This window comes from Bradyrhizobium sp. Ken64, assembly GCF_055807555.1.
In genome coordinates, this window is sequence record NZ_JBVVPA010000026.1 from 1 (window position 1) to 57,671 (window position 57,671).

The window sequence follows — 57,671 nt, forward strand, 5'->3', positions numbered from 1 at the left end:
GCCCTTCTTTTCGGCACCGGCTCAGCCGCTCACATCGAGAGGCTCCAGGCTTTGGCCGCGGAGAAAGGAATGCGGCTGGAGAGCGACGGGTTGCACAAGGGGCGTACCCTGATCGCCGGCGACGAGGCCCAGATCTATAGCGCTCTCGGCCTGCCGTTCATCGATCCTGAACTCCGTGAGGGCCGCGGCGAGGTCGAACTGGCCTTGAAGGGCATGTTGCCGAAGCTCGTCACTGACAAGGACCTGCGCGGAATCCTTCACTGCCACACCGATGCCTCGGACGGCACGGAGAGCTTGGAGACGATGGCCAAGGCGACGCGCCAGCGCGGCTTCGAGTATTTCGGGGTCGCCGACCACTCCAAGTCCGCGCACTACGCAGGCGGTCTCTCGGAGGAAGAGATCGCGCAGCAGCACCGGGACGCCGACCGGTTGAACAAGCGCTTCGGCAAGGATTTCCGGATACTCAAAGGCATCGAGTCCGACATTCTGGCCGACGGCTCGCTGGACTATGCCGACGACGTGCTGCAGCGCTTCGACTTCGTGGTCGCGAGCATCCACGGCCGCTTCAAGCTGGACCGCAAGGCCCAGACGCAGCGCCTGCTTCGTGCGATCTCCGATCCCCACACCACCATCATCGGTCACATGACCGGACGGCAGCTGCAGCGGCGGCCAGGCTACGAGATCGACATCGAGAAGGTGCTTCGGGCATGCGCCAGGCATGACGTCGTCGTCGAGGTCAACGCCCACCCCTGGCGCCTCGACCTGGATTGGCGCTGGCACCAGGCCGCCCTCGAGTTCGGCTGCATGCTGAGCATCAATCCGGACGCGCACTCCGTCCCCGAGCTCGACCACATGCACTGGGGTGTCGAGATGGCCCGGAAGGGCGGCGTCCCTGCCGACCGCGTCCTGAACGCGATGGCTCTTCCGGAGATCACGCGCTACCTCCGCCAGAAGCGGCGCTCGTTCGCCCGGGCCGCCTGATGCAGCAGGCGCACGCGGTCTCTCTGGACGGCACCGTGGTCGCGGTCGCCGCCGATCGCGGTCACCACTTCAGCAAACCGCCGCAGGACGAGATCGTGCTGGTGGAAGGCCATGGTGTCGAAGGCGACGCCCACGCCGGCCCGTTCGTCCGGCACCGCTATCTCGCCCGCCGGCAGCCGCGCCTACCCAATCTCCGGCAGGTGCACCTCATCCCGGCCGAGCTCTTTGCATCACTCTCGGATGCCGGCTTCCAGGTCGCAGCGGGGGACCTGGGCGAGAATATCACCACTGCCGGACTGGACCTGGAGCGGATGCCGCTCGGGACCCTGATCGAGCTCGGACCCGCTGCGATCATCGAACTGACCGGCCTCCGGACGCATGACCGCTTCCAGGCCGGCTTGAAACGGCAGGTGCTCTCGTCCGCGGAAACGGCCCTCCATTCAAATGCGGGGTGCTGCGCGTGGTCAGGGTCGGCGGAGCGGTCGCGCCTGGCCATAGCGCGCGGGTTCGGCTCCCATCCTCGCCATTCGGCGCCTTGCCGGCTCTGCAGTAGGACACTTCAGGAGGCCTTCGCCCTCGCTCGTTCGCGCGCCTCGCGCAGCCGTTCGCGGCGTTCGCGCCGCCGCTTGGCTCGGTCAGGGGGCTGCCGCAGCGGAGGACCCTGCACCGCAGCGACTATCCCAGCCCGAGCCTCCTCGACCAAAGGCGCCTGGATCGGCTCGGTCGCAGTGGGGCGGGCTTCCATGAACTCGAGCACCGCCCGTCCCTTGGCAGTGATCTGCCATCCGCTGCTGATGCGTTCGACCAGCCCATGGGAAAAGATGTCGAGATCGGGCACCCGTGCGGCGAGGCGCTTGGTCCGGTCCGCCCAATCGCGGCCACTGGTCGCCAGGATGGCCATGTCGCGTTTGACGTCCTCCATGACGGCGAAGCCATCCGGATAGCTCACCAGGATCTTGAGGACCGTCACCTGGAAGTTCACGCGCCCTCCGGATCGATCAGCGCCACATAATGGGTGCGCGAGATAGAGCGTCGCGGCCGACTTGCCTGAGGCCATCGACCGAAACCTCGCCACTGGTGGCGGCCTCCACGGTTACCGCGCACGAGGACGGGCCATTGCGACCTTCGCAAAGTAGCCGTCCGACCAGGGTCGCTGCGCGGATTCACAGCGTGATCTCACTGCCGTCCTTCAGGCGTGTTGGCCGGACTGGCGCATCCTCTGATACGCCATGACCGCAGACACGCGGTTTGTCGCGCCGCACTTCTGCATGATGCTGCTCATGTAGTGCTTGACGGTCTTTTCGCTGATCTTGAGCTTCTCGGCGACCATCCTGTTGGTGGCGCCGCTCTCGACCTCTGCGATGATCTGGAGTTCGCGATGGCTGAGGCCGACGTCGAGCGACGTCGCCTCCTTCTGCTGAACCGCCGAAAGCAGCCGCGCCGCGAACTCCGGCGAGACGAACGAGGACTCGTTCTTGAAGACCGCCCAGATCGCCGCCTTCAATTCGCTCGCGCTGACCCCCTTTAGGATGTAGCCGTGAGCGCCCGCGTTCAGAGCGCCGATGCCGGTCTGCGGATCGTCGCAGGCGGTGAGTATGACGCAATGTGTTCCGGGAAATTCGACGCACAGCTGCTTGAGAGTCTCCAGACTGTCGCCGGGAATCCCGAGATCGAGAATGAGGATGCTCGGGCGATGCGTTTTTACGATGTCCAGCGCGTCTTCCGTAGAGGCGCCTTCGGCTACGACCTTGAAGCGAGCCTCCGCCCGAAAAACGGCGGCCAGTCCTTGGCGATAAATCGGATGATCGTCAACGATTGCAATGGTGGCCTGCTCACTGGAGTTTTCCATATGCGTACTCTCACAAAATAAAAGAACTGCGGAAAAGTGGCATTCCAGAATACTGCGAGCATAGGCATCGTAAGGATAAACTTTCAATCACTTTCGATGCGTTGGCTATCTTTCGCGTGTTCGCCGTCAGTTCCGCGGACGGAACTTCGGACATGCAGTTCGCACGAGATCTCTGTGCCTTGGCCCAGGTTGGATATCACGCAGAACGTCCCGCCGAGTGCTCTCACTCTGGAAGCCATTCCCATCATTCCAAGGCCTGATGGCGGCTTGGCGGCCGTGCGAGAAAAACCGCAACCGTGATCGCGTACCGTGAGCCGCAGCGTCCCGTCGCAGTAGTTAACGATTACAGTCTGGCGATCGCTCCCCGAATGCTTGAAGGCGTTATTCAACGCCTCCTGCGTCACGCGAACGACGCAGCGTACCGCGTCGCGAGGCAGTCTTTCAGGCACCGCGGTCATCTCGAAGTCAACGATGGAGGCCGCGCGACCTTCATGCGCTCGTATGATTTTCCGGAGCATCTGACCGAGGTCGCCGCCATCGCCGAGATCGGGAAGAAGCAGATCGGCGGCGATCGCGCGCAGCTCCTTGAGCGCGTCCTGGAGGGCGCTCCGGAATTCCATCAGGAGCGCTCGCGCTTTGGGTGTCCCGCGGTCCAGCTCCTGCTCCAGACCTTCGATCCGCAACAGCGCGAAGGATATCAGCTGCGCGGGGCCGTCGTGGAGCTCGGCTCCGAGCCGGGTATGGACAAGATCGTCGATGCGGGCGGCCGTGCGAAGAGCATCTTCAGTTTCGGATTTCAGAATGTCGTTCTTGCGATGCAGCAATACTTTCTCACGGAATCTCTGCTTGATGGCCGAGCGCTGCCTTGTGATCGTCGTGCTTCCCCGGTGGACGACGACGAACAGAACCAAAAGAGTGAGGAGTCCAACGGACCCGACCACCAGCCAGGCGCCGCGGATGGCGCTTGCCTGGTCGCGGAGAAGCGCGCGGGCATCTTCGTAGATTTCGGCGACCGCAACGATCCTTTCCGTCTCGTTCTTGTAGAGAGGCAGGAAGATCTCGTAGAGCGGCATCGACAGAGAGCGTTCGAATTCGCTGTCATCGTCGGCGAGGTCGGCCATCCCCGCACGAATTTCTCCTTGCAGCGAATGCGTGAGGTCCGTCGCCGTAAATCTCCTTCCGATAAGCGCCTTTTGCGTGCTGTACACGATGGTACCGTCGCGCGCCCAGATCTTGACGGAGGCGACATGCCGTCTGGATTTCAGCAACTCGGCGACGCTATCGAGGCCGCGAAGGTCTTCCGCACTAATTGTGCCTCCGCCGTCCATCGACTGAACGTAGGGCTCCACGAAATTCGTCATGTACAGAGCGGCGGCGCCACTCGTTCCGCGCAGAACACCATCTGCGATACGAGCGCCGACCCATCCTCCGACTGTCGCCACAGAAAGCGACAGCACCAGCGAAGACAACAGCGCGAACTGCTCGAAGAGCGACCGCCGACTCCACCAGCGACGCGACCGAGCGCCGGCGGCTCTGACGAATGCGCCGAACTTACCGCTGGTCTCCGGCTTGCCTTCGCTGCCTCTCAAAGAACCGTCGGCGTGACGAATTTGCCGATCAGATTCATTGGCGGCGGAGACCTCCCCTACGGCTGGCTCCATGACGATCTCGAGCGATGTCATCGATGAACAGATGCTTAAATCGGTTCTATCATATGCTCCGATCGACGTGGCTTTCAACCTCGCGGCGAAACATGGTGAAGATCGGCCGCCGCGCATGGCTCGTCTGAACTGGCGCGTCAGGGTCAACGTAAGCGCCGAAACTGATTGGCTTTGCCGCGAATGCGCCCTTGCCGTCGAAAGTCCGATCGGAGCTCGGACTAAAGTCCGACGAAAGAGACTTTCGTCGCGTGCGGTGCATTCGACTATCGACGGAAGTTTTCGCTCGACCTTCTACCCTACCGCGCGCAGGGAGAACCCGACATGCTTCTGCAACGTGGGAGAGCCGACCGTTCGGTCTCCGTCAATCCTGGCAGGAGCGCATCATGTCGAACTATCTCAAGCCCTTCGTGATCGACCAGAGCGACATCGACTTCATCCTCAGCCAGGTCAACTTCCGACCGTTGTTCGATGCGGCGGGCAACGCCATCATCCTGTGGGACGGCACGGGTGCGGTCTACGACGCCCACGGCAATCTCATCGGCACGGGCGGGTCGGCAGCCGGAGATGCTGCGTCGACTGCCGCCATCGCGCAGTGGGGGCAGTCCTACTATTCCGAATTCGACTTCGCGGGCCTGCGGGATCCCAGCGGCCTCAACAACAACCTGTCGCTCATCAACGCCGCCTTCGGCGCGGTCGACCAGATCTTCACGCGTTCGGCGGCCGCCGACTACGCCGGCTACTCGTCCGTGATGCAGGCGGTCGCCGACCGGGCCTACGCCGCCGCCAAGACTTACTACTCCTCCTACAGCGCCGCGACCGGTGGCTTCAACCCGGCGCTCAACGGTGATTACGCCATCACGGCGGATCCGGCCGGCGCCCAGACTGCGGCCGACGGAACCAAGATCGATCTGCCGAACGTGGTCGATTACACCCCGCGCATGATCAGCCTGACGACCACCACCGGCGGGGTCACCTTCGATACCTGGGCGAACCATCAGAGCGATCCCGGAGCCATTTCCCACCAGATGAACGAGATCTACTACGATCCTACAACAGGGACGGCGAAGGTGCTCGACTGGGGCGTCCTGAAGACGGCAGCGGAGGCAGCGGCGGTCGGGCCGGATGCGATCGGTCTGGGTCAGGTCGACACCCAGGCCCGGCTCGCAGCCTCGGCCGGCCAGGACGACCACTTCATCGGCGGCCTCAATCCGGGCGTGTCGCCCTCAAACGGCTTCTTCGTGCTGTTCGGCCAGTTCTTCGACCACGGTCTCGACTTCATTGGCAAGGCGTCCGGCCAGACCATCAAGATCGCGCTCGCCAGCGACGACCCGCTCTATGGCATGCTTGGGCCGGACGGGCAGCCGGTGCACGAAATCACCATCAACCGCGCCACGGTCCAGACCGTGGACGCCAACGGGCCGGAATACGTCAACCACACTTCTCCGTTCATCGACCAGAGCCAGACCTACGGTTCGCACGAGCAGCTCACCACCCTGCTGCGGGAATGGGTCAAGGACCCGGTCACCGGGCAATACCAGGCCGGCATGAACCTGTTCGACGGCCAGACCCTCGACACAGCATGGACGAGGCCGGACGGCACCTCGACTCACCAGACGCTGCCGACATTGGACGAACTGCGCGCCCACGTCGAAGCCACCGGCCGCGACGCGCTGACCTGGGAAGACGTCAACGACCTGCGCAACCGCGACGCCTCGGGCCATGTGATCGCCGGCACCAGCGGTTCGGCGTTGCTGCTCGACATGAACCCGCGCTTCGACGCCGGCCACATGGGCGGCTTCTACGACATCAATAACAACGGATCTCAGGACGCTGGCGAGGCGGCCTATGGAACCGCCGCGCAGTCCGCCAAGGTCGCGGCCGCGATCTCGACGATCGACGCCTACGCCAAGTCGGCGTTCGGCCCCGGCTCGAGCTTCGGCATCGACCCGACCACGCACAAGCTGACCTTGACGATGGAAACCCTTCCCCCGGGAGCTCCTCCTACACACACGCTGGACGGTGCGAGCTCGCTGTTTCCGTTCGTCGATTTCGCCAACTTCAGCATCACGGTCCCGGCGGGGGCGCTGCATGACGCTGTCGGCGAAATCTTGATGGCTTCGGTCGGAGACCACTACGTGGCGGGCGACGGTCGCGTGAACGAGAACTTCGGCTTGACCTCGATCCACCATGTGTTCCACGAGGAGCACAACTACCAGATCGAGAACATCATCGACGCGCTGCATACTCAGGACATTGTTTCCGGCGACGCCACCCACGCCGCGCTGCACGGATACCAGGTCGACACCGGCGTCATGAACGCGACAGGAGACTACGTCTACTCCGACGGCAGCATCGCCTGGGACCAGGACAAGATGTTCAACGCCGCCAAGCTGGTGGTGGAGATGGAGTACCAGCACGCTGCGGTCGACCAGTACGCCCGCAACGTCTCCCCGAACATTCAGGAGTTCGGCGCTTATTCGACCGAGGTCGACTCGGCGATCTCGCTCGAATACTCGCAGGCGGCCTTCCGGTTCGGCCACTCCACGCTCCGGGAAACCATCGACACCATCGATCCGTCCGGCGGCCTCACCGGAAAGATCATGGGCTACGCCCTGAAGGCGGCGTTCCTGGCTCCGGACAAGTTCGCCGACGTCGGTCCCTCCGCCATCATCCTCGGCATGTCGCACCAGCAGATGAACGAGGTCGACGAGTTCGTCACCCCGGCGCTCAACCAAGGCCTGCTCGACCAGCCGCTGGATCTCGCCGCGATCAACATCGCCCGCGGCCGCGACCTCGGCATCCCGACCCTCAACGAGGTCCGCCACACGCTCGGGTATTCCGAATACACCAGCTGGAACGACTTCGGGCAGAACATGCAGCACCCGAGTTCGCTCGCCAACTTCATCGCCGCCTACGCGTTCGATGGCGACCTCCACAAGGCCCAGACGCTGGTGGGCATCGTCGACGGCAGCGTCGCGGCGGGCACCGACGGCATCTCGCTCGACCAAGCCTACGGCTTCATGAACGGCGACGAAACCGTGGGCGGCGCCGGCACGCTGGCCTTCAACCAGATCGACACCTGGCTCGGCGGCCTCGCCGAAGTGCATCAGCCCGGCGGCCTGCTTGGCGAAACGTTCGATCGCATCTTCGTCGACCAGATCGAAAAGCTGATGGATGGCGACCGCTTCTACTACCTGTACCGCCTGTTCGGCACCAATTTCGGCGACGAGATCGTCAACGGTCAGCTGAAGGACATGGTCGAGCGCAACACCGGCCTGACGCATCTCAACGGCAACATCTTCGGCTACGCCGACCAGTACGTCGACCTCGGCGCCCACAAGGAGGTGCTGGCGGCCGGCCAGACCGAATACCTGACGACCGGCAACGAGCACAAATACGGCGACTTCGCGCAGGACATCATCAAGGACGGCCAGCCGGTCCATGTTTCCGTCGACGACGGAAGCATCGGCGTCTATTCCAACGGCGGCCACGGCAACTTGAACGACGGCCATGTCGTCACCATCGGCGGCGTGCAGTACGTCCAGGACACCCGGCTGGCGGACACCGATCCGAACAGCGCCTACAACCAGAACGGCGGCGTCAACCTCGACGGCACGCCGAACTCCGGCGCCGAATCCAACGAGATCATCGCCGGCACCAAGGGCAACGACCTGATCTACGCCCAGGGCGGCGACGACACGGTCTACGGCGACGCCGGAAACGACAAGATCTACGGCGGCTACGGCATCGACCGCCTCTACGGCGGCGACGGCTCCGATACGATCTACGGCGGCGACAACCCCGACCTGATCGACGGCGGCGCCGGCGACGACTTCCTGTACGGCGAATCGAGCGGCTCGGACATCAACGGCCAGGACCAGGTCATCGGCGGTGCCGGCAACGACTACATCAACGGCGGCATCGGCATCGACAAGCTGTTCGGCGGCGGCGGCGACGACGTCATGTACGGCGAGCAGGACACCGACCCGTTCTTCGACGGCAACGACGGCAACGACTACCTCGACGGCGGCTCCGGCACGGACATGCTGTACGGCAACAACGGCGATGACATGCTGCTCGACGGCACCGACGTCGACATCTCCTTCGGCCAGGCCGGCGACGACTGGTTCAAGGTCGGCGACGTCGCGCAGGCGCTCAGCACCGGACCGGACGAGATCCTGGGCGGCGACGGCGTCACCGACGAGGGCAACAAGCCCGGCACGATCGGTTTCGACATCATGGACTTCAGTCTGCAGCACGCCCGCCCGGTCGGAGTTACCTACGACCTCGACATGCAAGCCAACCCATTGGCGGCCGTCAACAACGCGCAGTCGATCCCCGCCGCGTTCGAAATCGAGGGCCTCGTGGGCAGCAGCTCGAACGACACGCTGGGCGGCGATTCGGGCGACAACTGGGTGGTCGGAGGTTCCGGCAACGATCTGCTGACCGGCGACGCCGGCAACGACGTCATCGTCGGCGGCTCGATCCGGCTGGACACCCTGATCGGACAGTACATCCAGGGCCATGACGCTCAGGGCAACGAGATCGCCTCGACCTACGACCACAACAACAACAACGACGGATCCACCGAGGCATTGCGCCTGCAGGATGCCCGCTATCAGGGCGCTTCGCACCGCGTCGCCTACGACGACACCCTGGGCGCCGGTTTGCTCGACAACGCCGCGCTCGGCACGCAGGGCTTCGACAAGCATTTCACCGAGATGCTGCGCACCCAGTTCTTCAAGGACAACGTTCTCGGAGACGGGGGCACCGACGCCAGCACCCTGGCCAAGCCGGACATCGCAGTTTTCACCGGCAACTTGGCCGACTATCGCATCGACCCCATCACGTTCCAGAGCGCCCACGAAGGACAGATCGTCGCCTACAAGGTGACCGACCTCCGGGATCCCAACGGGGTCGACGCCAACGGAGCGCCCATCGTAACCGACGGCACCGATCTGGTCGTGGGCGTGGAACTGCTGCGCTTCGCCGACCAGGACTTCTCGCTGGTCAATACGCCTCCGAGCCTGAAGCTTCACGCCTTCGATGCGGGCGCTGCGGCCGACAACTTCGCCTCCGGCAGCTACGCCGGCGGCTCGAACTGGACCGGCAACTGGAGCGAAACCGGCGACAACTTCAACGGCGCGGTCAACGGCAGCGCCATCGCGGGTCAGATCCGCGTGGGCTCGCAGCAGATGCAGTTCACCGACAACGCCGACGGGGCCAGCGTGCAGCGGGTGGTAAACCTCGCCGGCGTGGTGGAAGCGAAGCTGGGCTTCACCTACAACCAGAACAGCTTCGACAATGGCGACTACGTGCGCGTCCTCTTCACCGCGGACGCCACCGCAACGACGCCGGTCTTCCATGAGGTCGGGACGATCAGCAATGCCGCCGGCTTCGGCAACCACACGTTCTCGGCCGATCTTCTCGCGTCCCTGAACGCGGGCGAGACGGTGACCGCCAACGCGGCCCTCAGGTTCGAGGTGGTCAGCTCGGCCACCAACACGGGCAACAGCGCCAACAACGGCACGATCTCGATCGACAACGTGTCCGTCGACTACGTCAGGCCCGCGGCGGCTGCAAGCACGGACTACGTCGTCACATTCACGGAGAACGGCAATGCCGTCGGCATCGCCAACCATCCAGGAATCGTCGACGACGGCACGCAACTGTGGTCGGCGAAGGTCGTCCTGACCGGCCGGGTCGCGGGCGACGCGCTCAGCGCGAACGACATCGCCGGCGACGGCATCGCGAGCTCCGTCGACAATTCCGTGGCCGGACAAATCACCGTCAGCCTGACGGGCAAGGCCTCGATCGCGGCCTACCAGAACGCGATCCAGGCGATCACGTTCTCCAGCAACTCCAACAACCCCACCAATGCGGACCGCATCGTCCACGTCACGGTCAATGACGGCTTGGCCGACAGCAACGTCGCGACCACGACCATCCATGTGACTCCGGTCAACGATCCGCCGAGCGTGGGCGCCGATCACGTCTACACCAACGTCGGCAACGTCGCGAGTGGCATCGTGGTGCCGGACTGGGCGCTGCTCGCCAACGACAGCGACACGGACGGTCCCAACGCGCTGGCGATCACCGGGCTGGGCTCCTTCAACAGCCTCACGGCGGTCCATGCCGCGGGCGCGGTGACCATCACCGACACCGGAACGAGCGGCACCCCGGCCAGGCCGAACGGCGGCTCGTTCTCCTACACGGTGAACGACGGCCTCGCACCGGCCTCCGCCACGGTCACCGTGACCGCGGTCAACGGCACGACGATCAACGGATCGACGGGCAACGACATCCTGGTCGGAAGCTCGGCCAACGACATCCTCACCGGCGGACGCGGCGACGACGCGGTCTTTGCGGGCGGGGGCGACGATAGCGTCGGCTGGTCGGTGACCAACCCCTTCAAGATCGGCAACATCACCATCATTCCCGAACTGCCGGACGGCCGCGACTTCGTCGACGGCGGCGCCAACGGCGCGGCGGGCGACCGCTTCACCGTGACCGGCAACAACACGGCGGAATCCTTCGCCATCTACTCCAACACCGACGACTGGGACGGTGCCGGTCCGGGCACGGGCAGCAGCGCGGCTCATGCCGGTTTCACGGGCCTGCATGCAGGCACCGAGATCGTCGTCGCCCGCAACGGCACGGTGATCGCCGAACTCGACAACGTCGAGGAGATCACGATCAACACCCTCGACGTGACCGCCAACAACAACAACGGCGGGCTCGACGGCGGCACGGTGGCCGGCGACACCGTCGCCATCGTCGGCAACTTCACCGGCACCAGCCTGAACTACAGCACGATCACGGTGAACGGGGGCGCGGGCGCCGACACCGTCGACATCTCCGGATTGACCTCCGACCACCGCATCGTATTCCACGGAGGAGGAGGGGACGATCAGGTCACCGGCACCTTGCGGCCGCAGGACGTGGTCGACACGCAGACCGGTCAGCCTCCGGGCGACCAAGGCGGCGGCCAGGGCGGCTCCGGCGGGGACGGCCAGGATGGCAACTCCAGCGGCGACGATGAGCATTGTTCGCCGGGCGACCATCAGCACGACGGACAGGGCGGCGCAGACACGCCGCAACCTCCGGCGGTCAACCCGGGCATGGCTGAAGGCCAGATTGGAACTGCAGCCGCCGACGTGATGGTGGGGGCGACCGGCGACGACGTCCTCAGTGGCCTGGAGGGCGACGACGTGATCCTCGGCAACGACGGTGCCGACACGCTGAAGGCCGGATCCGGAGACGATTTGGTGAAGGCCGGCGCAGGGGACGACGTGGTGTTCGGCAACGACGGCAACGACGATCTCTTCGGCGGCGCCGGACGCGACCTGATCACCGGCGACGGCGGCGACGACCGCCTGTTCGGCGACGCGGGCGACGACGCCCTGGAAGGCGGGGCCGGCAACGACACCGTCTACGGCGGGGCCGGCAACGACCGGATCATCGCGACCGTCGGCGACGGCAACGACACCTACTTCGGCGACGCCGAGGAAGATACGCTGGACTACTCGGCGATCTCCGCCAATCTCACGGCCGATCTCGGCAACGGCATCGGACAGCACGGCAGCGTCGCCAGCGCCCAGAGCGGGACCGACCAGATCTTCGGGTTCGAGGACTTCATCGGCGGCTCCGGCAACGACACCATCGTGGCCAGTTCGGTGGCGAACGTCATGGACGGCGGTGGAGGGAACGACACCTACGTGTTCGGCTCCGCGGCGGACGCCAACGGCGACACCATCAAGGGTTTCCAGCCGGGCGACAAGATCGACCTGTCGGCCATCGACGCCAATACGGGGGCGGCCGGGAACCAGTCCTTCGTGCTGTTCGCCGGCAACGTCTTCACCTCGGCGGGACAGGTCATCGTCACGCAGGAGATCAAGGACGGCGCGGAGCACACCTTCGTGTCCGGCAACACCAACGCCGACACCGCGGCCGACTTCAAGATCGATCTGGGAGCCGGCAACCATGCACTGACGACGGCCGACTTCAACGGCGTGCACTAGGCGCAACCGACCATCACCACCCGGGCGAACCGCCGCCCGGGTGGACGACGTCACCGAGGCCAAGGGCAGGGCAGGAAACGATGAGCAAGAACCCGAAGCGAAAGAATTCGACGGAGAATCCGATCGGCAGCTACCGCGGCATCGGTTTTGTCCTGCTCGGAGTGTCCGGAATCATCAACGTGCTGGCGTTGACGGGCTCGTTCTACATGCTGCAGATCTACGACCGGGCGCTGACGAGCCACAGCATCCCGACCTTGGCGGCGCTCTCCGCGCTCGCCATCGGGCTTTATCTGTTCCAGGGCATGTTCGACATCCTGCGTTCGCAGATACTGGTCAGGCTCGGGGCCCGTCTGGACGCCAAGCTGGCGCCCTTGGCGCACTACGTCGTGATCGAGATGGCCCGATACGGCTACTCGACGTCCGAGGCGCTGGAGCGGGGGCGCGACGTCGACGTCGTGCGCGGCTTCCTGGGCAGCCAAGCCCCCATCGCCTTCTTCGACCTGCCGTGGATGCCGCTGTTCCTCGGCTTCGTCTACCTGCTTCATCCGGTGCTCGGGCTTGTCACCCTGGCCGGCGCGGTGGTTCTGATGTCGCTTACGGTGGCAACCGAACTTCTGACGCGGCGGGCCGGCAAGGAGACCCACCAAGCCGCGGTGCAGCGGTCCACGCTGGCGGACTCGCACGCACGCAACGCCGACATCCTGCGCGCGATGGGGTTCGGCGGCCGCGCCGTGGCCCGATTCGAAACCGCCAATGCCCGCCATCTGGCGCTGCAGACCCGTACCAGCGACATCAGCGGCAGCTTCGGCGGGTTGGCGAAGGTGATGCGCATGATGCTGCAGTCGGCGCTGCTGGGGCTCGGCGCATTCCTCACTATCAAGGGCGAGCTTTCGGCAGGCGCGATCATCGCCTGCTCGGTGGCTTCGGCGCGGGCGCTGGCGCCGATCGATTCGGCCATCGGCAACTGGAAGGTGATCGCCGCGGCGCGGCGCAGCTTCAACCGCCTGAAGCAGACGCTCGCCGCGGCAGAGGACGGCAGCCACATCCTGCCGCTTCCCAAGCCCTGCGCGACCCTGAAGGTCGAAGGCATCACCGTGGTCGCGCCGGGCAGCGGCACCGTGCTCGTCGGCGACGTTGGATTCGAGCTGAAGGCGGGCGAGGCGCTCGGCCTGATCGGCCCCAGCGGTGGCGGCAAGACCTCTCTGGCCAAAGGTGTCGTCGGCGTTTGGCCGCTGCTCAGGGGCAAGGTCCGGTTTGACGACGCGGATCTCGATCAGTGGCGCGCCGATGCGCTCGGCGAGCACATCGGTTACCTGCCGCAGGACGTCTCGCTGCTCGACGGCAGCATCGCCGAGAACATTTCGCGGTTCGAGACCGAGCCCGACGCCCGCAAGATCATCGCCGCGTCGAAGGCCGCGGGAATCCATGAGATGGTCACGCGTTTGCCGGACGGGTACCAGACCGAACTGGGCCCGTCGGGCACGGCGCTGTCGGCCGGCCAGCGGCAGCGTATCGGGCTGGCGCGGGCGCTCTACGGCGATCCCTTCCTCGTCGTGCTCGACGAGCCGAACTCGAACCTCGACGCACCGGGCGAGGCGGCGCTCGGGGAGGCCATCGAAGGCGTCAAGGCGCGCGGCGGGATCGTCATCGTGATCGCGCACCGGCCGAAGGCGCTGGCGGCGGTGGACTACGTCGGCGTGGTTCAGGGCGGCAAGCTGGTCGCGTTCGGACCGAAGGACAAGGTGGTCGGCGCGCCGGCGGCGCCGATCCCGTTCCCCACCGCAGCGACGGCTTGATCAGCGGGAGGTGGCGATGGACGATCGGCTGTCGTTGGGAATTCCGGATCGCAGCGCGCTCGACGCGCCGGCGCGCCGCTTCGCGCTCATCGAAGAGCGATCGCGTGTCAGTTCCATCGTGCCGGCCATCCTGATCGCATCGTGGGGACTGCTGCTGAAACAGGTGTTCGGCGAGGGCAAGGAAGAGGGGCCCCATCAGCCGAAGCCGGACTCTCCGGAAGCGCCGACGCAGCCGGAAGCGGATACGTCGGCCGCGCCGTCCATCGCCGTTGAGCGAAGCGCGGGATCCTCCGAACTCGTCCGCGCCTTCGGGCTGCACGCGGTGTCGATGAACGAAGCGTTCGAACCGGCAGTCGATTTGGACAGGCTCAGGTTCGACAGGACCGAAGGGCCGCGGCTGTCGGTGGTCCCGGCGAACCAGAACGCGCCGGCTCCCGCGCATCCGCTGCCGCGGGCTGCAGAGGGCGCACCGGCCGCCGGCGGAGGCGGGGGTGGTGGAGGTGGCGGAGGGTCTTCCGACGACCACACCAGGCCCCATGTTGACGAGCCAAAAAAGCCGCCACCGACGAGCAAGGACCCGCCCCCCGATCCGACGAAGCGGGTCAACCACGCCCCGGTGAGCGCCGGGGCGGTCGATCTCGGCAGCGGGCTCGTCAACGAAGCCTTCATCATCTCGCTCGGCCAATTGCTGAACGGCGCCAGCGATCCGGACGGCGACCGGCTTTCGGTACAGGCCCTCCAGGTCGACCACGGATCGCTGCAGGCGTTGGGGGCGGACCGTTGGCTCTACACGCCGGAACACGACGACGTCGGCCCCGTCCAGTTCAGCTACCGCATCTCCGACGGCACCGCCTCGATCGTCCAGACGGCGCACGCGGATCTGCACGCCGCCCCCGACGAAGATATCCATGGTACCGAGGGCGACGATTTCCTGATCGGAACGCCTCTGGTCGACGTGATCGACGCCGGCGCCGGCAATGACATCGTCTACGGTCGCGAAAGCGCCGATACGATCTACGGCGGCGAGGGCAACGACCGTCTGGTCGGCGGCGACGGCGACGACACCCTGTTCGGAGGCTCGGGCAACGACGTCATCTTCGGGGGTGCGGGCAACGACACGCTGTTCGGCGAAGCCGGCGACGACGTCCTCTACGGCGAGGACGGCAACGACCTCATCCTGGGCGGCGAAGGCGACGACTTTGCCTCCGGAGGGCAGGGCAACGACACGCTCCTGGGCGGTCCCGGCAACGACACCCTCCAGGGCGACGAGGGGAACGACAGGATCGAGGGCGGCGCAGGCAATGACCACATCGAGGGCGGCGCCGGCAGCGACGTGCTGCTGGGCGGGGCCGGCAACGACTGCATCGCAGGGGGGGCCGGAGACGACACGGTCCACGGCGGCGAAGGAAACGACCGCATCGAGGGCGGCGCCGGCAATGACATCCTCCGCGGAGACGCCGGCAACGACCACATCGAGGGCGGTGCGGGCGACGATGACCTGGACGGCGGGACCGGCGACGACGTGCTCTCGGGCGGCGCGGGCGACGACACCCTGAAGGGCGGTGATGGCGACGACCACCTCGACGGCGGCGCCGGCAACGACGTGCTGGCAGGCGGCGCCGGCAACGACTGCATCGACGCCGGCTGCGGGGACGACGTGATCGTCCTCGGGATCGAGGTGGGTCACGACATCATTCACGGGGGAGACGGCGCGGACACCCTGGATCTGTCGCAGATCGTGTTCGACGAGAACGTCGATCTGCCCGACGGTATCGTCGAAATCTGCGACGGGCAGAGCGCACAGATCTTCGAGATCGAGAATGTCCAAGGCGGCCACGGACGCGACCGCCTGGTTGCCGACGCCCACGTGAACATCATGGAGGGCGGCGACGGCAACGACACCTTCGTCTTCCAGGACCTGGCTTCTCTGAAGAACGACAGCGGACCGCGCGACCACATCGTGGACTTCAGCGTCGGCGACAAGCTCGATCTGTCCAGGGTCGGACAGGAGCTCGACGACTTCTCGGGCAAAATGCTGTTCTTCGCCGGCGCCGACCAGGCCACGTTCGACGAGGTCGGCGCCGTCACCTACCGCCATGAAATCGTTTCGGACCAGGAGATCACGATCGTCTCTGGCCATCTCGACGACGACCCGGAGCACGATTTCGAGATCGTGCTGGACGGCAACCTCGACCTCAACGAGAGCAATTTTGTTTTCACTGCCCCCCAGCAGACGAACGCGCACCACTGAACATGAATCGGCGGACGTGTGCCGGTTCTAACAAACGGAGATCCAGCGATGAACCTAAAGCCCACGGAACGGCCCGCGCGCCCTGCGGAGCAGTCGTTCGGGATCCGCTCGCGCGTCGTGATGGTGGCCGTTCTCGCCATCGCTCTGATCGGCGGATGCGGCGGGTGGGCGGTGCATGCCCAGCTGACCGGCGCCGTGATCGCGCAAGGCAAGGTCGCGGTCAGGAAGCAGGTCAAGCTGATCCAGCATCGCGACGGTGGCATCGTGGGCGAGATCCTGGTCGCCAATGGCGACCCCGTGAAGGTGGGCGATGTCCTCGTCAGGCTCGACGAGACCCAGACCAAGGCGGAACTCGGCGTGCTCAAGGGGCAGCGCGCGGAGCTCGAGGGCCGAAAGGCGCGGCATCTGGCCGAGCGCGAAGGAGCCACGGCCATCAGGTTCGACTCCCGGTTCGAGCACGACCCGTTCACGGCGGAGATCGCGCGGGGCGAGATCCGGCTCTTCAACGAGAACTTGGCCGTGCGGGAGGCTAGGCGCGATCAGTTGTCGCTGCAGATCGCGCAGTTCGAGGAGCAGGTCCGCGGGCTGACCGCGCAGCAGGAGGCCAACGCCAACGAGCGCAAGATGGTCAAGGAGGATCTCGAGCGTCTGACGCCGCTCTACAACAAGGGTTTCATAGAGATCGGTAAGATCCGCACCATGGAGCGCGATCTCGTCAAGATCGACGGCCTCAAGGGCGAGATCGACGCCAACATCGCCCGCGTCAAAGGACAGATCAGCGAGTCGCGGATCAAGATCATCGAACTCGACCAGCAGGCGCGAACCGACGGTCAGCGGGACCTGCGCGACGTCGACGGAAAACTGGCGGAGCTTCAGGAACGGATCGTGGCGTCGCTGGACCGCCTGTCGCGCATGGTGATCCGTTCGCCTATCTCCGGCACCGTCAACGAACTCGCCGTCAATTCGGTCAACGGCGTGATCGCCCCCAAGGAGACGCTCATGTCCATCGTCCCCGACAGCGCCGATCTGGTCGTCGAGGCGAGGCTGTCTCCGACCGACATCGACCAGGCCACGACCGGGCAATCGGCGAGGCTGAGATTCTCCTCCTTCAACCAGCGGACCACGCCGGAAGTGGCGGGGACGGTCGAAACGATCGGAGCGGCGGCGACTCTGGACCAGGCCAGCGGTCAGACATACTATCTCAGCACCATCGCGATTGCGGATGGCCAAAGGCAAGTGGCCGGCAAGCCGATCGTGCCCGGCATGCCGGTCGAGGTTTTTCTCACCACCGGCGACAGGACGGCGCTTTCCTACCTGATGAAGCCGTTCACCGATCAGATGATGAAATCCTTCCGGGAGGAGTAGAGTTCTGTTCCCTGCAGCGAAAATGTTCAAGCTCAAGTCCCATTGCGCGGCGCACAGCCGATTCCGGCTGGCGCCGGCGTTGCTCGGGATCTTGATTGTATCGGCGGCAATCCCGCCGGCGCGCGCAGACGACCAGTTGTCCCCCAATCTCGGGCTGCCTGTCGACTGCCGCATGGGCGTGGACTGCTTCGTGCAGCAGATGCCGGACGTCGATCCAAGCGACCAGGCGTTGGATCCGCTCTGCGGCAATGCCACGTATCAGGGGCACGACGGTTGGGACATTCGCATCCGCACGCTCAAGGATATCGACCGCCAAACGCCCGTGATCGCAACTGCCGACGGAATGGTCGCGCGTGTGAGGGACGGCATTCCAGACCGCATCTACGTTCGGGCAGAGGACAAGGACACCGCGGGGAAGGAGTGCGGTAACGGCGTCCTTGTCGAGCATTCCGGGGGGCTGGCCTCCCAATACTGCCACCTTAAGGAAGGCAGCATCGTCGTCCGGCCTGGAGCGCACGTGAAGAAAGGCGACCGCCTGGGGTCGATCGGGGCATCGGGATTGGCCGAATTTCCCCATGTGCACTTGTCGGTCCGAAAGGACGGCAAGACGCTCGAGCCCCTGACGGGCCGGCCACTTGGAATCGGTCGAGAAGCCTGCGGTGCAACCGGCGGAAGCCTGTTCGAACCGGCCGTGCGGGATGCACTTTCCCGGTCGGCTTCGGCGATCCTGCTGGTCGGGCTCACCAACGCTCCGCCCGAGCTTGCGAACCTCGTTCGCGAAGGTGAACCGGCCGTCCCTAAGACGTCGCAACCCATCATCGCCTGGGTCTGGGCGATCAACGTCGAGACCGACAGTGTTTTTAGAATGCGCATCGTCGATCCGGACGGACAAACGCTGATGCACATCGAAACCAAACCTCTCGAGAGACGGAAGGCGAATTACATCGCCTATGCCGGAGGCAAGCCCGCACAGCGAGCAGGGGAGTATGGACTTCAAGTCTACATGGTCTCGGGTGGGAAGATGATCTCATCGGCCACGCGATCGATCCTGATCCGGGGCGAGGGCGAACGGTAGCTCGATACGCTACGAAAGCTAATTGCACTTGGAAGAGCCGCCGCCCAGAATTTCTTCGACCGCGGAATAATCTGGCGCTCGTGGTTTTTTGATTCTATGACGCCAGGAACGCGCAATGAGCCGCTCTTCACCCAGGACACCAGCGGGCCGATGGCTCCCCAGAAATATCCGGGTCATGGGGGTGAAGCTCGTGGGCCTCACGAATGCGTTCAGGGGCTTTGTTGAACAGTTCGGCATCAGGTACGGCCAACGCAGCGAAAAGCTGCGGGGACCCATCCTTTGGCTCGGAGACCTGCACAAACGCGACGACAGGGGCCGGGGCTCCGATGCCGATCCCGCAGTTTCCGAACGTCCGAGCGACCAACGGAGCACGCGCTGAAGTGGGCTGCTCGCCAACCTGACCCACCAGCATCCGCGACGGCCCGGATCCGAGAATCGGGCTAGGCCAAATGTCAAAGTGCCGCCTCCAGGTGGCTCGAAATCGGCTGAGATTGAGGGCCCGGAAGGTCCGGCGGGTGGTACACAGCGGTGGTCACAAAATCCGACCGGGCTCTTTAGGAATCCTTGCTTTCTGCGGGTTTTCGCGCATTTGCGGCATCGGGGGAGAGAGTCCCACTCTCTCCGCCAGAGGGCTACATCGCGAGCAGCGAGAGGATCGGTGATGCGGCGACGACGTAGCGACCCGAGCAGCGGCCAGATTGCATTCCGAACCGCACAATGAGCATGTGCTGCCGGTCGAGGGATTAGGCACGAGCGTTGCCGAGCTCAGCGTCCTTCGGTCGAAGTCGCGCAATTATCTCGGGGTGATGCCCCGCTAACATGTGGATGCTTGCGTCCGCCTTTATTCACATGGGAGCCTAGGCTGGTCTGGGAGACTACTCTGGGTATCGGAGCAAGATGCGGATATCGAACTGGATACTTGCGTTCGTCAAGTTGCCGCCAATTTTCGATGACCCTCACGTAATTGCCTTTCGGGGCTTCGTCGATGATCCGCCGGGCCAGTCATCCTGCAGGCGGCGCTATCATGGGCACCGAGCGAGCAAGAGGCTGAAGCCGAGGCGCTCCAGCAATGGGCTCCAAATGTCGCCGGCGGAGAGGTGAACTGGGACCTGCGCCGGCCCCAGGACTTCGACACAATCGGCCGTCTCGTGAAGGCGGAGAACATTCGCCGGTCAGTCCTGATCTCCGCGGACCTGGGACAGCACCGAGCGTGGCTGGCCGAGTACGCGGAAATGGGGTTCGCCGAAATCCACCTGCATCAGGCGCTGACCACGAGTTGGGGCTTGCGGTGGATCGCCTGACCCCATGGTGCCAGCCGCGCTCTGGAGCGATCTCAAGGCCGCGTTCCTGCTGGAATCGGAAGCGCCTGTTCCGGGGTAAAGCCCGCGATTCCAAGGTCTCGGTGCCGTCGCAGGCATCGGTGTGGCAGTGAAGGATACCGCGCAGGTCCTGATAGCTAACAAGCTTCGACGGTTTTCTCCGCATACCGAAACTCGAAGAGCAGCGTTGCGCGGACCTGCTCGATCGGTGGCGCCTCGACGAGGGGCAACGGCGTGTTGATGACGTACTTCAGCGTGGGCATCAACTCCCGGAGCCGGACGTTCGTCATCTCCTTCTCGGAAAGTTGGACGACCACGCATTGATGCGCAGCCGGCATCACGACGTTGGCCGTCTCGGTGTGCTTCTCGATGTCGGCCGTTGCCACTTCGTGGTCAGTATCCGGCCGCCGTTCGATGGCAGCCCAGAGCGCGGCGTCGGTTGCAGCGACCCTGCGAGTCGCCGTCATGTTGCCGAGATAAGTGGCATGGGCCGCTGCAGGTCGGCCGGGCCGCCGATACCGGGGGATACGTTGGTGCAGCGAAGGCAGGACAGCCCAGCCCACGCAAAAAGCCTCGATGTCGGCGCCGAGCTGGGGATCAATGTCTTCCGGCAGCCGCGCAGCCGCATTGAACAGCGCGTGCAACAAAAAACAGCAGGGTTACCGCAGCTGATTTTGTTGATTCAAATTGTCGCCGAGGGGGGCGATGAATTTCAGGATGGGAATTCGATGTCCGGCAGGAGACCGTTCTCCTCGAGCAGGCGGCGGTAAGTATCCAATTCCTCCTGTTGCGCGAGGAAAGCCGCCTGGGTCGTCGAGACTTGCTGCTTTAGTTCCCGAATGCGCTCGTCCAGCTTGATGATGAAGGACTTGGCCTTCTGCTTGATTCCATGGGCGTGCTGATCAGCTTGCGAAGCGATCGCATCGATCTTCAATTGAGCTGCGGCGTTTGCCTCCGCCGCTTTTTCGGAAACATATGCCTTTGCGCGAGCCTTTAGATCGGACTTTTGTTCCTCAAGGCCACGGTATGCCAACGCGATCGCCTCGGTCTGCCGCTGCCGCTGCTTCCACTCTTGCCGGGACAGGCGCTGGAGGCGCGGCCCGAGACGGGTCAGACCGCAGCGGACGCCGACATGCTCGTAGTAGTCATCCTGGAAGCACCGCATCTCTGCCTTGTAGGCCGCCTTCTGGTCGCGCGGGCTGCCGCCTTCGGCCTTGCACTTGTTCGCCGCGCGATAGCCGACATGAACGCTTTCGATGCGGAGCCGGCCATCCGGATCGAGATCGGGCACGACGGCATAGTGCAGGTGGGGACGATCCTCGTCCAAATGTTCGACGACAGTCTTGAGCTGCTGGCCCCACTGGCGCTCGAGCCACTGGATGGTCATTTTCCGCCAGTAGAGATAGTGCTCCATCGCATGCGGGTCAGCGCGCACTTCGGAGGTGAGCGCCGGCCACGTGGCGACACCGACCAAGACCACGAGCGCGGTGACGCTCAGCTTTCGTCCGATCTTGTCGACGGCTTGTCCTGCGCGCTCGGTGGCCAGCGAGAAAGCCGCGACCGGATGAAGGCCGAAGATCACGTTGGGGGCCTTGGGAACGGAAACGTGGCTGCAGGCGCCCGGCGCACGGATCATCTCGTTGAGAATGCCGTCCATGGACGCCTTGCGTACGGTGCTATTCTTCTTATGGGCACCGCGCCGGGAATAGGCACCGGCGTGAGTGAATTGATATCCAGGCATAGTGATGTCCTCATCTCTGCCCAGCTTCGGCGACAAGCTTGCAAACGCAAAGCTCATCTTGAAAAAAAACTCCTGGAGGCCAAAAGCATCCACCTAGTCGGTTCACTAGGTGGATGGCAGCCGCTGTTTCGCCGTTGCCCGACGTGGACCCGGCGTAACTCCTGTTGCGCCGGGTTGGAACAGCAATTCGGCTCTTGGCTCAGCGGCTCTGCCGGCCGTTCGCGCCTTCACCAGGGTCGCCGGCAGCCTGATTAAGCTGAGGCAAGTGGCCGATGCCAAGGCCAGCCGAGCCGCTCCGCCGAGAGGCCCGTGCGGCCCCGCCCCCGACGCCCGGCGCCACCCACTCGATGGCCGGCGCGCCCGGCTCGACTGTCGCCCATTTCGCCGCCGGCCGTCGGCGCCTAGAGAGCGGTCGATGCTAGCCGCTCCGGACCGGCCTAGCGCTTGCCGTCGCAAAGCAGCGGACGGCATGGCCGCCTCATGGCAAAGTGGCGGCCGGCGGTCGCGCCTCCAGCACGCCGCCCTGTCGCGTGCGCGTCCGGCGACGTCCCCGACATGCTTGCCGGCGTCTCGTTGGGCCGCCTGTACAGTTCTAGGTTGGGAGCCGGCGCGCTGCCGCAGGATGCGAGAGCGAAGCATGATGGACGATCGCGGCCCCAATCCGGATCGAGGGCGCGCCGCCGGCCGATGCCGGCCGGCACTCGACGTGCCAACCGGCGCCGTTCCCATTTCCGCATCAGCACGCTCGCGTCTTGGAAATTCGATCGCTAACGGAAGATGCCCAAGGTGTAACATAGCGTGCGATAGCGAAGTCGAACGTTTGAGCAGATTGCACTCGTCGTTGCTTATTTTCGGCGCTTGCAATATGCGACACTCATCTGCTACACGGAACACTTGTCGTATCGATTGACGTAGTGTTTTCAACGGCTTTGCCGGGGGCTTGGGTCTAGCTGCGCACCCTCCCGCCCCAGCCAGAAGCTCCGGTTGGCCTGACGAAACCGTTCGAACGTTCCAGGTACGCCATTCAGACCAGCGAAAACTCAATAAGTCTTTAGGACGGTGAGCTCACTGGTGTCGGCGCGATTCTTCGCCGCGAGCAGGATCTCTCGCATCCGCTTGATCACTTGCGGTTCGAGCGCCTCGATCTGCGCCGCGATTTGCGGATCGAGAACGCCTTTCCGGCCATAACGGCCGCGAACGTCGCTGGCGTGCCCGAGGATACGGTCGCGTGTGCGCTGGGCGATGCCGCTGCTGTCGAGCCAATCGGCCATGAGGTGCCGCGTGCTGTAAAGCGTCAAGTCGGCACGGCTCAACTTCAAAAGCTTCTTTGCGTATTGCCACGACTTGCTCAGCGGTTGAGACCAGCGCTGCGTGCCATCTTTCCTGACGTAGACATCCCACTCGGGAAACAGGCGTTCCTCGCCCTTGTCCATCAACTCCTGCATTCGCTCGAGCAGGCCCAATTCGATCAATAACGGGTGGATCGGGATCACGCGTCCCGCAGCATTGGTTTTAAGGTTGCGCAGGTCTTGCATTGCGACACGCCCGCTGCGCGCATCGAACGGCCTGAGGTCGAAATAGAAGAACTGATTGTCGGTCCTGATGTCGGCGCACTTGATCTGGCCGACCTCGCCCGGGCGCATGCCGGTTAGGATGCAGATCAGAAAACCCCAATAGATATGGGACTGCACCAGGTAGTCGCCCGGCCGCCAGACGTGCATGCGATTTTTGCAGCCGGTGAACAGCGGCTGCGTCAACAGCTTGAGCAGCTCGTCGTCATCGAACGCGTCGCGCGGCAGCGGTGCCAGGTTCTCCGGATCGATGCACTCAAACGAGTAGCGCACGCCGCTGTAGTGCTTCTCCTGGATGGTCCAGTCGATGAACTTGTACAGGCCTCCCCAGTATCTGCTTTTGATCGTGGTTGTGGTGACGCGGGTGAGCTCGGCCCAGCCGCGCGCTTCCGCGTACTTGAAGCGCTGGTAGAGTGTTTTTGCAGCCTCGCGCGGGATGTTGTCGCGGTTCGGAATGTCGGGCAGCGCTTCATCGAGCAGCTTCCACTTGTCGTCGGTGAGCTCGTTCATCCGGGGATCGCCAAGGAAGTCGATCGCGAACTGCACGACGGCCACTGCCTCGCCGCGGCCCTTCATCGTGTGCTGGCGCTTCCGGCTGGCCGGCCGCAGAAATTCTTGCAGCAACGAGGACATGCGATCGGAAACGCTCGCGGCCGGATCGCCGGAGTTGATTGACTCAGTCGGGGCAATGATCGCGAGCGGCGCGATGGACGGCGCCAACGGGGCGACATTGGCCGGCACCAACTGGGCCAGGCGCTGGGTCACTGCGTCCTGAACGAGCCGATCGATCATGGCGATCGGATCGAACGCGTCGGGCCGGGCGGGCAAGGCCACCTTCGGCTCCGGCGCCCAGCCTTCGTTGGTTGCTTCGGAGGCCTCGCGGCGGCCGGCTTCGTAGGAACGGCGGACGTTGAGCCGGGCGATGTTGGTCTCCGCGGCCTTGTTCTGGTTGACGAAGTCGACCCAAAGGGTCGGCATCTGCGGAAAGCGCATCGGGTAGCCGTAGCCGCGTTCCTGCGCTCGCGTGAGAAAGCGCCGTACCTCGTGCTCGAAGGCGCAGCGCTCCGCCAAAAGCCGCTCGTCAGCCGGCAGGCCGCGGCCGACGTAGGCCTGTAGCCGAACTTCGAGCACGGTTCCCATGGCTTCCAAGTCGGGAGCCTCGATCAGCTCCTGTACCCATCCGAGATTGTCCACCAGCCGGCGCCTCGCCTCATTGAAGTGGCCCGTCCTTAGGCTGACACGGAGGAGGGGAAGCCCAAAGAGCTGGGCGGCCTGTTTCCCCAACCGAATCTGGAGGAAATAGCGACCGTCGCGGCGCCGGGCGAGGTAGGAGGGACGGGACACGTTGGCAGCCTTTTCCGGAGGCGGCTGGCGTGAGACATCCGGGTGGGATGTAACACCGTCAAATCCGCTACTCCAATCCAGCCAACGTGCTGGAAAATCTCAAGATTTCGCTTCGATTTGGACCTGGTGGCGTTTCCCTCTCCCGCTACCATTTCCCCGAGCTTCGCATGTCCGTCCTTCACGATGTGGTGCGTGTCCTGATTTTCGCGGATTGGGGATGCGCGCTCGTGCTCGTCGCGATGGCGGTCCGCCTGGCATTTCTGAGAGCCGGAGAGTTGCCGGAATCGCGCGGCCTGCTGACGCTCCGGCGCCCGCTGGCGAGCGAACTCTCAAAGGAATTCCACGGGTACAATCGCCAATTCATCCGCCTGATGCTCGCTCTCGCCTTGGTCTTGGCGATCGGCGCCTTGTTGGTCTGGCTGGGTATTCTGTTCTTTGGCGCGTCGAGCAATTGAGTCTTGCGATCGGTCGTTTCGGCCACCGCGTACCCGTGGCGGAGTTCTGCTGGTTAGGGCAACGGATGGACGAGGCCTTTTTATTTGCTCGCCCGCTTCTTCACAGGCTTCTTCGCCGCGCGAAGCTTCATGTTGATCTGTTCTTCGGCGGGCGAAAATTCCAAAACCTCGATAATTTTATAATGCGTCTCGCCGTGCTCATCATTCGGTGGTGTAACTTCCATCTTCACTCTGTAGCGGTCATTCATGAATGACCCGCCGCGCTTCACCGCGTCCTTGGCAATACTTGTGCCCTTGATGTCGGCGTAGATAGGTTTCCTCCGATATAGGAATCGCCAGTTAGGAGCCTTTGGTTCGAATACAGGACCATGAGAGTACAAGGTCGCGGTGACGACCTTTGGCTCCTCTTCCTCATCATCGGCCACCTCAATTTCGCCAGGGCCCTCGCAAGACGCGATAATCGCCTTGATGTCATTACCTCTGAAGGAGGCAAGTGGCTTATCGTTTTTGCGAAACTCGATCGCTTTGGCTGCTTTATGCTCTATCGGCGCTAGCGTACCCTCGACCGCTTCTAACACTTGCGGATTTTGAGAGAGCCGGAAAACGTCACTGCCGATTTGAACCGTGTTGTTATCGCCTTCGACTTTAATGACAACCGCGCCGGGCGAACTCTTCACCTCCTGAGCTGATTCGACCTTTCGACCGTTGCGCCACTTCAAATAGCCAAACAGACCGGCCGCCGCCGCACCGCCACTGACACCGACTTTCTGCAGCACGTCGGCCGCGTGCTTCACGCCCTCGTCGTTGAGAAAGTCTTTGACAGTATCGAGGATGGTTTGCAGCGTCTCGAAATTTATAAGGAAGCACTTGTGCTCGAAATTTGAATCAACGAACACCTTCATCGTTGCGCGGTTCTGATTGAATTCAGCGTTCGCGGCACGGAGGAGTTGGCCGAACGCTAGGAGCGCCGGACCTAGCGCCTCCACATCCATGCTGTGATCATTTTCATCGTCGCCAATATAGGCGACTTGAAACCGCTCCCGGTTCTGCGCGCTTTCGGTCAACAATCCCCCCACTGGTAGCGTGCTGTCGTCAATCGCTCCGTGCGTACGCTGCTAGTTGACGACGATGCGAGTCTAGTGGCGCGATCTTTCGATAACCAATCGAAGGCAGTGCCACCGCATCCAGAATTGCCCGTGCTAAGAAAAGCTAAGCGCCAGCCGGGCCCTGCGCGACGTCAATGATGTGACGCTCACCGCCGACCGTAATGACGATCGTGTAGATCTTGGAGCCGCCGCCCTGGTCTGTTGGTGGCGCGAGATGAAGCTGGCCCCCGTACCATTCGCCTGTCATCTAGGTGTTGTCCTTGATGACTGCTTGTTCCAGGACGGCCATGTTTCGTTGTCCTGTCTCAACGGTCGCTGCAATCATTGCCTCGTTTTGGATGGTCGCGTTGTTCTGAGCTATCGCCGCGGCAGTCGGGCTATAGAACGTACCCGACCGACCACTAGGCGTCGTGTAATGGCCATGGCCGGCCTGCGATGCGCCGTAGGCGTTGCCGGCAGCGGCGAGGCCGGTTATGAGGGCTGCGGCCACCTGACGGTTGCGTTCTTCCTGAACAAGCATTTCATAGGTAACAATCTTCATCTCAAAATCTGAACCGGCAGCATGCTGCACGGACTCAACTTGAGAGACCCGAAAGTCGATCGGCTGTTTGCCCATGTTGTTGATACCGACGACAAAGACGGGCCGGCCGTCTTTCTGCATTTGTCGAGCCGCAGGTCGTACCAGCACCAGCGAATTCCGTTGGCGCGAAACCAAAGCGGGCTGCCCATCACGCATAAGCGCTTGCTGCTGCGGGTTCGACGCCCGAAACTGAACTGTCTCTGTGTTGGTGACGCAGCCGCCCACCATGGCGCTAAGCGCTGCAATCGCCAAAATACGCATTTTGGCCCCCAGACCTAAAGGCCTATCCAAGCGCAACCGGTGGGTGAGCGCAATCCGGGCCGATCCGGATGTAATGTATGCTTTAGTCTGGTGAGGCGGCCAATTACGGTGATGGTGCACCAAGCTCGTGAGCGATCAACTCCGAGGCTTCGACGTATGGGAGGCACTGCCCGTCGGGCAAAACACCCTTCTCCCGTCAACCCCTCCCCGAAAAAATATTCCACTTTACCGAAATTCGGTTTTGACGTATGTGTCGCTCATCCCGGCTCATCCTTGAGGGGCGATCTCGTTGTCGTCTTGATTGCGAGCCGGGCTTGCGATGGACGCGGCAGCGTCGGCATGAGAGGTGCGGGCAGGGCGGGTAGTCCCTGTGAGCCCGAAAACCGCGTGCGGACGAGCGGCGCTGCTAGGCTTCGTCTCGTCTGTAAGTTTCCGGCTCCGTCGACAGGGCCTGGGAAAACTGCGGCGAAATGGCGGGCCGTGCGTACGGCAAAACCGTGTGGTCCTGGCCGTCGTTGCTACGGTCAAGCTGTCGCGGAGGTGTGTGCGAGCCCAACCGGGCGGACAGCATCATCCAAATTCGCGGGGCGAGGGAGGCCAAAAGGAAAGTTCGGCTCCCGGGAGAGCACGGCATAAGCCGTCCGACCATCGCGCAGGGAAGGCCGAGTGATTGGCTACACCTGTATGCTGCTGTGCGGTTCTTTTGCGCTACATCTTCGCGCAGCGGACCGCGGGTGCCAGCCGGCACCCGGCCTTCCCTGCGCCCTCTTGGATTTGAGGGTGGAGTGACGAAGCAAAGCTCGGGCGAATTGCGCCGCGAGAATGCGAAAGCGTGTCCCGCGGGTTGACAGCCGTCAGCTTTCCTCCACTCGTTGTCAGCCTCACGCATCTTGCGGCGCCGCTGCTCCGGCGGTCCGTCGCCGTGCCGGCAGGAAACACCCCGCAATCGCGCCGGCCAGCGACAGCGTTGCGGCGAGGCTCATCGCCGCGGCAAATCCGCTCTCGAAATGAGCGGCCGAATCGACCCCGCCATGGGCCGAGAAGTTCGCCACCAGCGCGGCGATGCCGAACATGCCGCCGAGGAAGCGGCCCATGTTGAAGATGCCGGACGCCTTGCCCATTTCGGCCACCGCGACCGAGCTCAGGATGGCGTTCTGTGCTGCCGGCATCGCCATCGAGACACCGACGCCGGCCAGCACCAGCGGCGCGACCAGAGCGGAGTAGGCAACCGCGGGGCTCACGATCTCCGCGATCCAGCCGAGGCCGATCGCCTGCATCAGCAATCCCGTCACCACCAGCGGCCGCTCGCCGAACCTGTTGACGACCGCGCCGGCAATCGGGGCGGTGACGAACAGCGTCGCCGTCCAGGGCAGCAGGCGAAGTCCGGCGCCGAAGGCGTCGAAGCCCAGCGTGGTCTGGAGGAACTGCGGCAGCAGGAACAAGACGCCATACATCGCGGCGTAGAACAGCACGCTTGCGGACATGCCGGAGGCAAGCGCCCGCGATGCGAACAGCCGCATCGGCACCATCGGCGCGGCCGCGCGCAATTCCCAGAGCACGAAGCCGGCCGTGAACACCACGCCTGCCATCAGCGTGGCCATGATTTCGGCGCTCGCCCACCCCACGGCGTTGCCGCGCAACAGGCTCCACACCCACGCCAGCGCCGCAAACGCAACAAGCACCAGTCCGGGGATGTCCAACGCGGCGGCCGGGCCGAAGCTTTCGCGCAACCGTGCCAGCACCTGGGCGATCGCGATCAGGCCGATCGGCAGGTTGATCCAGAACACCCAGCGCCAGCCGAGATGTTCGGTGATGAAGCCGCCGATGGCGGGGCCGATGATCAGCGCGCAGCCAGTGATGCTGGCGAAAATGCCAAGCGCGCGGGCGCGCTCCTCGCGGCCGAACGTGCCGCTCAGGATCGCCATCGCCAGCGGCATCACCAGCGCGGCGCCGGCGCCCTGCAGCGCGCGGGCGGCGATCAGCGCGGTGGCACTGCCTGCGAGCGCACAGGCCGCCGATGCAACGACGAACAGGGCGATCCCGGCCGCGAACATGCGGCGGCGACCGAAGCGGTCGCCGAGCGCGGCCCCGGTCAGGAGCAGCACGGCAAAGGTCAGGTTGAAGGCGTTGACGGTCCATTGCAGCGTCTCGACCGGGCTGCCGAATTCGGCGCGGATGGTCGCGAACGCCGTCGTGATGATCATGGCGTCCAGCGCCATCATGAAGGATGCCAGCGCGGTGATGCCGAGCACCCAGTTCTGCGCGGCGCGATTGGTCGGGGTCTGCATCGCCCTGTCTCCGTGTGTCGCGCCAGCCTGTCGCGGCGCGTTCTGCGGGTGAGACGAAGGCTGAGCGGCAAAGGATGCGCCCAAAAATAATTTGTTCCGGGCCGCATCCTTCGCCGGCCGGCAAACGTCTTGGGGGTGATGCGGCCATGTGCGCGATTTTGAGCGAACCAGGTCGCGACATGAGCAAGGAGCACGCGATGAGAAGGACGTTGATCAGGTACAAGGCCAGGCCGGAGCTGGCCGATCGGAATGCCGAGCTGGTTTCGGCCGTATTTGCCGAATTGAAGGCGGCCGGGCCGGACGGTGTGCGCTATCTGACGCTGCGGCTGGAGGACGACACCTTCATCCATCTTGTCGAGGCCGCGACCGAGGACGGCTCGAGCCCGATCCCGAAGCTCAAGGCGTTTCAGGCGTTCCAGGACGGCATCCGCGACCGCTGCGCCGAGCCGCCGCTGGTTCGTGATGTGAGGATCGTCGGTAACTATCGTATGCTGGACGAGTCCTGACCAAGCGAGGCGGAGGAGCAATGGCGCCAGACCCCCTGGCCACCGTCGATGTCGAGGCCCTGCTGGCGCGGATGCGGCCGAAGCTGCATCGCTACTGCGCCCGCATGGTCGGCTCGGTCATCGACGGTGAGGATGTGCTGCAGGATGCGCTGATCAAGGCGATGGAAGCGCTGCAATCGGTCACGCCTGTCAATATGGAGGGCTGGCTGTTCCGCATCGCGCACAACACCGCGCTGGATTTCCTGCGCCGCCGCAACCGGCAGGAGGCGCTGCATTCGGCCGAGGAGGTGGAGATGATTGCCGACCGGCTCGATGATGTGGAAAGCCGCCAGATCGCAGCGACCAGCCTGCGCACCTTCATGCGGCTGCCGGTGGCGCAGCGCTCCAGCGTGATCCTGATGGACGTGCTCGGCTGCTCGCTTGCCGAGGTCTGCGACATCATGGATTTCAGCCTGCCGGCGGTGAAGGCCGCGCTGCATCGCGGACGCACGCAGCTGCGTGAGTTCGCCGGAGAGCCGGACGACGTGTCGCAGCCGGGTCTGTCGGAAGCCGATCGGACGCGGCTCAACGCCTATGTCGGCCATTTCAACGCCCGCGACTTCGACGCGATCCGCGCCATGATCGCCGACGACGTCAGGCTCGAGCTCGTCAACCGCACCAGGCTGAAAGGCAAGGCCGAGGTGTCGAACTATTTCGGCAATTATTCGAAGGTCAGCGACTGGCACCTGGTGACGGGGCAGGTCGAGGGACGTCCCGCGATCCTGGTGTTCGATCCGAATGAGCCGAGCGGGCGCGCGAAATATTTCATGCTGCTCGACTGGTCCGCCGGCAAGCTCGCCACCATCAGGGATTTTCGTCACGCGGCCTATGTTATCGATGGTGCGCAGTGCGTGGTGGATAGAGGGTGAAGCGAGGAAGCAAAGCTCGAGCGAATTGCGCCGCGAGAACGAGAGCTCATGTCCGCCGTTTGAAAGATCAGTCGCACCATTTCCAGGGACATGTCGAACGTTGCTCGCGCTACGCAGCCATCTCACGCGGCGCTGCGGTGGGGCTTTGCCTTTGTCTTTGCTCTTGTCTCTAGCTTGGCCTTGGGCTTCTCCGGTGCCGCCGATGCCGGGGCGCGTCGAGCACCAGGGCCGGGGTGGGTATGAACCTCCTTCGCCAAAAGCGGCTCGCCGCATTCGGAGCAAACCATGATCGGATCGAAGTCCTTGCCGCATTTGCGGTGTTGATGCAGCAAAGGTCGTCCGCGCGCGTCGACCATATGGGTGTCGCCCCAATGCACGATCGCCATCATGATCGGATAGAGATCGAGCCCCTTCTGGGTGAGGATGTATTCGTGCCGCTTGGGCGAGTCCTGATAGGGGATACGACGCAACACGCCCTGCCGGACCAGCTTCTTCAGCCGTTCGGCGAGCAGGTGGCGCGTGATTCCGAGCGAAGTCTGAAATCCCTCGAAACGGCGCGTGCGCAGGAAGCATTCACGCAAGATCAGAAGGGTCCAGCGATCGCCGATCACGCCGATGGTTCGGGCCATCGAACACGGCTCGTCCTCCAGCTCACCCCATTTCATTCCAGATCTCCACTCTGCCCGCGGCTTCTGCGCGAATCGTCCAGGAAGCCTTTGGTGTTGTTACAATTCTAAATCGGAACTGACTGTGAAACAACGTCTTTGAAAGGCTAAATTAGGTGAGAAAATCGCGCATAAATTGACAGTTCGTTTTCAGAACTGTAAGATAATCTGCGGCCTGGATGATGGTCCGACGACCGGATCCAGACCTGACCGGGAGAAGACCCTTGCAAAAGAGAAACGCGACCGTGGCCGTGATCGGCGCCGGTGATTTTATCGGCAGCGAGATTGCAAAGAAGTTCGCCTCCGAGGGCTTTACGGTGTTTGCGGGACGCCGCGACGGTGCCAAGCTCGAACCGCTCGTCAAGGAGATCGAGCAGGCCGGCGGCGAAATTCACGCGCGGGCGCTCGATGCGCGCAAGGAAGACCAGATCATCTCGTTTCTCGGCGATGCCGACAAGCACGCGCCGCTCGAGGTTTGCATCTTCAACGTCGGCGCCAACGTCAACTTTCCGCTTCTGGACACGACCGAACGGGTGTTCCGCAAGGTCTGGGAAATGGCTTGCTATTCCGGCTTCCTCGCCGGCCGCGAGGCCGCGCGCCTGATGCTGCCCCGCGGCCAGGGCAATATCTTCTTCACCGGTGCGACGGCGAGCTTGCGCGGCGGAAGCGGCTATGCGGCCTTCGCCAGCGCCAAGTTCGGGCTGCGGGCGGTCGCGCAAGCCGCGGCGCGCGAATTGGGCCCGAAGAACATTCACGTGGCGCATCTGATCATTGATTCCGGCGTCGACACGGAATGGGTCCGGCAACGCCGGATCGAGGCGCTCGGTCCGAACGCGCTTGATAATCCCGACCTCCTGATGCCGCCATCGTCGGTCGCCGAATCCTACTGGATGCTCTATCAGCAACCCAAAAGTGCCTGGACCTTCGAGCTGGAGATTCGTCCCTTCGGCGAGAAATGGTAGCGAAGCCGGCTCACGACGGCCCGTGCAAGGGTTCTGAATGAAGAGGGTTCAGGATGAATTGCCGAAGCGGTGTTCTGGAAGTCCCTGTGCGATGCCATCGATGGCCAGAACATGACCCGCTTGGGGTTCGCGGCTCAATTGCTCACGATCCAGAAACTTTCTCGCCGTCGTCACGAACAGGGTCTTCAGATCGGCTCCGCCGAAGCACACGCAGGTCGGGTTGGTCGCCGGCACCGGAATGACGGTATCGATCCGGCCGTCCGGCCGATAGCGCACCACCCGGCCGCCGGAGAAGAATGCGGTCCACAGTCCGCCCGCAACGTCGATGCACGCGCCGTCCGGCCTCTCCCCGGAGGCGCTGTAATCCGCGAACAGCCGTCTGTTGCGGATCACGCCGTCATCGAGATCGAAGTCGAATTGCCAGGTGCAGTATCGCCTCGTATCCGTGAAATAGAGTGTGCGATCGTCGAGTGAGAACGCGATTCCATTCGTCACGATGACATCGCCGAACAGGCGCGTTGTCCGGCCGTCCGCCTCCACCCGATACAGCGCCCCGTTCGGCCGATGCAGCTGGTTGTCCATGGTGCCGATCCACAGCCGGCCCCGCGCGTCGACGCGTCCGTCGTTAAGGCGGTTGTCGCGGCCACTTTCGACCTCGCAGAGCTGGCCTGGACGACCGTCACTGGGCGAGCGGCGATAGAGCCCCAGATCCTGCGCGAGCAGGTGCGAGCCATCTGCCGTCAAGGCCTGACTGCCGAGCGAGTTGCACGCGTAGGGAAAGACCTGATGCGCGCCGGTCGCCGGATCGAAGGATTGATGCAGCCGCCGGTCGATGTCGACCCACCACAGCTTGCGGGAGCGGTCGCACCACAATGGCGTCTCGCCGAGGATGTCGCCTGCGGCGACCGCGGTCTCGACCCGATGCGCGGGGATCATGTCAGGAGTCATCCCGAAATCCGATTGCAGCGACGAGCGCTGTCTCCGAACGACGTCAGGCCGCGGACGATCAATCCTCGTTCCAGGAGGCGAGGGCGTGCGCAACGCAGCCGTTGATGTGGTCGGTGAGCACGGTTTTAGCGCCTTTGATGTCGCGCTTGAGCGCGCATTCGAGCAGCGCCTTGTGCTGGTTGATCGTCTCCGCGCCGCGGTAGCGCAGCGCATAGCGGAAATATTTGTCGAACACGATCGCGTGGGTCTGCATCAGCTCGCGCGAACCGCAACTCGAGATGAGAGCCTGGTGGAATTCGCCATCGTAGCGTTTGCGCAGCTCGGGATCGTCCCCCTCCTTGAGGACCGTGCGTTCGGTGGCCGCCAGCTTGTGATGCGCGGACACCACGCGGCCCTCCCACTCGACGTCGCCGGCACGAAACGACTCGGCCATTGCATGCTGCTCCAGCAGGATACGCAGACCGGCGAGCTCACGCAGGTTCTGGATGGATATCGGCGCCACCTCGAAGCCGCGCTGGCCCTCGGCGACCACAAATCCCTCGGAGGTCAGACGATTGAGGATCTCGCGCAATGTGGAGATGCTGACGCCGTAGTCCTCCTTCATGGCGTCGAGCTTGAGGCGTCCGGACGGCGTCAGCACGCCGAAAATGATGTCGGCCCGGATGCGCTGATAGCCGCTGTCGCCCGCCGACAGGGGCCGTTCCTCGAGTGACGTCATGCCTTCTGATCCCGCCTGTCCCGGTCGGTCGGCCACTTCGGAGGCGGCCGAACCATCAATGTTGCCAGCAATATAGCAGATTTCCAGTGTCAGACGTATAGTAAATCATCATACGAAACAAAGATCGTCATTTGACATGGAAATATATGTGTGATGTCTAAATAGACTGAGGGTACGAAAAATGATGGCTTAAGCCGCCGTTCGCGCCCGTTCGAACAGGGAGGAAACGATGAGCTTGTTGGTACGGGCGCTGTCTGCGACGGCGATCTGCGTGGCGCTGACGGTCGGCGCATCCGCTGAGGACATTCAGGAGCGCACGATCAGGTGGGGACATCTGAACAACACCGATCACCCCGTCAGCGCGGGGGTGCAGAAATTTGCGGAGATCCTGCTGGCGAAGAGCGGGGGCAAGATGAAGGTCCGTGAGTTCGCGGCCTCGCAGCTCGGCAACGAGCTGCAGCAGCAATCGGCGCTGCGCGGCGGTACCCAGGAAATGCTGTCGGCCTCGACGACGTCGCTCGCAACCGTCGTGCCGGAGTTCGGCCTCATCGACTTTCCGTTCATCGTGAAGACCATCGAGCAGGCCGACGCGCTCGGGACCGGCAAATTCGGCACGTCAATGCTCGATACGTTGCCGCCGAAGGGGCTGATCGGTCTGGGATATTGGGGCCTCGGCTTCCGCAACGTCACCAACAGCACGCGGCCGATCACGAAGGTCGAGGATTTCAACGGCCTCAAGCTTCGCGTCATTCCCAACCCGGTCTACCTCGAGACCTTCGGATCATTTAAGGCCAATCCCGTTCCGATGGCCTTCGGCGAACTCTATTCGGCATTGGAGACCCGCACCGTCGACGGCGAGGAGAACCCCTTCACGGTCATTCTCTCCAACAAGTTCTACGAAGTGCAGAAATACGTTTCCGCCACCAATCACACCTTCACCCTGAACATCATCTTGGTGAGCAAGGCGTTCTGGGACAAGCTCTCGCCGACCGAGCAGCGCCTGATGCGCGAGGCGTATGAGGAGAGCCGAGGCTATCAAAAGGAGCAGACGCGCCTTCAGACCGAAAAGGCCCTCTCCGAATTGCAGGCGAAGGGCATGCAGTACAACACCGTTGCGCCGGAAGAGCTCGATCGCATGCGCAAGACGGCGCAGCCGGTGGTCGACAAGATTGCCGCCAATCTCAAGCCGGACGCGGTCAAGCTGTTCAACGACGAGCTCGACCGCATCCGCAAGGACGTGAAATAGTCGACCTTGTCAGCATGCATAAGTAGGAGCCGACCGGTCGGCCGGCTCTTGAACTGACCTTGCCCGGACGGCACGTATGGCGCGATTTCTCGACCTCTATTGCACCCTGCTGAAGGGCATCATTGCCGCATTTCTTGCGGTGATGGTGGTGCTGGTGTTCGGCAACGTGGTGCTGCGCTACGGCTTCAACTCCGGTATCGCGATTTCCGAGGAGCTGTCGCGCTGGCTCCTGGTCTGGCTGACTTTCCTCGGTGCGGTCGTGGCAATGCGTGAGCACGCCCATCTCGGCGTCGATAGCCTTGTGCGGATGCTGCCGGCTTACGGCAAACGCATCTGCTTCATCGTCAGCTATGTCCTGATGCTGTTTGCCGACTGGCTTCTGCTCTCGGGAAGCTGGCGTCAGACGATCATCAATATCGACGACCGCGCGCCGGCGACCGGCCTGTCACTCGGCATCTTCTATGGCGTGGGCGTGATTTTCGGCGTTTCGGCCGGAGTGATCCTTCTCTACGACCTGTTCCGCGTTATTTCCGGACAGGCCAGCGAAGCCGACATGGTGGCCGTCAGGGAATCGGAGGAGCACTGATGCTGTCTCTCCGTATCGTGGCGCCCGGCGCTCTCATCCTGGAAATCACCGGGATCACGCCATGACCATTGCCGTCTTCACCTTCTCGCTGCTCGGCGCCATGGCGCTGGGCATGCCGATCGCCTTTGCGCTGATCGTCTGCGGCGTGGCCCTGATGAGCACGATCGACATGTTCGACGCGCAGATCGTGGCGCAGAACGTCATCAACGGCGCGGACAGCTTTCCGCTCATGGCCATTCCCTTCTTCATGCTCGCCGGCGAGGTCATGAACAAGGGCGGTCTGGCCAAGCGAATCGTCAACGTTGCGCTCGTCGCGGTCGGCCATTTTCGCGGCGGACTTGGTTACGTCACGATCCTCGCGTCCTGCATCCTTGCGTCGCTCTCGGGCTCCGCGGCAGCCGATGCCGCGGCGCTGGCCGCCCTGCTGGTGCCGATGATGGTGGCGGCGGGTCACAAGAAGTCCTATGCGGCGGGTCTGGTGGCGGCCGGCGGCATCATCGCGCCCGTGATTCCGCCCAGCATCGGATTCGTCATTTTCGGTGTCGCCGCGGGCGTGTCGATCTCAAAACTGTTCCTGGCCGGGATCGTCCCGGGGATCTTGCTCGGGGCAGGGCTCTGCCTGGCCTGGTGGTGGGTGGTGCGCCGGGAGAACTTGACACCCCCGCCAAGGGCATCGCTCTCGGAAATGGTGAAAGCGGTGGTCGACGGCTTCTGGGCGCTGATGCTGCCGGTCATCATCATCGTCGGCCTGCGCTTCGGTATCTTCACCCCGACCGAAGCCGCAGTGGTCGTCGCCGTCTATTCGCTGTTCGTCGCGACCTGCATCTATCGGGAATTGAAACCGTCGCAGCTTTACGAGGTGTTCGTCTCCTCGGCCCTGACGACGAGCATCGTGATGTTTCTGGTGGCAGCGGCGCTGGTATCGTCTTGGCTCATCACCGTGTCCGAGATTTCGGCACAGATCGTCGCCCTGCTCAAGCCTTTCATGGGCAACAACACGCTCCTGATGCTTGCGATCATGGTCGTGGTGGTGATCGTGGGAACGGCCCTCGACATGACGCCGACCATCCTCATCCTCACGCCGATTCTGATGCCGATCGTCAAGGCGGCGGGCATCGATCCCGTCTACTTTGGTGTTCTCTTCATCATCAACAATGCGATCGGCCTGATCACGCCGCCGGTCGGTATCGTGCTCAACGTGGTTTGCGGCGTCTCCAGGATCAGCATGGAGGACATCATCAAGGGCGTCTGGCCCTTCTTGATTGCGCAGCTCGTGGTTCTGTTCCTGATGATTCTGTTCCCGGGGCTCGTAACAGCCCCTGCCAAATGGTTCGCCGGCTAGACGCGTCGGCAACAAAAGAAGGACAAGCGAAAATGGCCGCAAGGATCATGATCCTCAACGGACCCAATCTTAATTTCCTCGGCATCCGCGAGCCCCACATCTACGGCTCGACGACGCTCGATGAGATCGAGGCGAGCTGCCGCGCGCTGGCCGACCAGCTCGGCGTTTCGATGTCGTTCCATCAATCGAACATGGAGGGTGAACTCGTCAGCCTGATCCAGTCCGCCCATGGCAACGCGGACGTCATCATTATGAATCCCGCGGCCTATTCATTCACCTCGATCGCGCTGATCGATGCGCTGAAGATTTTCGAGGGTGTGAAGATCGAGGTGCATATCTCGAACATCCACGCGCGGGACGAGCTGCACCGCCACTCGATCACGTCGAGCGCCTGCACGGCGGTCATTTGCGGACTGGGTCCCTATGGCTATCTCGCCGCGATGCTCGCGGCCGTCCAACGGCTGGGGCAATTGCCTGAGACCATCGCACCGGCTCTGCGCGGGCTTGCGGCCGGCGGCAAGGCGTAGGCATGGAGGGCGCAATGCGCGGCACGGGATTTCTGGCGATCTGGAGCGACGTCGAGGCTCACGACCTGACCGACTACCGGCATTGGCTGACGCGTGAGCACACGACCGAGCGCGTGACGACGAAGGGTTTCCTGGCATCGCGTGTCTTCCGCGCGGCAAGGGACGACATCAACCGCTTCTTTATTCTGTATGAGCTGGAGACGCCGGAGGTCCTCGACGGCGAGGCCTATCTGACGCGCCTCAACGCACCGACGCCGTGGTCACAGCGCATCATGCCGAAGCTCGGCAATTTCGTGCGGGGCGGCGGTGTCATGATCGCGCGGGCAGGGCGGGGCGAGGGCGCATCGATCGTGGCGCTGCGGATCGAGAGGTTGCCGAAAGATCCCCAAGGTTTGGCGCGGGCGCTCGTTGCGTGCGACGGGGTTGCCGCTGTGCAGATCGGTGGGACCGACGAGGCGCGGACGTCGGTGCGGACCGCTGAGAAGGGCATGCGGAAGAACGAAGACTTTTTTGCTGGGCTTTTGCTGATCGAGGCGCTCGACGTCGCGTCGCTGCAGGCCGCCTTGCGGAAAGCCGCGGAAATTGCCGCCGACGTCATGGCCGGGGCGAGCGAGCCGGAAGTTTATCAAAGCATGTTTGCGCTCGACGCCCGTATCGCGGATTTCGGCTGATGACAACGTTCTCGCTAGGAACTCTTGCGCACCATTGAGGCTTGACTCAGCGGGCCAGCGTCGCCGCCGATTTGCTGGCCTGCACGGCCCCGCCTCCAAGCCCCCATACCCCCCAGGGTGGGGCCGTGTCTCTTCGCAGGAGACACAATGCCCGAGCCAACCGATCACGACATCAGAGAACGCGCGCACCGCTTGTGGGAACAGGCGGGCAAGCCGGAAGGCCGCGAGGAAGAGTTCTGGCACGCGGCCGAGCAGGAGCTGCGCAACGAGGACAAGTCGAACCCCATGCGGACGCCGGATACGCTGTGACCGACAAGAGCTGCCCATTCTGCCACGGTCTGGGATGGGTCTGCGAAAACCATCCGCTCCGCGCCTGGAGCGACGAATTGGGCGGCTGTCGATGCGGTGAGGGCATGCCCTGCACCTGCAACGCGACGGAAGATCCCGAAACAAGGGCGGTGATCGTCGAAGCGGACACGACGTGGCATTGAAGGACTTGGCATTGAAGGAACTGGCATTGAAGGCGGAACAGAGCCTTCCAGCAGGAATTTAGGTTGTGAGCAGCACGGGCTGCGACGCAGGCCCGGGGCTACGGCGGGGTTTGCGGTGGACGAGCGGCAAAAGATAGAGCACCAGATCGAACTTGCAACGCGAGCGGCAGCCCTTGTCAAAGACGAAACCACTGTCCAGCGATTCAGGAGCTTCGCCGAGGAGCTGAAGCAAAAGCTGCTTCGCATGATGCGGCGCGGCAAGGTGCGAGCGCGCGCGTACGAACTCTGGGAGCAGGCCGGTCGCCCGGTCGATCGGGATGTGGAGTTTTGGCTCGAGGCCGAACGGCAGATCGAAGAAGAGCGCGATCAGCGGAGGCCCTCGGATTCCTCAGACAAACGGTAGAAGTTCCGGTAGCCACATCGGTAGCGAACAAGCTTCGGCCGCGCGTTCCCGGACAGAGAAAAAGCCGCCGAGTTCTTCACCTGGCGGCTTCAAAAGTCCGTAGCTGTTGGTCGCCTCTCCAGCCTCGTGCGTACCGCCGTTACCTTGTTTGCGGCCATGCAAGTTCAGTCTAGGCCAAGGCGCTCGATTCTGCTGTGACCTGAAGCACACATTGGAAGGACGATGTCGGCAAGCCTGGGAGGGCACCGACTTTGATGGGACTGCTCCGTCATTGCTTTACGCGCCGGCCGCGACACCCAGGCGGCCTATGCCTGGAAGCTTCAGCGCGGGGCGGCGGATGTCGAGGCCGAGCACCGCGCCGAGGAAATTGATCTCGACCCCTTCGACCCAGCCGATGGTCATGCCGAGATAGCCCGACAGCGAAGCGTAGAGTCCGGTGCCGGACGCCGTGATGCCGGCCCAGCGTCCGCTGTAGGGAAAGTCCTTGCCGATGGCGGTCGGCGGCAGCACAGCGCGTAGCTCGGGAACGGCGTCGAGCGCCGCCTGCACGAAGGTGTTGGAATTCGGTCCCGGCCAGGCGCTGTAGTCGCCATAGGCGCGGAACCTGTAATTCTCGATGACGGCGCGGATCTTGGGAATCAGCGCTTCGGCCCGCGCGCCGTCGACGGCGACGACCGTTTCCGGGAGGGCGCCGAACCAGCGGCCGTCGGGCGCAAAGCCGTTGCTGCGAACAGGGTCGCCCCAGGCCGTGTAGTCGTATCGGCTGTACGTCGGGGCGCCCTTCTCCTTGACGACAATCCAGGTGTGGACGGCAAAAATACTGCGCCAGCGCACGGTGCGCGCGGCGAACACGCGGATCAGCGCATCCGGATTGGCGGATGCGGGCGGCAGCAGGCCGGCGCTGGAGCGATCCGCGGTCTGCCAGTTGCCGCGGCCGTCGCCGCGCAAATAATAGCGGCCGGCCGATACGCCGATCGGCAGGAAGATCAGCAGCAGGAACAGAATCAAGAATTTCCTCAAGGGCAAATGGCGGTCGGGCGGGACGATGCCACCAATATAGTTCGCAAGGCACGCCGCGCCAGCGCTCTCCTGCTCTTGCATTCGGGTGGTGCGGCCATATGTTGCGTCCATGAGGAAGTTGTCGCTCGTCGAGGACCAGGCCATCCAGGCGCGAATCGCGTACATCGCGGGCGCCGAGATTTTCGATCGCCTGTTCGCCGGCATCCGGTTCGACGAGATCGACGGTAATCTGCTGTTTGCCATCGCCAGCGACGAGGATTGCGCGGCCGAGATCGAGGACGAGTTCTCGCACCAGCTCGCTGTGGTCGCCACGCAGATCCTCGCGCAGAGCGTGGACGTGGTCGTGGTGCTGCCGAAGGTCCTGCAATAGCCGCCTGTCCGTTAGCTTCTGCCCGCTCAGGCCGCTTGCCTTCCCCCGCTGTCTCTGCTTTTCAACGCAATTGCAAAATTGTAATGACGTCATTGGGCGCTCAGGCCCGAGGCGCGTTATCGACGGAGCTCGACGGGAGGGCTCGTCGTCGCTCGCCTCTATTTGCGAAACAAAGTTGGATACACATTGGCGCCCACCAGGAAAGCCCGGGCCACGACCGGCGCGATAAAGACAAAAAGCAAGAGCTCGAAAAGCAAAGGCTCGATAAGCAAAAGCGCGAAACGCAAGAGCACGAAGAGCACGAGCTCGAGAAGCACGAGCTCGACAAGCCAGCGCCTGGACAAGAGCGCCTCGCGTGCCGCGGTCGCCTCCTCATCGCCGCTCGGCATGCTGGCGCTGCATCTGCTCGAGCAGTGGGAGAAGTCCGGCCGCGACGGCCTCGTCTTCCTCTGCGACGACGAGAGCAGGGCGGAGCGGTTGGGCGGCGTGATCCACGCCCTCGATTCCTCGGTCGACGTGCTGGTGTTTCCGCGGCTGAACACGCTGCCCTTCGACGGCCTCGAGCCCTCCCGCGAGATCGCGGGCCGGCGCAGCTCGGTGCTGCGGCGTCTCGCGAAGGCAAAGAAGCCCGTCTTCCTGGTGTCCACCGCGGAAGCCATCATGGAACGGCTGCCGCTGCCGGCGAGCTGGTCGCGGTCGAGCCTCACGCTGAAGGTGGGCGCGCCCTATTCCGGGCCCGAGCTGGAGACGCGGCTGGAAGCTCTCGGCTACGATCTCGACGAAGAGGCGGAGTATCCGGGCGGCGTCCTGTTCCACGGCAAGACGTTCGAAGTGTTTCCCGCCGGCGCGCTCGCTCCCTTCCGGATCGAGCATTCCGGAGACACGATCCGCAAGATCGTCGCGGTCGATCCCATCGAGCACGAGGTCGTCTACGAGACCGCCGAATTGATCATCGATCCCATGTCCGAGCGGATCGCACTGGGAGCTACGCGCGGACAGCGGGCGACGCTGCCGGATTATTGCAGCCGCGCGCGATGGATCGCGGATGCCGGGGTATCGGCTCACGCCGAGAGCTGGCTGGGCACGATCGAGGACGCCGCCGGCCGCAGGGATGCGGAGCGCGAGTATCTGGGGCAGGCGGACTGGAAGCAGCTGAAGAAGCGCATCAGCGTGCTGCCGCGAAAGGCCGCCTTCATCTCGACGCCGGAGTTCTCGAAGCTGGCCTCGCCGCGCAAGGCGCTTCGCGCCTTCGTCGCCGACATGCAGCGCGGCGGATCGCGGCTGCTGTTCGTCGCAGCCGTCGAGGACGACCTTCGCGCGATGGAGCGCATGAGCGGCATCAAGGCGGAGCGGCTGGCCGATTGGAGCGAGGTGACGAAGGCACGGAGCCGCGAAGGCGCGCTGCTGGCCGATTTCGACGCGGGGTTCATTGGCGCCGGCCGCAAGCCGCTCGTCGTCGTGACCGCCTCCGACGTGCTCGGCAGCCGGGCCCATCATCCCCAGCCGATGGCGCGAGCCTGGAACCCGGCATTCGATCATCCTGATGTGCCCGAAAAGGGCGCCGCCATTGTCCATCTGCAACGCGGGCTCGCCGTGCTCGATGGCTTGCAGACCCTCGACATGGGCAAGGGATCGCGACGCGAGATGATCAGGCTCAAATTCGCGGGCGACAATGCCGTGCTCGTACCGCCGTCCGATCTTGCCGTGATCTGGCCCTATGCTGGCGAGCCCGGCAAGCTGACGCTCGACAAGGCGGACGGCAGCAGCTGGTGGGCGCGGCGCACCGAGGCGGAAGCGGAAATCCAGGTCGCCGCCAAGGCTCTCGCCAAACACATCAGCCAGCGCCTCCGCCGTCGTGCACCAAAACTGGTGCCACCGGGGCCGGCCTACGAAAAGTTCGTCGCGCGGTTCCCCTATTTCACGACAGTGGACCAGGGCCAGGCGATTCAAGACGTCCTCGACGATCTTGCGGCGGGCCATCCCATGGACAGGGTGATCTGCGGCGACGTCGGCTTCGGCAAGACCGAGGTCGCGCTGCGGGCGGCGGCCGCAGTGGCGCTGTCGGGCAAGCAGGTGGCGATCGCGGCGCCGACCACCGTGCTGGCGCGGCAGCATGTCGAAACCTTCCGCAAGCGGTTCGGCCCTCTCGGCATCGAGGTGGGAAGCCTGTCGCGAGCCAGTTCAGGCCCGGAGACGCGAGAGACCAAGGAGGGGCTGCGGCGCGGCGCGCTGAAAGTCGTGGTCGGCACGCAGGCGCTTGCGGCAAAGGACGTGAAGTTCGCCGACCTCGGCCTCGTCATCATCGACGAAGAGCAGCATTTCGGCGCAGCGGAGAAGGCGAAGCTTTCAGGCCTCGCCAAGGGAGCCCATTCGCTGTGGATGAGCGCGACGCCGATCCCGCGAACGCTCGCGGCGGGACTTGCCGGCTTCCGGGATCTCAGCGTGATCGCCTCGCCGCCGGTTCATCGCCTTCCCATCGTGACCAGGATCGCGCCGCTGTCCGACGCTGCCATCGCCGCGGCGCTGCTGCGCGAGCGCAGGCGGCATGGTCAGAGCTTTCTGATCTGCCCGCGCATCCAGGATCTGGAGCCGATGCTGGCCCGTGTGCAATCGGTGGCACCGGAGCTGCGCATCGTCTGTCTTCACGGCAGACTGCCCGTGGACGAGATCGACGACCGCATGATGAGTTTCGTCGATGGCGAGGCGGACGTGCTGCTGGCGACCAATATCGTGGAAAGCGGTCTCGATATTCCGCGCGCGAACACCATCGTGGTGTGCTGGCCCGAAAAGTTCGGGCTTGCGCAGCTGCATCAGCTCAGGGGACGGGTGGGACGCGGCGGCACGCGCGCCTTTGCCCATCTGCTGACGGAATCGACCTCGGAGCAGTCCGAGAAACGTCTGGCGGTGCTGGAGGAGTTCAGCAAGCCGGGTGCCGGCTTTGCGATCAGCGAGCGCGACCTCGACCTCAGGGGCGCCGGCGATCTGTTCTCGGAACAGCAGTCCGGGCATGTCCAGGTGTTCGGACCGGTGCTCTACAGTCACCTTCTGAAGCGGGCGTCCGAGCGAGGCAGCGATACCGGCGCCGATCTGTGGGTGCCTGATCTCAATATGCCGTTGGCTGACATGCTGCCTGAAGGCTACGTGCAATCGGAAGCGGTCCGGCTCGAGATCTATGGCCGCGCTGCCAGGTGCCGAAACGACGACGATCTGGAAGATCTGGAGGAGGAGATCTCGCGTCGTTTCGGCAGGCTGCCGCCGGAGGCCCGCGACTTCTTCGCATCCGCCAGGCTCCGGATCGATTGCAAGCGGCGCGGCATCGTCAGGCTCGATGTCGGGCCCGAGGCCGTCGCCGCGACTTTCCTGCCGGGGCGGCTGCGGAAATCCAGGGGGAAGTCGCAGGCGGGAGCGCTACAGCGCGACGGCGACCGCGTCGTCTACGCCGGTCGCCGTGATCAGGACCCGTTCAGGCGCGTCGAGGAATTCCTCGAACTCCTCGACGCATGAGGATCATTCGGTCTGCTCGACTGCCGCGGGCATTTTCGCCACCGACATCAGCGAGCGAGCCACCTGGTTGAGGAGCTGATCGGCGTTCTCCTCCTCGGCGAGTGATTTCGACAGCAGCGCGACAATGGCACTGTGGCGAAGCTGCTGGGCGAGGTTGCGCGCCGTGGTGTAGCCCGCGATCTCGTAGTGCTCGACGCGCTGCGCCGCGCCGATCAGGGCGAGGTCGGCCGCCGCGTCCTCCTTGTCCTCGCCCTCGGCCATGATCTCCTGGCCTTCCTCGACGAGGCCCATCATGCCCTTGCAGGGCTTGGCGCGGGCGGATTTGCCGAGCATTTCGAAGCATTCGTTGATGCGCTCGACCTGCGCTTCGGTCTCCGCGAGGTGCTGCTCGAACAGCTCGCGCAACTGGTCGAAGCGGGCGGCCTCCGCCATCTTGGGAAGCGCCTTGGTCAATTGCTTCTCGGCATGCAGGATATCGCGCAGCTCGTTGATGAGCAGATCGCCGAGACCGGCTTCGTCCGCCGGCGGCGAGCTCTCGGTGACGATGGCCGAGGCCGGACCCGGTTCGCCCGCCTGGATTGCCGGCGACTCCGTGAAGACCCAGTCGCCGCCCTCGTTCCATGGGCCACGCGTGTCGATCTCGCCATGATCGCCGGCACCGGTGGAATCGTTGAAGAACTGGTCGACGAGGCCGGGCGTCGGGGCAATGCGGCCGATGCTGAAGGCCGGCTTGCCCATGCTCTCGAGCGCCAGCGCGAACGCCTTCATGTGCGTGATCTCGCGGGTCATCAGGAACTGCAGCGCGTCCTTGCTGCCGGCGTCGTCGCAGAAATTGATCAGCCGCTCGTAGACGATCTTGGCCCGCGCCTCTGCGGCGATGTTGCTGCGCAGATCGACGTCGAGCTCGCCGGTGATCTTCAGATAGTCGGCGGTCCAGGCATTTCCCTGCGAGTTGAACAGATTGACTCCGCCGCCGCCCGCGATGGCGATGAGGGGATCGGCTTCGGCCGCCTGGCGGTCGAATTTCGACGGCTTGAGATGCATCCGCGCCAGCGTGCCGACCACTTCCAGATGGCTGAGCTCTTCGGTGCCGATGTCCATCAGGAGGTCCTTGCGATCGGGATCCTCGCAGTTCAACCCCTGGATCGAGTACTGCATCGCGGCAGCGAGCTCGCCATTGGCGCCGCCGAACTGCTCCAGCAGCATGTTGCCGAAGCGGGGATCCGGCTCGTCGACGCGAACGGTGAACATCAGCTTCTTGACGTGATGATACATGGTGGACTCTCGGTGCAGGAGGGAGTGGAAAGAAGGTGAGTCCCGAACGGGCGGCTTCAGCGTTCGTTCCTAGCGAAACGACCTGCGCCGATGATATCAGGCGCAGGTCGTTCGAAGTCGATCGGCAGGATTGTGGACGTGTTCGTTTAGCGCTGGTCCGGACGCTTGGCGGGCGGCCCATTCTTGTTGCCCGGTGCGCCCTGAATATGCGACGGGTCCTGCGATTGCACGGCGGTGTTGCCAGTGGAGCTCGTCGAATTCGATCCAACGGTTTCACCGGGCTTGGCGGCCGGACCGTTCTTGTTGCCGGGCTGTCCGGCAATGCCGGCACCCGAATTCTGCGCGCTCGGCGCGGACGAAACGTCAGGTTTGCTGGCCTGCGCCCAGGCTGCTCCAGGCAGCACGAGAGCGGCGAGGATAACGGCACCTGTGAACTTCATCTCGGTGTTCTCCGACTGATGCCCCATCTCCTCGAACGCCGGTGACCTGCGCGCGTTCCCTGTCGTCGTCAACTCGACAGCGTCGGCTCACCGTGTGACGACGAACTATCCCGGCAGCGGCGCCTCCACGACGTCGAGCAGCGCGCCGAGGCCCTGTCGCAAACGGCGCGTGGCGATGCTCTCGGTGGCGAGACCGAACACCACGAGGGATCGCCCGGTCATCGCATAAACGTGCCCGAAGTCGAACGCGGGCATCTGCCCTTCCGGTTGATTGGTGTCGATCAACCCGACCCAGCTGCGTCCCTCGGCGACGGCAGGCAAGGTGAAATTGACGACGTCGTGATGGGCGTTGTAGATCAGCAGCATGGTTGCGTCCGAGCCGCGGCGCTTGATCCCGGTCTCCTGGGCGCGGCCGTCGAGCAGCAACGCGAAGCATTTGGCGTTGCCGTCCTGCCACTGTTCCGTCGTCATTTCCTCCCCGGACGGCGCGAGCCACGTCACGTCCTTCACGTCCAGCTCTTCATTGTGGGAGCCGACCAGGAAGCGGCTGCGGTAAAGAATCGGAAACGCCTTGCGCGTGGCGATCAGCTTGCGCGTGAATTCGCGCAGGCTGCGGCCGTTGGCGGTGATGCCCATCCAGTCGAGCCATGTGGTCTCGTTGTCCTGGGCGTACGCGTTGTTGTTGCCGTGCTGAGTGTGTCCGAATTCGTCGCCGGCAAGCAGCATGGGCGTGCCGTGAGACAACAGCATGGTCGCCAGCAGATTGCGCTTCTGGCGCTCGCGCAGCGCAATGATGTCCGGATCGTCCGTCGGTCCCTCGGCGCCGCAGTTCCAGGAATGATTGTTGCTGTGGCCGTCGCGATTGTCCTCGCCATTGGCTTCGTTGTGCTTGTCGTTGTACGAGACGAGATCGTTGAGATTGAAACCGTCATGGGCGGTGACGAAGTTGACGCTGGCCCATGGCCGGCGTCCGCGCTTGTTGAAGAGATCGCCGGATCCGGACACGCGCTTGGCGAAGTCCGCGATCGTGCCTTCGTCGCCCTTCCAGAAAGCGCGCACGGTGTCCCTGAACTTGTCGTTCCACTCCGCCCATCCCGGCGGAAACTGACCGACCTGATAGCCACCAGGACCGATATCCCAGGGCTCGGCGATCAGCTTGACGCTGGAGAGCACGGGGTCCTGGCGGCAGGCGTCGAGGAAGCCGCCGCCTTCGTCGAACCCATAGGGTTCGCGTGCCAAAATGGTGGCGAGGTCGAAGCGGAAGCCGTCAACCCGCATCTCGGTCGCCCAGTAGCGCAGGGAGTCCGCGACCAGTTGCAGCACGCGCGGGTGCGACAGGTTCACCGTGTTCCCGGTACCGGTGTCGTTGATGTAATAGCGCCGCTGGTCCGGCAGCAGGCGGTAATAGCTGGCATTGTCGATGCCCTTGAATGACAGGGTTGGGCCGAGATCGTTTCCTTCGGCGGTGTGATTGTAGACGACGTCGAGGATGACCTCGATGCCATGGGCGTGGAACTGGTTGACCATGGCCTTGAATTCGTTCGCGAACGGCGTCTTGAGGTAGCGCGGCTCCGGGGCGAAGAAGGCGAGGGAGTTGTAGCCCCAGTAATTGCGCAGGCCTTTCTCGACCAGATAGCTGTCGTCGACGAAGGCATGGATCGGCAGCAATTCTGCACTGGTGATGCCGAGCGATCGCAAATAGGCCGGAACTTCCGAATGCGCGAGACCGGAGAACGTGCCGCGATCTGCGTCCGGTACCAGCGGATGCAGCTGGGTAAAGCCCTTGACGTGCATCTCGTAGACGATCGTCCGCTCCCATGGCACTTCCGGCTTGCGCGCGGCGCCCCAGGTGAAGGCCGGGTCGATGACGCGGCATTTCTGCATCAAGGGCGCGCTGTCGCGTTCGTCGTAGGAGAGATCCTTGTCGGCATGGTCGAGCTGGTAACCAAACAGCTCCGGTCCCCAGCGCAACCGGCCGACCAGCTGCTTGGCGTAGGGATCGAGCACGAGCTTGTTGGGATTGAAGCGGTGTCCCGCGTCGGGTTCGTAGGGGCCATGGACGCGGTAGCCGTAGACGGTGCCGGGACGGGCCGCGGGCAAATAGCCGTGCCAGACTTCGTCGGTATATTCGGGGAGCTCGATCCGCTCTAATTCGGTCTCGCCGTCGTCGTCGAACAGACAGAGTTCGACCTTGGTCGCATGGGCGGAAAACAGCGCGAAATTGACGCCGAGCCCGTCCCAGGTGGCGCCGAGCGGAAACGGCTTGCCCTCGCTGATGCGGGAGCGGCGCAGGCTTGAGGCCGCTCGCGTCAGGGCGTCATCCGAATGTACTTGTTGATCCATCGTTCCCCCCGAACAGCCCTTCAAGAATTTGGTGCAGTTGCCGTCACTTCCGCGTCGCCTGCTCGCCGACGGTCGCCGAAGCGATCACGGCGACAGGAGGCACATCGTCCGGCTTGGGCAGCGTGGTTGCCCTTTGCAGCGCCGCCTCCTTGCTGATGGCCGCAATCGAGTTGCCGGTCCGCTCGACGATGCTGGTCAGCTCCGCGTCGGAAAGTCCGAGACGCTTTCTGACGAGGCGCACCTGAGTACGGTCGGCCAAGTCGAGCTTGTTGCGGATCGGTTGCGGCTTCGGGCGGCGCATGGTGAGAACTCCTGTGTAGAATTGCAACCGTCGCCCACGCGATTCCGTTCCCCATTTGCAACAGTGATCTTCCCCACCCATCGTCGCCGCACCTCGGCCCAAAAGTGCACACAACGGGTGTGGCGCCGGCCTGAGGAACGAATGCCTGCATCTCGGCTTTTCCCGTCCTGAGCATGCTCAAGCGATCGTAAAATCGAGCCGAAGCGTGCTGTTACTTCCAGCCACGCAAAGGCGGCCAGGTTTGAGTCACAGATTGGGAATGGCCGGGCAAGCGCGACACCACGGCCCTCGATGCCTTGATCATGGGGTCTGCTTCAATCTCTGGGCGCCGACGGCGCAATCGGTTGAATTGCTCGAGGCCGGCCGGCCGCCACTCCGGATGACGCGCGACGAGGACGGCTGGTACCAATCGTTGAGTCCCACCGCGCATGTCGGCACGCGCTATCAGTTCAGGATCAACGGAGACCTGGTCGTTCCCGATCCGGCCTCGCTCTTCCAGCCCGACGACGTCGGGGCGCCGAGCGAGGTGATCGACGCCGCGGCGTTCCGGGATTCGGTGCTCTATCCCGGCCGCCCCTGGGCGGAAGCCGTGATCTACGAGCTGCATGTCGGCACCTTCAGCGAGGAAGGCACCTATGCCGGCGTCGAGAAGAAGCTGCCCTATCTGCGCGATCTCGGCATTACCGCAATCGAGCTGATGCCGCTCAATGACGTCCCCGGCCGGCACAATTGGGGCTATGACGGCGTGCTGCTGAATGCGCCGAATGCACGCTACGGCAGGCCGGAAGACCTCAAGCGGCTGTTACGCGCGGCGCATGCCCTCGACATCATGGTCTATCTCGATGTCGTCTATAACCATTTCGGGCCGCAGCTGAATTACCTGCACCTCTATGCGGAAAGCTTCTTCACCACGCGCCACAGCACCAGCTGGGGCCCGGCCGTCAATCTCGAGGGACACGACGGCGCGTTCGTGCGCGAGTTCCTGATCGAGAACGCGTTGATGTGGCTGCGCGACTACGGGTTCGACGGCTTGCGGCTGGACGCCGTTCACGCCCTGAAAGACGATTCCGACCGCCATTTCCTGATCGAGCTTGCCGAGACGGTTCGCAGTCAGCTGCCGGGCCGGCGCGTGCATCTGATGCTGGAGAACGAGGCCAATCAGGCCCGCTTGCTCGACCGAGCGCAAGGGCGAACCCGGCTCTATGACGCGCAATGGGGCGATGATTTTCACAACGCGCTCCACGTCCTGCTGACGGGCGAGGACGAAGGCTATTATCGCGCCTTCGCAGACAGGCCGCTCGAACATCTCGCGCGAGCGCTCACCGAGGGCTTTGCCTACCAGGGCGAAGTCTTTCCGCTGCATGACGAACCGCGCGGCGAGCCGAGCGCGCATCTGCCGCCTGAGGCCACCATCTTCTTCGCCCAGAACCACGACCAGATCGGCAACCGCGCGTTCGGGGAGCGGCTTTCCGCGCTGGTAAGTTCGGAGAAGCTGGACCAGGCCGTGGCGCTGGTTCTCTTGAACCCGCACATTCCGATGTTGTTCATGGGTGAGGAAGCCGCGGCCGAGACGCCATTCTTGTTTTTCGCTGACTGGTCTGGCGAAGCTGCCGAGCTGACGCGGGAAGGGCGGCGCAAGGAGTTCTCGCATTTCAAAGCATTCTCGACGCCCGACATGCGCGCCAGAATTCCGGATCCGTGCGATGAAAAAACCTTCGCGGCATCGAAGCTCGACTGGACCAGCATCGACCGCTCTCCCGCCAGCGCCAGGTTTCGCGGCCTCACAACCCGATTGCTGAAGCTACGGCGCGAGAAGATCGTGCCGCTGATCAAACGGGGTTTCGTGTCGGCTCGTTGCAAGTTGCTGGGAGAGGACCAGCGTAAGGGCGGCCTGGACGCTCGTTGGCGGACGGAGAACGGAGACATCTTGCAGATTGTCGCCAATTTCGCGGACGGCGAACTGCCCATGCCGGCGCTGGTTGCGGGCGAGAGCCTATGGCGATCGGGCGCGGCCGAGGCGCCGCCCCTGTTGCCGAACGACATCATCGTGCGGCTTGGCCAGGAGGCGTGATGGAACCGCGAGGAACGCTTCCGAAAGCTTTCCGTTAGCGGAGTAAATCTCTGGAGCCGCTTCATGACTGAATATCCAAAGCCGCCTTTCCCGCCGCAGCAGCAATCGATGCCCGGCTCGACGCGCGCGATGAATCCTCGACCGGATCACGGGGAGGAAAGTTACAGGGGCTCCGGGCGGCTGGCCGGAAAGAAGGCAATCATCACCGGAGGCGACAGTGGCATCGGCCGCGCGGTCGCGATCGCCTATGCCCGGGAAGGTGCCGACATCGTCATCGCCTACTTGAACGAAGAGGAGGATGCCGCCGAGGTCAAGACGCTGGTGGAGCGCGAGGGACGCAAGGTCGTCCTGATCCCCGGCGACATCCGCAATCCCAATCATTGTCGCGCAATCATCCAGCGCACCGTCGAGACGTTCGGCGCAATAGACATCCTCGTCAACAACGCGGCGCATCAGGACACCTTCAAGGAGATCGCCGATATCAGCGACGAGGAATGGCAGCGGACGTTCGAGACCAACATTCACGCCATGTTCTATCTCACCAAGGCTGCGGTCCCCCACATGCGCCCGGGAGCGGCGATCATCAACACCGCGTCGGTGAACTCCGACATGCCGAATCCGACCCTGCTGGCCTATGCCACGACCAAGGGCGCCATTCAGAATTTCACCGGCGGGCTCGCCCAGATGTTGGCGGCGAAGAGCATTCGGGTCAACGCGGTCGCCCCGGGTCCGATCTGGACGCCGCTGATCCCGTCGACGATGCCGGAGGACAAGGTGAAGAACTTCGGCAAGCAGGTGCCGATGCAGCGGGCCGGCCAGCCGGCCGAACTCGCGACCGCCTATGTCATGCTCGCCGATCCGCTCTCGAGCTACACATCGGGAGCGACCCTGGCGGTCACCGGCGGCAAGCCCTTCATCTGACCGAACCTGCAACGAGAACGTGGCAGCCCCGCGGGGCCGCCACGTCCAGTACGTCTTCACCAGCACGCCGTGACCAGCAGGTCTCGATCAAGCAGCGCTGGACGCCTTGGCATTGACGCCCTTGCGAAGCGCCACCGTGTTCAGCTTGGTGTTGGCGGCCTTCTCTTCGTTCAGGTTCGTCGTGAGGAAGCGCACGATGTCGTCGTGCCCGAGTTCCTCCGCCCAGGCGATCAGCGTGCCGTAGCGGCACATTTCATAATGCTCGACGGCCTGTGCGTTGGCCACGATCGCGGCGTCGAGCACGGCCTTGTCCTCGATTTCGCCCGCGGTCTCATCGGCCTCCTTGATGATGCCGTCGATGGCGGGACAGTGTGTGCCACTGGGCTCCTTGCCGAGTTTCGCGAATGCCTTGCCGAGCCTGTCGATCTGCTTGTTGGTCTCTTCCAGATGGGCTTTCAGTCCGGCGACGAGGTCTTTGTTTGTCGCCTTGTCGATCATCTTCGGCAGCGCCTTGAGGATCTGCTGTTCCGCGTAATAGATGTCCTGCAGCCCGTGCAGCAGCAGGTCTTCCATCGATTTGATGTCCTTGGTGAAGAAACCCATAAACGACACTCCTTTAACAATGATGGAACTGGAACGCCGCACAGCCCTAGCTGTTCCATTCCCGTGATTAGATCAGGAGAGCCGAATGAGTGATGGTGCGGATCATCTTGCGGGCCTGCTCGGACGGGCGGCGATGGACGTGTGGGGTGACATGCCGCGCGACATCCAGGAAGCGCTGTTCGAGACCGCCATGAAGGGGCGTCCTGCGGAGCGGGAAGAACTCGCGCGGCTGCTGCACGAGCGGCATCCCCGTACGCTGCATCCGGCGCGGCCGGGCTGACGCCGCGGGGGGAACGATCGGGCAAGAAGCCGATTTTTAAAATGGGGGAGGCGCGGTGAATGGGATTCGACGAAGCCCGCGAGCCGTAGCTCCGCCCAGGATCAAATCGGTGAGTCGATCGGCGTGACTGAAATGATGATCGGAAAATGGTACGACCCGATCTCCCAGAGGTGGATCGTGCCGCGTGAAGCGCACCCGGTGGCGGGCTATTCGCAGTCCAACCCGGAGAAGGGTCCGGAAACCCGCGCATCGGGCGAGGCGCAGCGGATATGGGACCTGTTGGTCGATTGCTGCGCGCGCGGGTGATTCCCGAGCCGCCCCATCATTGGCTTGTGCTGTCGGCAATTCACAGAGTGATGACATAGACCGCGAAGGCAATGATGAGCGCCAGGCTTACGACGGCGGTGCTGATCAATATCTTGCCCATGGCGCGTCCGTGCTGTCTCGCCGCGTCAATGTAACAGTCGCCCTTTTCGTTCCCGAACCGTCAGCTGAAGGCTCCGACTGTTCACATGTGAACAAAGCGTCGGTACCAAATGGCTTGAACTATATCATTTGATATAGATATGGCTGCGCCCGCTCTTATCATTGGCAATCCGGAAAGGCACCGCATGGTGCCGTGACATGGAGACCCGATCGTGCTCAGGCGGCGTCGCGTTCAGCAAACCACCACGCTTCAAGAGCGGCTTGCGGAGTTCACCAGGACCATCCGCAAAAAGGCCGAGTCGTTGCCCGACGGCAAGGAGAGGGATGAGCTCATGAAACGGCTGAGAAGCGCCGACACGGCGTCAAACCTCGACCGTCAATTCGCCGGCGGGGATTGAATTGGCAAGGATTGAACTGGCAAGCACTGAGATGGAAGGCGTCAGCTGCGGTACCAACTCGCCAGATTCCAGGTCGTGACGTCCCATCCCGACATGTCGACCATGAGGTTGTTGACCCCCGCGTTGACGATGTTGCGGGATAGAAGCGGCAGGAACACGTTGGCCTCGCAAAAAGTCTCGTCCACCTTGATCAGCAGCGCGGCGCGCTTGGCCGGATCGAGCTCGTTCTGCGCAGCCTTGTAGGCCTTGTCGGCCTCGGGATCGGACCAGCGCGAGACGTTGCGGCCGAGCCATTTGTTGTCCTTGTTGGAGATCTCCCAGGAGACGCACTGGTTCAGGAAGCGCTCCGGGTCGGGCTGCGGCTGCGTGGTGTTGTACATCTCCATGTCCGCATAGAACTTCGAGTAGGTGTCGGGATTGCCGACGTCGGACGAGAAGAATACCGATGCCGTGACCGCCTTGATCTCGATCTCGATGCCGGCCTTCTGGCAGGCCTGCTTGATGATGGCCTGCGTCTTCTGACGCGGCGCATTGGTCGAGGTCTGGAAGACGAATTTGAGCTTCTTGCCGTCCTTCTCGCGGATGCCGTCCGCGCCCTTGGCCCAGCCGGCTTCGTCAAGGACCTTGTTGGCCTTGTCGACGTCGAACTCGTATTTCAGCTTCGGCGACTTGAACTGTTTGGGTGCGTTGACGAAGCTCGCGGTGGCGGCGCCGCCGCGCCCGTAGATGAACTTCTGGATCGACTCGCGGTCGATCAGCAGGTTGATCGCGCGACGAACGGCGGGATCAGACAGCGTCGGGTGCTTGGTCTTGGGGCTGGAGCGCTCGCCGTCCACCTCGGTCCACGGGTCCGTCGTGTTGAGGATGATGAACTCGACGTTGCCTGACGGCGTGACGTCGAGCTTGCCCTTGCCGCTGGCCTCCATGCGCTTGAGGACCTCCTCCTCCACCTGCATGTTCCATGCAAAGTCATATTCGCCGGTCTGCAGCACGGCGCGCGCCGCGGACACCGCATCGCCGCCGCCCTTGATTTCGAGCGTGTCGAAATGCGGCTGGTTCTTGACGTGATAGTCGGGATTGCGTTCGGCTCGGATCAGGTCCCCGGGCTTGAACTCGACGAATTTGTAGGGACCGGTGCCGACCGGCTTCAGATTGCCGGGCGCCTCGCGCGACTTCGCGCCGACATAGTCGCCGAAATGATGTTTGGGCAGGATCGGACCGACCGAACCGACGAAGGGGTCGGCCCAGAATGGGGTCGGGGCCTTGAAAAGTACCTTGACGGTGTAGTCGTCGATCTTCTCGACCTTGATGTCCTTGTATGAACCGGTGGTGTACGCCGCCGTGGCGAGATCCGAGGCGTATTGCCAGGTGAAAATGACGTCGTCGGCGGTGAAGGGCTTGCCGTCGTGCCATCTCACGCCCTGCTTCAGTTTCCAGGTCACGCTCAGGCCGTCCGGCGAAAGGCCGCCGTTCTGCTTGGACGGAGCCTCGGCCGCAAGGCAGGGGACGAGGTTGCCGTCCTTGTCCCAGCCGGCGAGCGGCTCGAAGAAGACGCGCGAGGCGATCTGGTCCTTGGTGCCGAGCGCGAAATGCGGATTGAGCAGCGTCGGAGCCTGCCAGAGCAGGATCTTCAGCGGGCCGCCGCCGCCGGCCTTGGTCGGCTTGTAGGGCAGGGTGGCATCCGCCATCGCCACGTCGTTCCAGACCAGGATCTGGCTCGCGACCGGTGCTGCGATCCCGATCGCAGCCATCGTCTGCATGAATGAGCGTCGCGACAGCGTGCCCTGCTTCACCTGCGCGATGGACTTGCGGATTTCGTTCTCGTTCATCGGATGATCCCCACTTTACAGACAAGTCGTTACCGGCCATGGCCCATCATGTTTCATCGAGGGCGAGGCGGCAATGCCGACAGGGTCAGAAAACCCTGCGGCGAAATGACGAATGTGCGGAGGTTTGAAGCCGGGATGGAGCCGAGCGCAAACCAGGATAGGTCCTGCCGCGCAGGCGGCGCCCCGGATTGCGCTTCGCTCCATCGGGCTAGGACAACGATCCGTGCTGTTTTGCCGTGATGCGCCTCACGCTTGCGCAGGTGCCTTCGTTCCCCACATGCGGACGAACGGAGAAGCGTCGTCCGCGCCAGGAGACCAATTTGGATTTCCATTTCATTGATTTCGCGCCGCGGAGAAGCGAATACGGTGCCAATCATTTCCGCCGAGTCATGGAGACCAAGATGTCGTTTCGCCTCCCCCTGATCCTTGCGACCGTGCTCGCCGCCTGGTCGGCCGCCGCTTCAGGCGAGACCATCAAAATCGGCGTGACGCCGGGGCAGCACGCCCAGATCTTCGAGGCCGTGAAGCCGATCGCCACCAAGCAGGGTCTCGACATCCAGCTCATCGAATTCTCCGACTACGTCGTGCCGAACGCCGCGCTGGATGCCGGCGAGATCCAGGCCAATTCGTTCCAGAATCAGCCCTATCTGGACAACCAGAAGGCGGACCGCGTGTTGCTGCTGCTGCGCGACAAGGGTGCGATCAAGCTGAAGGACGGCACGGGCTTCAAGCCGACGGTGCTCGATATCACCGAGAATCCCAAGAAGCTGAAGTTCATCGAGGTCGACGCGGCCCAGGCGCCGCGCGCGCTCGACGACGTCGACGCTGCCGCGATCAACACCAATTACGCAACCCAGGCGGGTTTCGATCCTGTCAAGGACCGGATCCTGCGCGAGGACCCGAAGGGGCCCTATGTCAATCTCATCGCCGTTCGCGCCGCCGACAAGGACAGGCCCTGGGTCAAGATCCCGGTGGACAGCTACCACACGGCGGAGGTCAAGGAGTTCGTCCTGACCAAGTTCAAGGGCGCGGTGCTGCCGAGCTGGTAGGCAATCTGCCCAACCAAAGTTCAGCTCGGGACGATCCCGGCGGGCAGGCTTGCGTATGAGCCCTGCGCAATGCCCGCTTGTCTGGAACTGCGGCAACCGACATCATCGGGATCCATCCTCGTCCGACAGGGGTCGTATGAAACGCTTAGCAAACCTGAAACGCCTGGGTTTTTTCACGCGGCTGCTCGACGAGGCCCCGCCCGCCGACCGGTATCGCTTCGCGGCTGAGCAGATCGTGCGCGCAGAGAAGGCGGGCCTCGATTCCGCGTGGATTGCGCAGCACCATTTCCACGAGCGCGAGGGCGGCCTGCCGTCGCCCTTCACCTTCCTCGGTTACGTCGCAGCCCAAACCTCGCGCATCCGGCTCGGCACCGGCATCGTCACCTTGCCGCTCGAGAATGCGGTGCGGGTGGCGGAGGACGCCGCGGTGCTCGATCTGCTCTGCAACGGTCGCTTCGAGCTCGGCGTCGGCACCGGCGGCAATCCCTCGGCCTTTGCCGCCTTCGGCCTCGACAGCGCCCAGCGCAACGAGATCTTTGCGCGCAATCTGGAAATCGTCCGCACCGCGCTGCTGGGCAAGCCGCTCGACGGTGGCGACACGCTCTATCCGCAGCGGCCGCAATTGGACAACCGGATCTGGCAGGCGACGTTCTCTGTGGCGGGCGGCGCGCGTGCCGGCAAGGCGGGCGATGGCCTGTTGCTGTCGCGCACCCAGCCTCGGACCAAGGAGGCGCCGAAGGCAACGCTGGCCGAGATTCAGAATCCGGTGATCGATGCCTATCTCGAAGCGCTGCCGCCGGGACGGGAGCCCCGCATCATGGCTTCGCGCACCGTCTTCGTCGCCGACGACCGCACTGAGGCGATGCACCTTGCCGATATCGGGCTGCGGCGCGCGCTGCCGCAATTTCTCAAGGGCGGCCACGCCAAGCCGGGCGAGACGCTCGAGGAGATGATCGCGGCGTTCGACACCCATGTCGGAGCGGCCGACGACGTCATCGCTTCGCTCCGCGCCGACGCCACGCTGGAGCGGGTGACCGATCTCGTCTTCCAGGCGCATTCGGTCGATGCCCCGCATCCCCATATCCTGCGCTCGATCGAGCTGGTCGCGGAGAAGGTCGCGCCGGCGCTGGGCTGGGCGCGGACCGCACCCGACGTGGCACTGGCGGGTTAGTCGGAATGAACGGAATCGCGTTGCACGAGGCTC

The 57,671-nt window shown here is 63.7% G+C and carries 48 protein-coding genes; 26 read left to right on the forward strand and 22 right to left on the reverse strand.

Annotated elements, in window-relative coordinates; genetic code table 11:
* Positions 1–981 (forward strand): PHP domain-containing protein (locus tag AC0L2F_RS30455; RefSeq protein ID WP_473250916.1); only part of this gene is annotated, 981 nt, incomplete at its 5' end.
* Here AC0L2F_RS30455 and AC0L2F_RS30460 read toward each other — a convergent pair.
* From AC0L2F_RS30460 to AC0L2F_RS30475, 4 genes are all read right to left on the reverse strand, one after another.
* Positions 939–1,136, reverse strand: a complete 198-nt coding sequence (locus tag AC0L2F_RS30460; protein WP_473250917.1) for a hypothetical protein — start codon at positions 1,134–1,136, stop codon at positions 939–941. The two genes, AC0L2F_RS30455 and AC0L2F_RS30460, sit on opposite strands and share 43 nt — an antisense overlap.
* Positions 1,137–1,540: 404 nt before the next feature.
* On the reverse strand, positions 1,541–1,963 hold the full coding sequence (locus AC0L2F_RS30465) for a hypothetical protein (RefSeq protein WP_473250918.1): 423 nt from the start codon (positions 1,961–1,963) through the stop codon (positions 1,541–1,543).
* Positions 1,964–2,170: 207 nt separating this feature from the next.
* Positions 2,171–2,917 (reverse strand): response regulator transcription factor, encoded by a 747-nt coding sequence (locus AC0L2F_RS30470; RefSeq protein WP_473250919.1) that lies wholly within the window; start codon positions 2,915–2,917, stop codon positions 2,171–2,173.
* A complete protein-coding gene (locus AC0L2F_RS30475; RefSeq protein WP_473250920.1) occupies positions 2,914–4,512 on the reverse strand; it encodes a sensor histidine kinase in 1,599 nt (532 codons plus the stop codon). The genes AC0L2F_RS30470 and AC0L2F_RS30475 overlap by 4 nt, the downstream gene beginning before the upstream one ends.
* Before the next feature lie 362 nt (positions 4,513–4,874).
* On the opposite strand from AC0L2F_RS30475, the gene AC0L2F_RS30480 reads away from it, so the two are divergent.
* From AC0L2F_RS30480 to AC0L2F_RS30505, 6 genes are all read left to right on the forward strand, one after another.
* Positions 4,875–12,512 carry a peroxidase family protein gene (locus AC0L2F_RS30480; protein WP_473250921.1) on the forward strand — a complete coding sequence of 2,546 codons (7,638 nt, stop codon included), beginning with the start codon at positions 4,875–4,877 and terminating at the stop codon, positions 12,510–12,512.
* Positions 12,513–12,592: 80 nt separating this feature from the next.
* Positions 12,593–14,308, forward strand: coding sequence for a type I secretion system permease/ATPase (locus AC0L2F_RS30485; RefSeq protein ID WP_473250922.1), 1,716 nt, complete (start codon positions 12,593–12,595; stop codon positions 14,306–14,308).
* 16 nt (positions 14,309–14,324) lie between these two features.
* Positions 14,325–16,559, forward strand: a complete 2,235-nt coding sequence (locus AC0L2F_RS30490) for a cadherin-like domain-containing protein (RefSeq protein WP_473250923.1) — start codon at positions 14,325–14,327, stop codon at positions 16,557–16,559.
* A gap of 48 nt (positions 16,560–16,607) precedes the next feature.
* Positions 16,608–17,924: an HlyD family type I secretion periplasmic adaptor subunit gene (locus tag AC0L2F_RS30495; protein WP_473250924.1), complete on the forward strand. Its 1,317-nt coding sequence runs from the start codon at positions 16,608–16,610 to the stop codon at positions 17,922–17,924.
* 22 nt (positions 17,925–17,946) lie between these two features.
* Positions 17,947–18,999, forward strand: a complete 1,053-nt coding sequence (locus tag AC0L2F_RS30500; RefSeq protein ID WP_473250925.1) for a M23 family metallopeptidase — start codon at positions 17,947–17,949, stop codon at positions 18,997–18,999.
* A gap of 1,097 nt (positions 19,000–20,096) precedes the next feature.
* Positions 20,097–20,300 (forward strand): hypothetical protein, encoded by a 204-nt coding sequence (locus tag AC0L2F_RS30505; RefSeq protein WP_473250926.1) that lies wholly within the window; start codon positions 20,097–20,099, stop codon positions 20,298–20,300.
* A gap of 155 nt (positions 20,301–20,455) precedes the next feature.
* Here the strand turns inward: AC0L2F_RS30505 and AC0L2F_RS30510 are convergent, their stop codons facing one another.
* From AC0L2F_RS30510 to AC0L2F_RS30520, 3 genes are all read right to left on the reverse strand, one after another.
* Positions 20,456–20,962, reverse strand: coding sequence for a hypothetical protein (locus tag AC0L2F_RS30510; RefSeq protein WP_473250927.1), 507 nt, complete (start codon positions 20,960–20,962; stop codon positions 20,456–20,458).
* Positions 20,963–21,030: 68 nt separating this feature from the next.
* Positions 21,031–22,116 carry a plasmid recombination protein gene (locus AC0L2F_RS30515; protein WP_473250928.1) on the reverse strand — a complete coding sequence of 362 codons (1,086 nt, stop codon included), beginning with the start codon at positions 22,114–22,116 and terminating at the stop codon, positions 21,031–21,033.
* Between the two features lie 983 nt (positions 22,117–23,099).
* Positions 23,100–24,974 (reverse strand): site-specific integrase, encoded by a 1,875-nt coding sequence (locus tag AC0L2F_RS30520; RefSeq protein ID WP_473250929.1) that lies wholly within the window; start codon positions 24,972–24,974, stop codon positions 23,100–23,102.
* Positions 24,975–25,141: 167 nt separating this feature from the next.
* On the opposite strand from AC0L2F_RS30520, the gene AC0L2F_RS30525 reads away from it, so the two are divergent.
* On the forward strand, positions 25,142–25,429 hold the full coding sequence (locus AC0L2F_RS30525; protein WP_473250930.1) for a hypothetical protein: 288 nt from the start codon (positions 25,142–25,144) through the stop codon (positions 25,427–25,429).
* 80 nt (positions 25,430–25,509) lie between these two features.
* Here AC0L2F_RS30525 and AC0L2F_RS30530 read toward each other — a convergent pair whose 3' ends face one another.
* From AC0L2F_RS30530 to AC0L2F_RS30545, 4 genes are all read right to left on the reverse strand, one after another.
* Positions 25,510–26,493, reverse strand: coding sequence for an LAPAL motif-containing putative phage structural protein (locus tag AC0L2F_RS30530; RefSeq protein WP_473250931.1), 984 nt, complete (start codon positions 26,491–26,493; stop codon positions 25,510–25,512).
* A gap of 145 nt (positions 26,494–26,638) precedes the next feature.
* Positions 26,639–26,782: a hypothetical protein gene (locus tag AC0L2F_RS30535; protein WP_473250932.1), complete on the reverse strand. Its 144-nt coding sequence runs from the start codon at positions 26,780–26,782 to the stop codon at positions 26,639–26,641.
* Entirely contained in the window at positions 26,783–27,376 is a 594-nt protein-coding gene (locus AC0L2F_RS30540; RefSeq protein ID WP_473250933.1) for a hypothetical protein, read from the reverse strand.
* An 881-nt stretch (positions 27,377–28,257) separates the two neighbouring features.
* A complete protein-coding gene (locus tag AC0L2F_RS30545) occupies positions 28,258–29,664 on the reverse strand; it encodes a DHA2 family efflux MFS transporter permease subunit (protein WP_473250934.1) in 1,407 nt (468 codons plus the stop codon).
* A 197-nt stretch (positions 29,665–29,861) separates the two neighbouring features.
* Between AC0L2F_RS30545 and AC0L2F_RS30550 the strand changes: the two genes are divergently transcribed.
* On the forward strand, positions 29,862–30,170 hold the full coding sequence (locus tag AC0L2F_RS30550) for a hypothetical protein (protein WP_473250935.1): 309 nt from the start codon (positions 29,862–29,864) through the stop codon (positions 30,168–30,170).
* A 20-nt stretch (positions 30,171–30,190) separates the two neighbouring features.
* A complete protein-coding gene (locus AC0L2F_RS30555) occupies positions 30,191–31,078 on the forward strand; it encodes a sigma-70 family RNA polymerase sigma factor (RefSeq protein ID WP_007614050.1) in 888 nt (295 codons plus the stop codon).
* Between the two features lie 122 nt (positions 31,079–31,200).
* On the opposite strand, the gene AC0L2F_RS30560 is transcribed toward AC0L2F_RS30555, so the two are convergent.
* Positions 31,201–31,743 carry a winged helix-turn-helix transcriptional regulator gene (locus AC0L2F_RS30560; RefSeq protein ID WP_473250936.1) on the reverse strand — a complete coding sequence of 181 codons (543 nt, stop codon included), beginning with the start codon at positions 31,741–31,743 and terminating at the stop codon, positions 31,201–31,203.
* A 224-nt stretch (positions 31,744–31,967) separates the two neighbouring features.
* Between AC0L2F_RS30560 and AC0L2F_RS30565 the strand changes: the two genes are divergently transcribed.
* Complete coding sequence (locus AC0L2F_RS30565) at positions 31,968–32,705, forward strand: SDR family oxidoreductase (RefSeq protein WP_007614048.1); 738 nt, start codon at positions 31,968–31,970, stop codon at positions 32,703–32,705.
* Positions 32,706–32,753: 48 nt separating this feature from the next.
* On the opposite strand, the gene AC0L2F_RS30570 is transcribed toward AC0L2F_RS30565, so the two are convergent.
* Entirely contained in the window at positions 32,754–33,653 is a 900-nt protein-coding gene (locus AC0L2F_RS30570; RefSeq protein ID WP_473250950.1) for an SMP-30/gluconolactonase/LRE family protein, read from the reverse strand.
* A gap of 58 nt (positions 33,654–33,711) precedes the next feature.
* Positions 33,712–34,371, reverse strand: a complete 660-nt coding sequence (locus AC0L2F_RS30575) for a GntR family transcriptional regulator (protein ID WP_007614046.1) — start codon at positions 34,369–34,371, stop codon at positions 33,712–33,714.
* A 229-nt stretch (positions 34,372–34,600) separates the two neighbouring features.
* Here AC0L2F_RS30575 and AC0L2F_RS30580 point away from each other — a divergent pair, with 229 nt between their 5' ends.
* From AC0L2F_RS30580 to AC0L2F_RS30610, 7 genes are all read left to right on the forward strand, one after another.
* Complete coding sequence (locus AC0L2F_RS30580) at positions 34,601–35,617, forward strand: TRAP transporter substrate-binding protein (protein ID WP_007614044.1); 1,017 nt, start codon at positions 34,601–34,603, stop codon at positions 35,615–35,617.
* A gap of 76 nt (positions 35,618–35,693) precedes the next feature.
* Complete coding sequence (locus tag AC0L2F_RS30585; RefSeq protein ID WP_473250937.1) at positions 35,694–36,203, forward strand: TRAP transporter small permease; 510 nt, start codon at positions 35,694–35,696, stop codon at positions 36,201–36,203.
* Positions 36,204–36,264: 61 nt separating this feature from the next.
* Positions 36,265–37,545, forward strand: coding sequence for a TRAP transporter large permease (locus AC0L2F_RS30590; RefSeq protein WP_007614040.1), 1,281 nt, complete (start codon positions 36,265–36,267; stop codon positions 37,543–37,545).
* A gap of 32 nt (positions 37,546–37,577) precedes the next feature.
* The gene (locus AC0L2F_RS30595) at positions 37,578–38,072 is read left to right on the forward strand and encodes a type II 3-dehydroquinate dehydratase (protein ID WP_007614037.1); all 495 of its coding nucleotides are present in this window, start codon (positions 37,578–37,580) and stop codon (positions 38,070–38,072) included.
* A 14-nt stretch (positions 38,073–38,086) separates the two neighbouring features.
* Entirely contained in the window at positions 38,087–38,743 is a 657-nt protein-coding gene (locus tag AC0L2F_RS30600) for a hypothetical protein (RefSeq protein WP_473250938.1), read from the forward strand.
* Positions 38,744–38,890: 147 nt separating this feature from the next.
* Positions 38,891–39,052 (forward strand): DUF2934 domain-containing protein, encoded by a 162-nt coding sequence (locus tag AC0L2F_RS30605; protein WP_007595988.1) that lies wholly within the window; start codon positions 38,891–38,893, stop codon positions 39,050–39,052.
* A gap of 297 nt (positions 39,053–39,349) precedes the next feature.
* On the forward strand, positions 39,350–39,637 hold the full coding sequence (locus AC0L2F_RS30610) for a DUF2934 domain-containing protein (protein WP_473250939.1): 288 nt from the start codon (positions 39,350–39,352) through the stop codon (positions 39,635–39,637).
* Between the two features lie 276 nt (positions 39,638–39,913).
* On the opposite strand, the gene AC0L2F_RS30615 is transcribed toward AC0L2F_RS30610, so the two are convergent.
* Complete coding sequence (locus AC0L2F_RS30615; RefSeq protein ID WP_063995039.1) at positions 39,914–40,645, reverse strand: DUF3750 domain-containing protein; 732 nt, start codon at positions 40,643–40,645, stop codon at positions 39,914–39,916.
* Between the two features lie 121 nt (positions 40,646–40,766).
* Between AC0L2F_RS30615 and AC0L2F_RS30620 the strand changes: the two genes are divergently transcribed.
* Positions 40,767–41,027, forward strand: a complete 261-nt coding sequence (locus AC0L2F_RS30620; RefSeq protein WP_007614033.1) for a hypothetical protein — start codon at positions 40,767–40,769, stop codon at positions 41,025–41,027.
* 158 nt (positions 41,028–41,185) lie between these two features.
* Here AC0L2F_RS30620 and AC0L2F_RS30625 read toward each other — a convergent pair whose 3' ends face one another.
* Positions 41,186–41,416, reverse strand: coding sequence for a hypothetical protein (locus tag AC0L2F_RS30625; protein WP_473250940.1), 231 nt, complete (start codon positions 41,414–41,416; stop codon positions 41,186–41,188).
* Here AC0L2F_RS30625 and AC0L2F_RS30630 point away from each other — a divergent pair.
* Complete coding sequence (locus AC0L2F_RS30630) at positions 41,415–44,531, forward strand: DEAD/DEAH box helicase (RefSeq protein WP_473250941.1); 3,117 nt, start codon at positions 41,415–41,417, stop codon at positions 44,529–44,531. The genes AC0L2F_RS30625 and AC0L2F_RS30630 overlap by 2 nt on opposite strands.
* A gap of 3 nt (positions 44,532–44,534) precedes the next feature.
* On the opposite strand, the gene AC0L2F_RS30635 is transcribed toward AC0L2F_RS30630, so the two are convergent.
* From AC0L2F_RS30635 to AC0L2F_RS30650, 4 genes are all read right to left on the reverse strand, one after another.
* Positions 44,535–45,806 (reverse strand): DUF892 family protein, encoded by a 1,272-nt coding sequence (locus AC0L2F_RS30635; protein ID WP_018453925.1) that lies wholly within the window; start codon positions 45,804–45,806, stop codon positions 44,535–44,537.
* Positions 45,807–45,952: 146 nt separating this feature from the next.
* Positions 45,953–46,246: a hypothetical protein gene (locus tag AC0L2F_RS30640; RefSeq protein WP_007614022.1), complete on the reverse strand. Its 294-nt coding sequence runs from the start codon at positions 46,244–46,246 to the stop codon at positions 45,953–45,955.
* A 105-nt stretch (positions 46,247–46,351) separates the two neighbouring features.
* Positions 46,352–48,589, reverse strand: a complete 2,238-nt coding sequence (gene glgX, locus AC0L2F_RS30645) for a glycogen debranching protein GlgX (RefSeq protein ID WP_473250942.1) — start codon at positions 48,587–48,589, stop codon at positions 46,352–46,354.
* 43 nt (positions 48,590–48,632) lie between these two features.
* Positions 48,633–48,890, reverse strand: coding sequence for a DUF3606 domain-containing protein (locus AC0L2F_RS30650; RefSeq protein WP_007614018.1), 258 nt, complete (start codon positions 48,888–48,890; stop codon positions 48,633–48,635).
* Positions 48,891–49,149: 259 nt separating this feature from the next.
* Here AC0L2F_RS30650 and treZ point away from each other — a divergent pair, with 259 nt between their 5' ends.
* Together treZ and AC0L2F_RS30660 are read left to right on the forward strand one after the other, a co-directional pair.
* The gene (gene treZ / locus AC0L2F_RS30655) at positions 49,150–50,961 is read left to right on the forward strand and encodes a malto-oligosyltrehalose trehalohydrolase (protein WP_473250943.1); all 1,812 of its coding nucleotides are present in this window, start codon (positions 49,150–49,152) and stop codon (positions 50,959–50,961) included.
* A gap of 63 nt (positions 50,962–51,024) precedes the next feature.
* Complete coding sequence (locus AC0L2F_RS30660) at positions 51,025–51,882, forward strand: SDR family oxidoreductase (RefSeq protein WP_473250944.1); 858 nt, start codon at positions 51,025–51,027, stop codon at positions 51,880–51,882.
* Between the two features lie 87 nt (positions 51,883–51,969).
* On the opposite strand, the gene AC0L2F_RS30665 is transcribed toward AC0L2F_RS30660, so the two are convergent.
* Entirely contained in the window at positions 51,970–52,485 is a 516-nt protein-coding gene (locus AC0L2F_RS30665; RefSeq protein WP_063995046.1) for a YciE/YciF ferroxidase family protein, read from the reverse strand.
* An 85-nt stretch (positions 52,486–52,570) separates the two neighbouring features.
* Between AC0L2F_RS30665 and AC0L2F_RS30670 the strand changes: the two genes are divergently transcribed.
* Positions 52,571–52,765 (forward strand): hypothetical protein, encoded by a 195-nt coding sequence (locus tag AC0L2F_RS30670; RefSeq protein ID WP_007614011.1) that lies wholly within the window; start codon positions 52,571–52,573, stop codon positions 52,763–52,765.
* Between the two features lie 123 nt (positions 52,766–52,888).
* The gene (locus AC0L2F_RS30675; RefSeq protein ID WP_156527006.1) at positions 52,889–53,071 is read left to right on the forward strand and encodes a hypothetical protein; all 183 of its coding nucleotides are present in this window, start codon (positions 52,889–52,891) and stop codon (positions 53,069–53,071) included.
* Positions 53,072–53,630: 559 nt separating this feature from the next.
* Here the strand turns inward: AC0L2F_RS30675 and AC0L2F_RS30680 are convergent.
* Positions 53,631–55,418, reverse strand: coding sequence for a peptide ABC transporter substrate-binding protein (locus AC0L2F_RS30680; protein ID WP_007614008.1), 1,788 nt, complete (start codon positions 55,416–55,418; stop codon positions 53,631–53,633).
* Positions 55,419–55,807: 389 nt separating this feature from the next.
* Here AC0L2F_RS30680 and AC0L2F_RS30685 point away from each other — a divergent pair, with 389 nt between their 5' ends.
* Together AC0L2F_RS30685 and AC0L2F_RS30690 are read left to right on the forward strand one after the other, a co-directional pair.
* Positions 55,808–56,467 (forward strand): MetQ/NlpA family ABC transporter substrate-binding protein, encoded by a 660-nt coding sequence (locus AC0L2F_RS30685; RefSeq protein WP_473250951.1) that lies wholly within the window; start codon positions 55,808–55,810, stop codon positions 56,465–56,467.
* A gap of 136 nt (positions 56,468–56,603) precedes the next feature.
* Positions 56,604–57,638, forward strand: a complete 1,035-nt coding sequence (locus tag AC0L2F_RS30690; protein WP_063995048.1) for a putative FMN-dependent luciferase-like monooxygenase — start codon at positions 56,604–56,606, stop codon at positions 57,636–57,638.
* Positions 57,639–57,671: the final 33 nt, after the last annotated feature.

Bases quoted from the DNA above. Each gene is read 5' to 3' on its own strand.
- AC0L2F_RS30545 (WP_473250934.1), bottom strand. From the start codon at position 29,664: ATGCAGACCCCGACCAATCGCGCCGCGCAGAACTGGGTGCTCGGCATC.
- AC0L2F_RS30680 (WP_007614008.1), bottom strand. From the start codon at position 55,418: ATGAACGAGAACGAAATCCGCAAGTCCATCGCGCAGGTGAAGCAGGGC.
- AC0L2F_RS30555 (WP_007614050.1), top strand. From the start codon at position 30,191: ATGGCGCCAGACCCCCTGGCCACCGTCGATGTCGAGGCCCTGCTGGCG.
- AC0L2F_RS30635 (WP_018453925.1), bottom strand. From the start codon at position 45,806: ATGTATCATCACGTCAAGAAGCTGATGTTCACCGTTCGCGTCGACGAG.
- AC0L2F_RS30515 (WP_473250928.1), bottom strand. From the start codon at position 22,116: ATGAGCTTTGCGTTTGCAAGCTTGTCGCCGAAGCTGGGCAGAGATGAG.
- glgX (WP_473250942.1), bottom strand. From the start codon at position 48,589: ATGGATCAACAAGTACATTCGGATGACGCCCTGACGCGAGCGGCCTCA.
- AC0L2F_RS30560 (WP_473250936.1), bottom strand. From the start codon at position 31,743: ATGAAATGGGGTGAGCTGGAGGACGAGCCGTGTTCGATGGCCCGAACC.
- AC0L2F_RS30630 (WP_473250941.1), top strand. From the start codon at position 41,415: ATGCTGGCGCTGCATCTGCTCGAGCAGTGGGAGAAGTCCGGCCGCGAC.
- AC0L2F_RS30585 (WP_473250937.1), top strand. From the start codon at position 35,694: ATGGCGCGATTTCTCGACCTCTATTGCACCCTGCTGAAGGGCATCATT.
- AC0L2F_RS30490 (WP_473250923.1), top strand. From the start codon at position 14,325: ATGGACGATCGGCTGTCGTTGGGAATTCCGGATCGCAGCGCGCTCGAC.
- AC0L2F_RS30620 (WP_007614033.1), top strand. From the start codon at position 40,767: ATGAGGAAGTTGTCGCTCGTCGAGGACCAGGCCATCCAGGCGCGAATC.
- AC0L2F_RS30540 (WP_473250933.1), bottom strand. From the start codon at position 27,376: ATGCGTATTTTGGCGATTGCAGCGCTTAGCGCCATGGTGGGCGGCTGC.
- AC0L2F_RS30480 (WP_473250921.1), top strand. From the start codon at position 4,875: ATGTCGAACTATCTCAAGCCCTTCGTGATCGACCAGAGCGACATCGAC.
- AC0L2F_RS30525 (WP_473250930.1), top strand. From the start codon at position 25,142: ATGTCCGTCCTTCACGATGTGGTGCGTGTCCTGATTTTCGCGGATTGG.
- AC0L2F_RS30575 (WP_007614046.1), bottom strand. From the start codon at position 34,371: ATGACGTCACTCGAGGAACGGCCCCTGTCGGCGGGCGACAGCGGCTAT.
- AC0L2F_RS30485 (WP_473250922.1), top strand. From the start codon at position 12,593: ATGAGCAAGAACCCGAAGCGAAAGAATTCGACGGAGAATCCGATCGGC.
- AC0L2F_RS30670 (WP_007614011.1), top strand. From the start codon at position 52,571: ATGAGTGATGGTGCGGATCATCTTGCGGGCCTGCTCGGACGGGCGGCG.
- AC0L2F_RS30665 (WP_063995046.1), bottom strand. From the start codon at position 52,485: ATGGGTTTCTTCACCAAGGACATCAAATCGATGGAAGACCTGCTGCTG.
- AC0L2F_RS30550 (WP_473250935.1), top strand. From the start codon at position 29,862: ATGAGAAGGACGTTGATCAGGTACAAGGCCAGGCCGGAGCTGGCCGAT.
- AC0L2F_RS30625 (WP_473250940.1), bottom strand. From the start codon at position 41,416: ATGCCGAGCGGCGATGAGGAGGCGACCGCGGCACGCGAGGCGCTCTTG.
- AC0L2F_RS30495 (WP_473250924.1), top strand. From the start codon at position 16,608: ATGAACCTAAAGCCCACGGAACGGCCCGCGCGCCCTGCGGAGCAGTCG.
- AC0L2F_RS30590 (WP_007614040.1), top strand. From the start codon at position 36,265: ATGACCATTGCCGTCTTCACCTTCTCGCTGCTCGGCGCCATGGCGCTG.
- AC0L2F_RS30685 (WP_473250951.1), top strand. From the start codon at position 55,808: ATGGAGACCAAGATGTCGTTTCGCCTCCCCCTGATCCTTGCGACCGTG.
- AC0L2F_RS30690 (WP_063995048.1), top strand. From the start codon at position 56,604: ATGAAACGCTTAGCAAACCTGAAACGCCTGGGTTTTTTCACGCGGCTG.
- treZ (WP_473250943.1), top strand. From the start codon at position 49,150: ATGGCCGGGCAAGCGCGACACCACGGCCCTCGATGCCTTGATCATGGG.
- AC0L2F_RS30595 (WP_007614037.1), top strand. From the start codon at position 37,578: ATGGCCGCAAGGATCATGATCCTCAACGGACCCAATCTTAATTTCCTC.
- AC0L2F_RS30500 (WP_473250925.1), top strand. From the start codon at position 17,947: ATGTTCAAGCTCAAGTCCCATTGCGCGGCGCACAGCCGATTCCGGCTG.
- AC0L2F_RS30640 (WP_007614022.1), bottom strand. From the start codon at position 46,246: ATGAAGTTCACAGGTGCCGTTATCCTCGCCGCTCTCGTGCTGCCTGGA.
- AC0L2F_RS30600 (WP_473250938.1), top strand. From the start codon at position 38,087: ATGCGCGGCACGGGATTTCTGGCGATCTGGAGCGACGTCGAGGCTCAC.
- AC0L2F_RS30580 (WP_007614044.1), top strand. From the start codon at position 34,601: ATGAGCTTGTTGGTACGGGCGCTGTCTGCGACGGCGATCTGCGTGGCG.
- AC0L2F_RS30535 (WP_473250932.1), bottom strand. From the start codon at position 26,782: ATGACAGGCGAATGGTACGGGGGCCAGCTTCATCTCGCGCCACCAACA.
- AC0L2F_RS30650 (WP_007614018.1), bottom strand. From the start codon at position 48,890: ATGCGCCGCCCGAAGCCGCAACCGATCCGCAACAAGCTCGACTTGGCC.
- AC0L2F_RS30660 (WP_473250944.1), top strand. From the start codon at position 51,025: ATGACTGAATATCCAAAGCCGCCTTTCCCGCCGCAGCAGCAATCGATG.
- AC0L2F_RS30605 (WP_007595988.1), top strand. From the start codon at position 38,891: ATGCCCGAGCCAACCGATCACGACATCAGAGAACGCGCGCACCGCTTG.
- AC0L2F_RS30570 (WP_473250950.1), bottom strand. From the start codon at position 33,653: ATGACTCCTGACATGATCCCCGCGCATCGGGTCGAGACCGCGGTCGCC.
- AC0L2F_RS30475 (WP_473250920.1), bottom strand. From the start codon at position 4,512: ATGACATCGCTCGAGATCGTCATGGAGCCAGCCGTAGGGGAGGTCTCC.